Origin of the sequence: Neomegalonema sp., from assembly GCF_028688855.1 — a bacterium.
Lineage (GTDB): Bacteria > Pseudomonadota > Alphaproteobacteria > Rhodobacterales > Rhodobacteraceae > Neomegalonema.
The window spans coordinates 115,344-160,324 of sequence record NZ_JAQTXI010000009.1; the positions used below are offsets into that span (position 1 = coordinate 115,344).

Genomic DNA, 44,981 nt, shown 5'->3' on the forward strand with positions numbered 1-44,981 from the left:
CCATCCGCGACGTGGGCGGCGCCGGGCGGGATCTCTCGGTGGAGGCGATTCTCGCGGCGGATCCGGATCTCGTGGTGCTGCCTCTGGCGGATTCGGGCGCGCCGGGCCTGCTGCGGGCCCGCGAGCGGCTGGAGAAGGCCGGGGTTCCTCTGGCCTATGTGGATTTCTTCACCCATCCCGAATCCAACACCATTCCGAGCCTGCGCATCCTCGGGACGCTCACCGGCTCCGAGGCGAAGACCGAGGAGTTCATCGACTTCTACGAGGGCAAGCTCAAGGCGGTGCGGGCGGCTCTGGACGACCCGGAGCTTCAGCGCCCGAGCGTGTTCTTCCACGTCCATGCGGGCGGAGAACGCTGCTGCTCGACGGCGGGCGGGGGCGTCTTCAACGACTTCATCGAGATGGCGGGCGGCGAGAACCTCGGGGCGGATCTGGTGAAGGGCGTGGTGGGCGACGCCAGCCTTGAATCCGTGCTGCTGGCCGATCCGGATTTCTACGTCGCGACGGGCGGCGCCCATATGGCGGCGCGGGGCGGTCTGGTGCTCGGGCCGGGGGTCTCCGAGGAGACGGCGCGGGCGGGGCTGGACAAGCTGCTCGCCTCGCGGGGCATCGCGCAGCTCACCGCCGTGGAGCAGGGGCGGGCGCTCGGCGTCTGGCATCTCTTCAACGATTCGCCTCTGCATGTCGTGCTGATCGAGCTTCTGGCGAAGACCTTCCATCCCGACCGGACGGCGGATCTCGACCCTGCGGCCACCCTCGCCGAGATCGAGGCGCGGTTCTCGCCGGTTCCCACGCCGGGGATCTACTGGCTCAAGCCATGAGCGCCCCCGTCCTGACCTCCGCCGCGGACGAGGCCCTCGCGGCCTGGAGCCGCCGCAATCGCCGTCGGGCGCTCTGGACGGGGCTGCTCGGGCTTCTGGCTCTGGCGGCGCTGACGCTGGATTTCTTCCTCGGCACGGCCATGACTCCGGGCGAATCCTGGAACGCGCTCTGGGGCATCGGCGGGGCCACCTCGCGTCAGAGCTTCATCATGCATGACCTGCGCGCGCCGCCCGCCCTGATGGCGGGTCTGGTGGGGGCGGCTCTGGCCCTGGCGGGCGCCGAGATGCAGACCCTCCTCGACAATCCCCTCGCCGAGCCCTTCACGCTGGGAGTCTCCGGCGCGGCGGCTCTGGGGGCGGGGCTGGCTCTGGCTCTGGGCCTGCGCCTGCCTTTCGTGCCGCAGGAATGGGCCGTTTCGGCCAACGCCTTCGTGATGGCCTGCGCGGCTCTGGGGGCGCTTCAGGCGCTGACGCGCTGGCGGGCGGGAGGGCCTCAGACGCTGATCCTCTTCGGGGTGGGGCTGGCCTTCGCCTTTTCGGCCATGGTCTCGCTGACGCAATATCTCGCCTCGCCGGAGGATCTCCAGCAGCTCGTCTTCTGGACGCTCGGCAGCGTGCAGGGCGCGAGCTGGGCGCAGGTGGCTCTGATGGCGGTGGTTCTGGCGCTCTGCGTTCCGTTTTCGCTGCGGGCGGCCTGGCGTCTGACGGCGCTGCGGCTGGGCGCCGAGCGGGCCGAGGGCTTCGGCGTGGACGTCGGACGCCTGAGGCGGGGGGCTCTGGCGCGGGTGAGCCTGCTGGCGGCGGCGGCGGTCTCCATGGCGGGGATCGTGGGATTCGTGGGCCTGGCGGCGCCTCATGTGGCGCGGCGGATCGTGGGCGAGGATCACCGCTTCCTCCTGCCTGCGAGCCTCTTCTGCGGGGCGGCGCTGATGTCCTTCGCTTCGGCGGCGATCAAGATCATGGCGTCGTGGAACGGGGTGGGGCTCCTGCCCATCGGGCTGATGACGACGCTGATCGGGCTGCCGGTCTTCTTCGCCCTGATCCTCAGGAGGCGCGCGGCGTGAGGGCTTCCGGAGATCTGGCCGCGCGAGGCCTGAAGGTGCGCTATGGGGCGCGCGAGATCCTCAGGGGTCTGGACCTGCCGCCGCTTCATCCCGGCGAGTTCACGGCTCTGGTGGGGCCGAACGGCGCGGGAAAATCGACGCTGCTGCGGGCTCTGGCGCAGCTGGTCCCCTGTCAGGGGGAGGTGCGTCTGGGCGAGGCCGACCTGAAGAGGATGAGGCCCGCCGAGCGGGCGCGTCTGATCGGCTTCATGCCGCAGAGCCTTTCCGCCGCCGAGGGCCTGAGCGTTCTGGATTCGGTGGTGGCGGCCATGCGGGCGGGAGGCGAGTCGATTCCCGTGGCCGAGGCGGCCCGCAGCGCCTTCGCCATTCTGGAGCGGCTGAGGATCGGCCATCTGGCGCTTTCGGCGCTGGACAAGCTCTCCGGCGGACAACGCCAGATGGCGGGTCTGGCTCAGGCTCTGGCGCGCGATCCGGAGGCCCTGCTCCTCGACGAGCCGACCAGCGCGCTGGATCTCGCCAAGCAGATCCAGCTTCTGGAGGAGGCGCGGCGCCTCGCGGGAGAGGGGCGGATTCTCGTCGCGGCGCTGCATGACCTGACCATGGCGGCCCAGTGGGCGGACCGCATCCTCATCCTGCGCGAAGGGGAGCTCTGGGGCCATGGAAGGCCGGAGGAGGTCCTGACCTCCGCCATGCTGGCGGAGGTCTACGGCGTTGCGGGCCGCGTCGAGCGTTGCGCCCGGGGGCGGCTGCTCGTGCTGGCCGACGGAAGACTGAGCTAACGCCCCTCGCGCCGCCAGGCCGCAAGCAGCAGGCCCGCCGCGATCAGCAGCGCCAGCCAGGCCGGCGGCAGAGGCGTCAGGCTGGCCGCGCGCAACACCGAAGCGTCGCGCTCCACCAGACCGATCCAGCCCCGACCCTCCGTAGGGCGGCCCTCCTGCGCCCGGCGGATGTCCGGCAGCCCCTCGGCGACGCGCAGGGAGGCGCCTCCCGTGGCGTCGAGAAGCGGGCGGAAGATCTCGTCCGTCGAGACGGCGTTCTCGAATTCGCGCGGACTCGCGCCGCCCACCGCCGCCAGAGTCCGCCATTCGCCGTCCGTCACCACATGCACGCCCAGTTCGGGCGTTTCGACCTCGGCGCGCCAGAGGCCGGGCCCCGCCGCCTCGAAGGGCGCGAGCAGCTCGACCCCCGAAGGCGTGACCACCCGCGCCCGCTCCGGGCCCTCCTCGGCGAGGCTGCGGCGCGTGACGCCGATCCGCGCGCCCACCACCTCGGCGATCAGCGCGTCCTCTTCAAGCTCCGGCTCCTTCATGAGCCAGTGCGCCAGACGCCGGAACAGCTCCGCCTGAGGCCCGCCCCCCTCGAAGCCGCGCGCCCAGAGCCAGATCGTGTCCGAAGACAGCAGCGCGACGCGCCCCCGTCCCACGCGGTCGAGGATCAGCAGAGGCTCGCCTTCGGGCGATTCCATCAGCGCGGTCGCCTCTTCGCGCGGCTCCACCTCCACGATCCGCAGCCAGGAGCCCCAGCCCGGCGCGCCCGCGCTCTCCTCCGAGGGCGGCCAGGCCCGCGCGAGGTCGGAGGTCACCGGATGACGCCCGCCCAGAACGGTCAGCCGGGGGCGGAAGGCGCCCTCCAGAAGCCGCCCCGTCGGGCGCGCGGGCAGAGTCGCGCCGAGGGGGCTGCGTTCGAGGCTGTCCACCCCCGCGAACTCCGGACCCGCCGTGATCAGCGCCGCGCCGCCCGCGCGGATGTAGCGCGCCACGTTCATGATGTAGGTCGGGTCGAGGATGTCGCGCTCGGCGTAGCGGTCGAAGATCACGAGGTCGAAATCGTCGAGCTTCTCCATGAAGAGCTCGCGCGTCGGGAAGGGGATCAGCGACAGCTCGTCCGAGCCCGCGCCGGGATCCTTCTCGATGGGCCGCAGGATGGTGAAATGCACCAGATCCACCGCCGGATCCGCCTTGAGCAGGTTGCGCCAGGCGCGTTGCCCCGCATGGGGCGCCCCCGAGACCAGCAGCACCCTCAGCCGCTCGCGGGCGGCGCGCAGGGTGAAGGCGGCGCGGTCGTTGCGCCCGGTGAGCTGCCCCGCCAGAGGCTCCACCGAGACCTCCACCGCGGCCAGGCCCGGCGCGTTCACCGTGGCCATGATCGTCTCCGAGACTCCGAGCGTCACGCTCTGCTGGACGGCGATCTCGCCGTTGACCCGCACGTTGACCACCACGCTCTGACCGGGCCGCGTCGGCGCCGCGCCCTGATCCTCCACCCGGATGCGGATGGGGATGTTCTCGCGCACCACGGCGAAGCTCGGGGCGCTCTCCAGCAGCAGGCGGCGGTCGTATTCGCCCGCCCGGCCCGTCGAGAGCAGATGCACCGGCGCCGGAAATCCCGCCAGAGCCGCGTCATGGGCGCGGCCGTCCGAGACCACCACGGCCCCCGCGATGCGCTCGGGATCGGTCTCGGCGAGGATCTCGTTGAGCGCGCCGAAGATCGGCGAGCCGAGGTCGTGGCCCGCGGCGTTCATCGCCGAGCTCACGCGGATCACCTTCAGCTCCATGGGGCGTTCGAGGTTCATGCGCTCGACGGCGGCGCGCATGGCGGCCTCGGCGGCGGCGAGCCGTTCGGGGCGTTCGTCCACGCCGTCGCTGGCGGTCTCGTCGAGGATCAGCGCCGCCACCGAGGCCCGGGGCTCGCGCAGCTCCTTCACCAGCGAGGGCCCCGCCAGAGCCGTCAGCACCGCCAGCCCCGCCGCGAAGCGCAGCCAGACTCCCGGCGCCCGCCGCCAGAGCCCCAGCGCCAGAAGCGCCAGAACCAGAGCCGCCAGAAGCCCCAGCGCCCAGAGCGGGACCAGAGGCGCGAATCGCGCGCCGGTCCAGGTGAGTTCCGCGTCCAAGCTCGCGCCCCCTTATCTTCCGAGCCGCTCGAGCAGCATGGGAATATGCACCTGATCCGACTTGTAGGAGCCGGTGTAGGCGTACATGGCGATGTTCACGCCGAAACGGATAGCCGTCTCGCGCCGCCGCTCGCCGCCTTCGGGCATGGGGAGCACGGGATCTCCCGGCCCCCATCCGTCGCGGCTCGGGCGGAGCGCCCAGGCGCCGGCCCAGTCGCGCCCCCCGACGATCACCGGAGACACCCCGTCGTTGGAGAAGCCGAGCGCCTCGGCGTCCTCCAGTTCGGCGGCGTTGGGCGCGGCCTCCACCCAGACCTCGCCGCCGTCCCAGCGTCCGGGGAAGTCCTTGAGCAGGAAGAAGCTCCGCGCCAGCACATGGCGTTCGTCCAGCGGGGCCAGCGGCGGCAGATCCAGCCCCAGAGCCACGCGGCGCAGAGCCTCGGCGCCCGGCGTGGGGCGTCCGTCGAAGGCCAGATGGGCGTCGCGCGTGTCGAAGAGGATCATCCCCCCCTGGCGCAGATAGGCGTTGAGCCGGGCCACCGCCGCCGAGCTCGGCGCCTCCTGCCCGGCGGTGATCGGCCAGTAGAGGAAGGGATAGACGTTGAGTTCGTCCCGCTCCACGTCCACGCCTTCGGGCGGGCCGGGCTCGATGGAGGTGCGGGCGGTCAGATGCTGCGCCAGACCGTAGAGCCCGGCGCGGCTGATCTCGTCGAGCTGGGAGTCTCCGGTCAGCACATAGCCGAAGGAGGCTTCGAGCGCCGCCTTCTCGGCCCTGGCCAGAGCCGCCGCGTCGAGGCTTTCGGGGGCGGCGCTCTGGGCGAGGCCCGGACCTGGGCTCAGCGCCAGCCCGAGCGCCAGAAGCGCCGCGCCGCCCGCGCCCCGGGCCGGGAGGCGCAGGCGCCCCGTCACGAAGAGCGTGGCCAGCGCGTCCGCCGCCAGAAGCAGCAGCGCGAGGGTCAGCAGAAGCGGCTTGAGCGGACGCTCCGGCGCGCCGCCCAGAGGCTCCCGGACCACGTTGGCGGGCAGGGCGGGCAGAGGCGCCAGGCTCGTTCCGGGCGCCATGAGGTTCAGGGCGATCTGCGCGCCGTCGCGGGCGTAGACGCCCGGAGGGGCGTCGTGATCGGGGCGGTTCTCGGCGAGCCGCGCCCCCGTCGCGGGACGGGCCGCCGCGTCGCCCGCCATGTCGGCGGCGCGCGGGAGGCCCCAGGCGTCGAGCAGGGTCACGGGCGTCCAGAGCGCCTCCGCCTCCGAGGCGAGGCTCTGGGCGGCGCGTCCGTCGAAGGCCGCCGCCCGCTCCAGGACGCGCCCGAGCATCTCCATGAACAGCCCCGACAGCGGCAGGCTCGACCATGAGGGCTCGGCGCTGACATGCAGGAAGACCACGCTGCCCTCGCCGCGCCGCTCCGCCGTCACGAGCGGCGAGCCGTCGGCGAGCCCGGCCCAGACCTTGGGCGGCAGATCCACGTCCGGCTCCGCGAGGATCTGGCGCGAGATCAGCACGTCGGCGGGCGGAGTCAGGCCGAAGAAGGGGCTGACCTCGTCGAAGGGCGCGATGGGCTGAGGCTCGCCCCAGCTCATGGCGCCGCCGAGCGTGCGGCGTCCGGGCCGCAGCCGCACCGGCAGCAGGGGGTCAGGCGTCTTGAAGCCGCTCTGATCGTCGGCGGCGGCCAGAGTGGCCGGGCCCGCGAAGCGGATCAGGGTTCCGCCCTGACGCACCCAGGCGTCCAGCGCGGCGGCCTCGGAGGGCGCGAAGGCGCCGACGTCCACCAGAATCACGGCGTCGAAGGCCGCGAGTCCGGCCCCGTCGGCCTGGGTCAGGGTCATGAGGTCGACGTTCTGCGTCTCGGCCAGAGGCGCCAGGGCCTCGCGGAGGAAGTAGCCGCCGGAGAGGAGGGGCTGATCCTCGCGGGCCCGCTCGCCGCTGACGAGGGCCACGCGCTTGCGCTTGAAGCGGTTGTCCAGCAGAGCCGCGCCGCCTGCGCTGCGGCCTTCCTCCAGGCTGAGGAAGGCCACGCGGTTGAGCAGATCCAGCGGAGCTTCGATCTCGGCCGAGGCCGTGGTCGCGCCCGCCGCGAAATCCGCCTGAGCCGAAGCCACGGGACGCGGCGCGGCGTTGTCGGGCGCCTCCCAGGCGAGGATGCGCCGGGTCTCCGGGCCGGAGGCCTCGGCGCGCAGGGCGGTGAGCTTCAGCTTGCCGGGCTCTTCTCCGGGAGGCTCGGCGCGCAGGCCGCGCGCGGTCTCCAGCGGCCCGAGCGCCCGCGCGGAGACTCCGGCCAGCTGCGCGGCGAACTCCGCGGCGCCGGGGCCGTCGAGCCCGTCGTGGATCCAGACCACATGGGAATCCGGCGGCAGATCGGCCGAAGCCAGAGCCTCGCGATGAGAGGCCCAGGGCCTGGGCTGCAGGTTCTCCAGCAGCCCCAGAGCGTCGGCGGCGGCGCGGGGCTCGACGAGCAGGCGCCCTTCCGACAGCGGCGGCTCCGCCAGACCGATCAGCGCGGCGGGACGTCCGGCGCGTTCGGCCTGGGCGAGGATCTCGCGGGCGGCCTCGCGTCGGGCCTCCCAGTCGGGGGCGGAGGCCCATCCGTCGTCCATGACCAGCACGACGGGCCCTCCGCCCTCCGAGAGCCGGGGGCGCGGATCGAGGACCGGCTGCGCGAAGGCGAGGATCAGCAGGGCCGCCGCCAGAATCCGCAGGGCCAGAAGCCACCAGGGCGTGCGTTTCGGAGTCTTCTCCGGAGGCTCCACCCCCAGCAGGATCGCCACGCCGGGGAAGCGCTCGCGCAGAGGCGCGGGCGGCGTCGCCCGCAGCAGCCACCAGAGGATCGGCAAGGCCGCCAGAGCCGCCAGAAGCCAGGGATTCAGGAAGGCGAGAGAGCCGAGGCTCAGGGCGGGGATCATCTGGGGGCGCTCCAGCTGTGCGAGGCGGCGCTCAGGGCGCCATGCAGCGCGAGCAGAAGAGGCGCGGGAGACTGGTCGGTGCGGTGCAGGAACAGCCGCCATCCGGCGCCGCGCGCCAGATCCTCGAGACGGGCGCGCCGCTCGGCGAGCCTGCCCCGATAGGCGGCGTCGAGGGATTCGGCGCGGTCGGCCTCATAGTTCAGCAGGCCGCCCATGCTCTCGAAGAGCAGCCGCCCGCGATAGGGGAAGGCCTCCTCGGCGGGGTCGAGGATCTGCACCAGGGCGCCGCCCGCCTCCTGAGCCGCCGCCGAGGCCAGACGCCGCGCCAGAGGCTCCAGAGGGCCGAAGAAATCCGAAAACAGGACCACCCGCGCCCTGCGGCCCAGCGGCGCGGCGGGCGGAGCGCCGTAATCGGGCGGCGTCTCCTGATCCGTCGCGGCCAGAGCCAGAGCCAGGCGCCGCAGGCCCGGTTCGCGGGAGGTCGGGGGAAGGGGCGGATCGAGCAGGGCGAAGCGCTCGCCGCTGCGCGCCGCCAGAGCCGCCAGAGCCAGAGCCAGCAAGGCGGCCCGCTCGGCCTTGGTCGCGGGCGCGGTCTTCGAGCGGAAGCGCATCGCCGCCGAGCGGTCGGGCCAGAGCCAGAGCGTCTGGGCGGCCTCCCACTCGGTTTCGCGGACGTAGAGCTCGTCGGCGCGGGCGGAGCGGCGCCAGTCCATGTCCGAGAGCGCGTCTCCGGGGAGCGCGCGGCGATATTGCCAGAAGGTTTCGCCCCGGCCCGAGCGCCGCCGCCCATGAGCGCCCGTCACGAGGCTGGCGAGGCGCTCGGCGGCCAGCAGCAGCGGCGGCAGGGCCGAGGCGGCGCCTTCCGCGTCGCGGCGCAGACGCGCGGCCTGCGCGCCTGGAGGGACCGCGGAGGCCGCTTCCGGGCGGCGCGGCTCGCTCATGCTCCGGCCTTGCGGAGGGCTTCGGCGATCACGCCGTCGAGGCTGACGCCCTCGGCGCGGGCGGCGAAGCTCAGGGCCATGCGGTGGCGCAGGGCCGGAATCGCGAGATCCGCCACGTCCTGGAGGTCGGGCGCGAAGCGGCCTTCGAGCAGGGCCTTGGCGCGGACGGTCAGCATCAGCGCCTGAGCCGCGCGCGGGCCGGGGCCCCAGGCGACATGACGTCGCGCGCTCTCCAGGGCCTGAGGGTCGCCCGGACGGCAGCAGCGCACGAGGGTCAGGATGGCCTCCGTGACCTTCTCGCCCACGGGAATGCGCCGCACCAGCCCCTGGAACCTCTGGAGCTGCTCGGCGGTGATCGCCGCATGCGGCGTCACGGTTTCGGCGCCGGTGGTGGCGAGCAGGATGGCCCGCTCGGCGTCGCGGTCGGGATAATCCACGTCGATCTCGAAGAGGAAGCGGTCGAGCTGGGCCTCCGGCAGAGGATAGGCGCCTTCCTGCTCGATGGGATTGCGCGTGGCCAGCACATGGAAGGGCGCGGGCAGGTCGTGGCGCTCTCCGGCGATGGTGACGTGCTTCTCCTGCATGGCCTGGAGCAGCGCCGACTGCGTGCGGGGGCTGGCGCGGTTGATCTCGTCGGCCATGAGCAGCTGCGCGAAGATCGGGCCCTTCACGAAGCGGAAGGCGCGCGATCCGTCGGCGCCCTGCTCCAGCACCTCGGCGCCGAGGATGTCGGAGGGCATGAGGTCGGGCGTGAACTGGATGCGCCGGGCGTCCACGCCGAGCACGACCCCGAAGGTCTCGACGAGCAGCGTCTTGGCGAGCCCCGGCGCCCCGACCAGCAGCGCATGTCCGCCCGAGAGGATCGCCGCGAGGGTCAGATCCACCACGCGCTCCTGTCCGATGACGCGGCGGCCGATCTCGGCGCGCGCCAGAGACAGCGCCGCTTGCGCCTCCTCGACGATTCGCAGGAGGGCGTCTTCGTCCGCGAAGCGGGCGGCGGCGAGGCTGTCGGCGGGTGCGGTCATGCCGGATCCTGTCGTTTCTGGGGGCCGTCCCGGCCCGAAGCGCGGCTGGGAGAGGCGGAAGGCCTTGCGTCCAAGGGGCTGCGCCCTCATCTCTGGGGGCGAGACGTTATATTAAGCTATATCGCCGAGATTAAACCCCCGCCCTCCGTATTGTCGCACAAGAGCTTGTGAGCCGACGCGGGAGGCGGATCGGCCTGAGAGGAGTCATGTCGGAGCCCCCCCATCCGCCTTCAAGCGCATCCCCGAGCCTCGCGGGCCTGGGCGAGGCTAAGAAGACCCGTCTGCCCAGACATCTCTGGAATCCGTCCTTTTGCGGCGAGATCGACATCGTGATCCGCCGCGACGGGACCTGGATCCACGAGGGCCGCCCCATCCTGCGCCGCGAGCTGACGAAGCTCTTCGCCTCGGTCCTGCGCCGCGAGGGCGACGAACATCATCTGGTCACGCCGGTCGAGAAGATGAGGATCCGCGTCGAGGACGCGCCCTTTCTCGCCGTGGACATGCGCGAGGAAGGCGAGGGACGCGCGCGCCGCCTGATCTTCGCCACGAATCTGGACGAAGAAGCGGCGCTCGATTCGCCCGGAGGCCTGCGCGCGGCGCATGGCGCCTCGGGCGGCTTGACGCCCTATCTGCGGATGCGGGATGGTCTGGAGGCGCGGCTCGACCGCAAGACGACCTATCGGCTGATCGAGTTGGGGGAAGCGGAGGGCGAAGGCGAAGAGGCGGCCTTCGGAATCTGGTCGGGGGGAATCTTCCACCCGCTGGCCCCGGCCTCGGAGGCGGAGCCATGAACATGACCACGAACTCCCTGCGGTCCCTGCGAAGTTCGCCAGGACTCTTTCCCCCCGTCGAGCGCGCCGAGCTGCGGCGCGCCGTGGCCCAGACCCTGCCGCTCGCGGCGGGCGGCGACGAGGTCGCGCCCGACGTCGCGCCGCGCATGGCGGCGGTGCTCTGCCCGGTGGTCGAGCGCGAGGACGGGCTCTGGGTCTGGATGGTGCGCCGCGGCGACCATCTGCGCCGTCACGCCGGACAGATCGCCTTCCCCGGCGGCAAGGTGGAGGACGAGGATCATTCGCCCCTCGCCGGCGCCCTGCGCGAGACCCGCGAGGAGATCGGCCTCGATCCCGCCGGAGTCGAGGTGGCGGGGGCGCTCGCGCCCTATCTGACCGTGACCGGCTTCCTGATCATCCCCTTCGTGGGCTTCGTGGCGCCCGATTTCCGGCCCGAACCCGACGGGGACGAAATCGCCGAAGCCTTCCAGGCTCCGCTCGACCTGCTGCTCGATCCCGAGAAAATCCGCCGGCTCCAGCGGGAATATGCGGGTCGTCAACGCTTTTATTACGCCATCGACTATAATGAACGGAACATATGGGGCGCGACGGCGGGGATGCTCAAATCCCTGTCGGAACGCGTCCTGGCCCTGCGCGAGAGCGAGGGGCGGTCCGGAGGAGACGGAGCGGGTCCGGGAGGCGCGACGTGGGGCGCATCCTGATCCTGATTCTGGCTCTGGGCTGTCTGCCCTTCGCGCTGGCGGCCCTCTACGAATGGAGCCGCGACCGGGGAGGCTGGCGGCGTCGGGGGCTCTGGGCGCGGGAAAGGCTGCTGAGGCTCGCCCTTCTGGGGCTGCTTCTGGCGGCGGCGGGATCTCTGGCCATGGCGATCGTCATGGACCCGGGCGGCGAAACCGGTCGTTACGAGCCGGCGCGATTGGAAAACGGAAGGGTGACGCCGGGGCGGATCGTCCCGGAGGAGCTTCAGCCGCAGAGCAGATAGGGGTGGGCAGATGAGTCTGGAGATCCGGGCGCCATGGCTTGAAGCCGAGACCACAAGGGCCGTCTGGGCGGCCCTGACCGCCGAGGGCGCCTTCGTGCGCTTCGTCGGCGGCTGCGTGCGCAACGCGGTGATCAACGGCCCGCCGACCGACGTGGATCTGGTGATCGACCAGCCTCCGGAGCAGACTCTCGATCTTCTGGCCAAGGCGGGCCTGCGCGCCGAACCCACGGGGCTCGATCACGGCGTGGTCATGGCGGTGCTCGACGGCCAGGGCTTCGAGATCGCCTCCATGCGCCGCGACGTGACGCCCGACGGCCGCCGCTCCAAGGTCGAATACGGGGCCAGCGTCCTCGAAGACGCCCAGCGCCGCGACTTCACCATCAACGCCCTCTACGCCGACCGGACCGGCCGCGTCGAGGATCCCATCGGCTGGGCGCTCTCCGATCTGGAGGCCCGGCGCGTGCGGTTCATCGGCTCGCCCGCCAAGCGGATCCAGGAGGATTATCTCCGCATCCTGCGGCTTTTCCGCTTCCACGCCTGGTATGGCGAGGGCGAGATGGAGCCCCCGGGACTGGTGGCCTGCGCAGGCCTGGCCGCGGGTCTGGAGCGCGTGTCGCGCGAGCGCGTCGGCGCCGAGATGATGAAGCTCATGGCCGCGCCGGATCCCTCCATCGCCATGAAGGCCATGGAGGAGACCGGAGTCATGGAATACGCCCTGCCGGAGGCGCGCCGCAACGGGCCTTTCGCGGCCCTCAGCGCGATGGAGCGCCGCTACGGCGTGCAGCCGGTGGATCCCATGCGGCGGCTGGCCCTGCTGACCCGCGGCGCCGCCCCCGAGGAGGTGATGGAGCGCCTGAGGCTCTCGCGCCACGCCGCCAACGAACTGACCGCGCGCAGCGTCTCCTATCCGATCACCGATTCCTCCACCGCCCGGCGCCTCGGCTACGAGCGCGGCGCCGAGGCCGCCCGGGACGTCATGCTCATCGCCGCCGCCGACGGCGGTCCGGCGATTCAGGCGCGCTGGTTCGGCGACATCAACGAAGGCGCCCGCCAGAAGCTTCCGGTCACCGCCAACGACCTGATCGACGTCGGATTCACGCCGGGGCCCCGGCTGGGCGCGGCGCTGACCCAGGCCGAGCGCGACTGGGTCGCGAGCGACTTCGTGCTGGATCGCGCGACGCTGGTCGCGCGCGCTTCGGAAGTCCGCGAGGCGAGCTGAAGTCTGGCTCTCCTTCCGCCCGAATCCTCCCTGAAGCCCTCCGGATCCCGCCGGGGGGGTTTTCGCATTGCGAAAGATCCTCCGGGGCGCGGAATTCCCTCCGCGCCGCCCGGGCGCCGCGACGAAAGGATGACGGAGGCCCTTGCGCGGGGCGGCGGCCTCTGCTTACTCTGGGGGCATGAAAGGCGCGAGCGCCCGTGAAAACAGACGACCCGTCAGGAGAAGACTTATGAAAATCCAACGCTTCGCGGGGCTTGCGGCTCTGCTCGCCTCGACGCTCATGGCCTCCTCCGCCATGGCCGAGACCCTCCGCTGGGCCCGCGCCAGCGACGCCCTGACCCTCGATCCCCATTCCCAGAACCAGGGCGTGACCCATAACTTCGCCCACCACATTTACGAAACGCTCGTGGATCGCGCCGTGGACGGCTCGCTCACGCCGCGCCTCGCCACCGAGTGGTATGTGAAGGAAGGCGAGCCGAGCGTCTGGGTCTTCAAGCTCCGCCATGACGTGAAGTTCCATGACGGCGCCGACTTCACCGCCGAGGACGTGGTCTTCTCGCTGGATCGCGCCCGCTCCGAACATTCGAACATGCGCCAGCTGCATTCGGCCATCGAGAGCGTCACCGCCGTCGACGACCACACCGTCGAAGTCAAGATGACCGGCCCCTCGCCGCTCTATCCGAACAACCTGACCAACACCTTCGTCATGGACAAGGGATGGTCCGAGGCGCACAACCTCCAGAGCGTGCAGGACTACGCCGCCGGAGAAGACAATTACGCCGTGCGCAACGCCAACGGCACCGGCCCCTACATCCTCGACTCCCGCGAAGTGGACGTGCGCTCGGTGCTCAAGCGCAACGAGGCCCATTGGGCCGAGACCAAACCCCAGGTCACCGAGATCATCTATCTGCCCATCGCCGAGAACGCCACGCGCATCGCGGCGCTGCTCTCGGGCGAGGTGGATCTCGTGCAGGACGTGCCGGTGCAGGACATCGAGCGCCTCAAGGGCACGGCGGGTCTGAAGGTCGAGACCGGCCCCGAGAACCGCATCATCTATTTCGGCTACCGCATGGACGACAAGCCGCTGAAATCCTCGAACGTCACCGACAAGAACCCCATCGCCGACCCCCGCGTGCGCGAGGCCATGCATCTGGCCGTCGACCGCGAGGCCATCAGGCGCGTGGTGATGCGCGGGAATTCGCTGCCGGCGGGCGTGGCCATGCCGCCCTTCGTCCATGGCTGGACGCCCGAACTCGACGCCTTCCCGGCCCCCGATCCCGAGCGCGCCAAGGCGCTGCTCGCCGAGGCGGGCTATCCGGACGGCTTCAGCGTCACGCTCGACACGCCGAACAACCGCTACGTCAACGACGAGGCGATCTCCCAGGCGGTGGTCAGCATGCTGGGGCGCATCGGAATCAAGGTGACGCTGGCTTCGCGTCCGGTGGCGCAGCACTCGCCGCTGATCACCGGCGACAACACCGACTTCTATCTCCTCGGCTGGGGCGTCCCGACCTTCGACTCCGCCTATATCTTCAACGACCTGATCCACAGCCGCACCGGGCATTTCGGCGCCTACAACCCCTCGGGCTACGCCGATCCGGCGCTGGATGCGAAGATCGAGTCCCTCGCCACGGAAGTCGACGTCGAGAAGCGCGACGCCGACGTCGCGGAGATCTGGGCTCAGGTCCAGCGCGACCGCGTGCTGCTGCCGATCCACAACCAGCTTCTCGCCTATGCGATGAAGGAGAACGTCACTCTGGCGGTTCATCCCGAGAACCAGCCGCTGATGACCACCGTCACCTACGGCCAGTAAGATCTTCGGCGGGAGGGCCGGAGGCGCGCGCGTCTTCGGCCCCCTTCGTTTCGATGGCGGACGCGAAACCGGCTGTGGTTGCGCGCCTCCCCTCAACAGCCCGGAGATCCCATGTTCGCCTTCATTCTCCGGCGGCTGCTGCAATCGCTCATCGTGATGCTGGCGGTCGCGTTCATCGCCTTCCTGATGTTCCGCTTCGTGGGCGATCCCGTCGAGGGCATGATGGGCGTGGACGCCCGGCTCTCCGACCGCGAGGCCCTGCGCGACAGGCTCGGGCTGAACGATCCCTTCTACATGCAGTTCTGGACCTTCGTGAAGAACGCGGTCCAGGGCGAATTCGGCATCTCCTACCGGCTTCAGCAGCCGGTGACGCAACTGATCCTCAGCCGTCTGCCCGCCACGCTCGAACTGGCGGTGGTCTCGGCGAGCCTGGCGCTGATCGTCGGGGTGACGCTGGGCGTCTTCACGGCCATTCACGGCCGCCTCCCGCCTTCGACCCGCGAGACGCTGCTGGCGCTCGGGGCCGTTCTGGGGGCTGGCGTCGCGTTCCATCTGCTCGGGGGGGGCTCGCTGCTCTGGACTCTGGGCGGCGGGGCGGCGGTCTTCGTCTCGACGGCCTTCTGGGCGAAGCGCTTCTTTTCTCAGGCGATCATGGCGGTTTCGCTGGTGGGGGTCTCGCTGCCGACCTTCCTGATCGGCATAGGTCTGATCTTCGTCTTCGCGGTGGAGATGAAGCTTCTGCCCTCTTTCGGACGCGGCCAGACGGTGCAGGTCTGGAGCGGCTGGAGCACCGGATTCCTGACGAAATCGGGTCTGCTCTCGCTGATCCTTCCGGCGGTGACGCTCTCGCTCTTCCAGATGACGCTGATCATGCGGCTTGTCCGCGCCGAGATGCAGGAGGTGCTGCGCAGCGACTACATCCGCTTCGCGCGGGCCCGGGGCCTGCCGGAATCGAAGATCAACTTCCGCCACGCCCTGAAGAACACGCTGGTTCCGGTGATCACCATCACGGGCCTGCAGCTGGGCTCGATCATCGCCTTCGCGATCATCACCGAGACGGTGTTCAACTGGCCGGGCGTGGGTTCGCTCTTCGTGAACTCGGTGCAGGCGGTGGATGTGCCGGTGATGGCGGCCTATCTGCTCTTCGTGGCGCTGGTCTTCGTGGTGATCAACCTCATCGTCGATCTTCTGTATTATCTCGTCGATCCGCGCCTGCGCGTGGACGGCCGCGCCGGGAGGACCTGAGCCATGGCCGAAGCTTCTCCTCCCGAAGCGCCTGTCGAGGCCGCGGCTCCTGCGCGGGGATTCCGGGCGCGGCTCTGGGACAGCGACGTCTTCTGGTCCTGGCGACATCATCCGGTGGCGATCGTCTCCTCGCTGGTGGCGCTGACGCTGATCCTCGCGGCGGTCCTGGCGCCCTGGATCGCGCCGCACGACCCTTTCAATCCCGCGACGCTCCAGCTCATGGACGGCTTCACGCCGCCGGGCGAGGCCGCCATGTCGGGGACGGTCTACCGCTTCGGCACGGATGATCAGGGCCGCGATCTGCTCTCGACCATCCTGTATGGTTCGAGGGTCTCGCTCTTCGTGGGCTTCGCGGCGACGCTCTTCTCCATGACCCTGGGGGTGAGTCTGGGGCTCTTCGCGGGCTATCGCGGCGGGCTCGCCGACACGATCATCATGCGCGTGGCGGATGTGCAGCTCTCCTTCCCGGCGATCCTCATCGCCCTGCTGATCTTCGGCGTGGCGCAGGGCGTGATTCCGCCCAACAAACAGGAAAGCATGGCGATCTGGGTTCTGATCTTCGCCATCGGCCTCGCGAACTGGGCGCAGTTCGCCCGCACCGTGCGCGGCGCCGCCATGGTCGAGCGGCAGAAGGATTACGTCTCCGCCGCGCGGATCATGGGCGTGCCGGGCCCCTCCATCGCCTTCAGGCATGTGCTGCCCAACGTGCTGGGTCCGGTGCTGGTGATCGCGACGATCAGCCTCGCGCTGGCGATCATCGAGGAGGCGACGCTCTCCTATCTCGGGGTGGGCGTGCCGCCGACCCAGCCTTCGCTCGGGACGCTGATCCGCATCGGCCAGCGCTTCCTGTTCTCCGGCGAGTGGTGGATCCTGTTCTTCCCCGCGCTGATGCTCATCCTGCTCGCGCTTTCGGTGAATCTCCTCGGCGACTGGCTGCGCGACGCCCTGAACCCGAAGTTGCGCCAATGACAGAGACGTCAGACGTCCGAACGCCCGTCCTTTCGGTGCGCGACCTCGTGGTGGATTTCCCCCTGAGGCGCGGGAATTTCCGCGCCCTGCATGGCGTGAGCTTCGACATCGCGCCCGGCGAAGTGCTGGGCGTGGTGGGGGAATCCGGCGCGGGCAAATCCATGACCGGCGCGGCGGTGATCGGCCTGCTGACGCCTCCGGGGCGGATCACCAGCGGCGAGGTCTATCTCCAGGGCCAGCGCATCGACCAGCTGCCCGAGGCGGAGATGGTCAAGCTGCGCGGCAAGCGGATCGGCATGGTGATGCAGGATCCGCTGACCAGCCTGAATCCGCTCTTCACGGTGGGTCAGCAGCTCATCGAGACCATCCGCCAGCATCTGCCTCTGAACGAAGCCGAAGCGCGGGCGCGGGCCGTCTCGCTGCTGGAGGAGGCGGGGATTCCCCGCGCCGCCGAACGCATCGATTCCTATCCGCATCAGTTTTCGGGCGGCATGCGTCAGCGGGTGGTGATCGCTCTGGCCATCGCGGCGGACCCCGAACTCGTCATCGCCGACGAACCGACCTCGGCTCTGGACGTCTCGGTTCAGGCTCAGGTCATCAAGGTGCTGAAGAAGCTCTGCGAGAGCCGGGGCGCCGCGATCATGCTGATCACCCATGACATGGGCGTCATCGCGCAGATCGCCGACCGCATCCTCGTCATGAACGCGGGGCGCATCGTCGAGAGCGGGCCGGTGGGTCAGGTGATCCGTCATCCGCGCGAGCCCTACACGATCAAGCTCATCGACAGCATCCCGACGCTCAACCGCGATCCCGGGGCGCCGGTTCCCGCCGAGGCCGCCGCCCCCGAGGCCGCGGCGCAGGACGCCTATGTGCGCGTCGAGAACCTCACCCGGGATTTCAGCCTCGGGGGAGGGGGCTCCTTCTTCGGGCGGCTCTTCGGCGGCGAGAGCCGGATCTTCCGCGCGGTGAACGACGTGAGCTTCTCCATCCGGCGCGGGGAGACCTATGGCCTGGTGGGAGAATCGGGCTCGGGGAAATCGACCTGCGCGAAGATGATCGCGGGGCTGATTCCGCCGAGTTCGGGGCGCATCTTCGTGGACGGCGCCGACGTCTGGTCCGCCGAGGGCCTGGCCTCGCGGCGACGCAACGTGCAGATGATCTTCCAGGATCCCTACGCCAGCCTGAATCCGCGCTGGAAGGTGGGAAGCATCGTCGCGGAGCCGATCAGGGCGCTGAAGCTGACCTCCAGCCGCGCGGAGATCGAGGATCGCGTGGCGGATCTCCTGCGCAAGGTGCGGCTCGATCCCGTCGCGATGCGCAAATATCCGCATGAGTTCTCGGGCGGCCAGCGCCAGAGGATCGCCATCGCGCGGGCGCTCTCGACGCAGCCGGCCTTCATCGTCTGCGACGAGCCGACTTCGGCTCTGGACGTCTCGGTTCAGGCCCAGGTGCTGGACCTCATGAGCGGGCTTCAGGAGGAATACGGCCTGACCTATCTGCTCATCAGCCATAACCTCGCGGTGATCCGGCAGATGGCCAACGACGTCGGCGTGATGCGTCAGGGCGTGCTGGAGGAGAGCGGCCCGGTGGACGAGATCTTCGACCATCCCAAGGCCGAATACACCCGGATGCTGCTCGACGCCGTGCCGGATCTCGACAAGGTGGCCTGAGGCGAGGGGAGTCCCTCACTTGGGCAGGAAATCGCCCTTCATGGCGAGGATCTCGGCGCGGATGCGCGCCGTGGCCGGGCCGAGCGGCGCGGCGCGGGCCCTCGCGAGGCGCCATTGGCGCACCAGAGGCAGCCCCGGCGCCCGCACCAGAGCGAGGCGTCCCTGACGCAGCTCCTCCATGGCCGTATGCAGCGAGAGGAAGGCCACGCCCAGGCCCGCCATGGCCGCCTGCTTGATCGATTCGTTCGAGCCCATTTCGATCAGCGTGAAGCCGCGTCCGTCGGCCAGGCTGTCGAGATAGCGCGTCATCAGCAGCCGCGTGCCCGACCCCTGCTCGCGCGAGATGATCGAATGGCGGAGCAGATCCTTCGCCCCGACCTCCTCCAGCCTGGTCAGGGGATTCTCCGGCGCGGCGATCAGCCCGTGCGGATGAGGCCCCAGCACATCCTCTTCGATCTCGGGCCCGTCCGGCGGACGCCCCATGATCGCGAGATCCAGCTCCTGACGCTCCAGCCCCTCCAGCACGCGTTCGCGGTTGGATTCGCGCAAGACCACCTCGATCTCCGGCAGGATCTCCCGCAGGCGCGCAACCAGACGCGGCGCGAAATATTTCCCCGTCGAGACCGCTCCCAGCACCACGCGCCCGGTCTTGCCCTGAGCCCGGGCCTCCAGATCCGCGGCGAGGCGCCGCAGGATCTCCTCGATCCTGCGCCCGGCCTCCATGGCCATCTCGCCTTCGGGCGTGGGCGAGGAGCCCGCCGAATCGGAGCGTCTCTGAAGGAGCGCCACGCCCAGAATCCCTTCCAGGGCGCGGATTTGCGCATGAATGGCGGGCGGCGTCAGCCCGAGGCCGCCCGCGGCGGCGGCCAGAGATCCCCCCCGCGCGACGGCGGCGAGGGCGCGCAATTGACGCAAGGTCAGGGCGTCGGTGCGGATCATTCGATTTTCCTGAATGCGGCTTCTGATTTTTAAAATTTCTTTTTGGCCTCCGATCCGCAAGCTTAGGGCCGAGGCGGGAGGATCGAAACGGATCTTCTGAAAAACGCCCCTCAAAAGAAAGGCTTAGATCTTTTCTCCGAGCCATCCGGCGCGGCGGGATGAGGTAAGTCCGAAAAGATCAAGGGACCGGAAAAAACCGGCCCGTCCATCGGCTCCCAGGGAGGAGGCCCCCATGCGCGACGCGACGAGAATCCTCAGGGATTCCGCGATCCCCGAGCCTTTCGAAGATCTCATGAACCGCATCGCCCTGGTGGCGACGGGACTTTCCCGGCGGATCGCCCGGGGCGGGCTCGACGAGGATCTGGCCGGAGCGCGCGGCCAGAACGCGGGCGGCGACGGACAGAAGGCCCTCGACGTGATCGCCGACGAGGCCTTCATGGAGGCTCTGCGCGGCTCCGCCGTCCGTTATTACGCCTCCGAGGAGCAGGAGGAGGCCGTGGATCTCAATGGCGCGGGCGGCCTCGCGCTGGCGATAGATCCTCTGGACGGCTCCTCCAACATCGACGTGAACCTCTCCATCGGCACGATCTTCGGCGTCTATTCCGCCGGGGCGACGGCTCGGGCGAGCTTCCTGCGGCCCGGCCGCGATCTTCTGGCGGCGGGCTATGTGGTCTACGGGCCGCAATGCCTGCTGGTCGCGACCTTCGGACAGGGCGTGCTGCATTTCCTGCTCGACCCCGAGGACGGGCGCTTTCATCGCCTCGCCCGGAATTTCGACCTCTCGGGGAAATTCGGCGAATTCGCCATCAACGCCTCGAATCATCGCCATTGGCCCCGGCCCATCCGGGCCTATGTCGAGGATTGCCTCGCGGGAGAAGAGGGGCCGCGCCGCCGCAATTACAACATGCGCTGGGTGGCTTCCCTGGTGGCCGAAACCCACCGCATCCTGACGCGCGGCGGGGTGTTCCTCTACCCCGGCGACGCCCGCAAGGGCTATGAGCGCGGGCGTCTGCGCTATCTCTACGAATGCGCGCCCATCGCCTTTCTCATCGAGCAGGCGGGCGGCGCGGCCACCGACGGCGTTTCGCCGATCCTCGCGCAGACCCCTGACGCCCTGCACGCCCGCACGCCCTTCGTCTTCGGCGGCGCGGCCAATGTGGCCCGCATCGCCGCCTATCACGAGCTTTCCCATGAAGAGACCTCGGCGCTGTTCGGCGGCCGCGGCCTGTTCCGGAGCTGATCCTCATGAGCCGTCTGCATCCCATCATTTCGGTCACCGGCTCTTCGGGCGCCGGAACCTCCACGGTGAAGCACACCTTCGACCAGATCTTCCGTCGCGAGGGCGTGAAGTCCGTCTCCATCGAGGGCGACGCCTTCCACCGCTTCAACCGCGTCGAGATGAAGGCCGAACTCGCGCGGCGCACCGCCGCCGGAGACTTCACCTTCTCGCATTTCTCCTATGAGGCCAATGTTCTGGACGAACTGGAGCGGGTCTTCCGCGAATATGGCGCGACCGGCGAGGGCCGCACCCGCCATTACGTCCATGACGACGCCGAGGCCGCGCGCCATGGCGTGGCTCAGGGCGAGTTCACCGACTGGGCGCCCTTCGACTCCGGTTCGGACGTCCTCTTCTACGAGGGCCTGCACGGCTCGGTGATCAACGACGAGGTGAATCTCGCGGCTCTGGCGGATCTCAAGGTCGGGGTGGTGCCGGTGATCAACCTCGAATGGATCCAGAAGATCCATCGCGACCGCGCTCAGCGCGGCTATTCCACCGAGGCCGTCACCGACGTGATCCTGCGGCGCATGCACGCCTATGTGCATTGCATCTGCCCGCAATTCGCCGAGACCGACGTGAATTTCCAGCGCGTTCCGGTGGTCGACACCTCCAATCCCTTCATCGCGCGCTGGATCCCCACCGCCGACGAAAGCCTGGTGGTGATCCGCTTCAAGAACCCGCGCGGGATCGACTTCGCTTATCTCACGCAGATGATCTCCGGCTCCTGGATGAGCCGCGCGAACTCCATCGTCGTTCCCGGACCCAAGATGGATCTGGCGATGCAATTGATCCTCACCCCTCTCATCGAGCGGCTCGTCTCCGCCAAGCGGCGCGGCTGAAAGGAGAAATCCATGAACCTGCATGATCCTCGCGCCGCTCGGGAAAAGCTCATGGCCGACGCCTTGCGCGCTCTGGCGATGGACGCGGTGCAACAGGCCAATTCCGGACATCCCGGCATGCCCATGGGCATGGCCGACGTGGCGGCGGTGCTCTTCGACCGCTTCATGAAGCTGGACCCCGCCGCCCCCGGCTGGCCCGACCGCGACCGCTTCGTGCTCTCGGCGGGCCATGGCTCGATGCTGCTTTACGGGCTGCATCATCTGCTCGGATATTCCGACATGGACATGGCGCAGATCCGCGCCTTCCGGCAGCTCGGCGCCCGCACGGCGGGACATCCGGAATATGGCCACGCCCAGGGAATCGAGGTCACCACCGGGCCGCTCGGCCAGGGGATCGCCACCGCCGTGGGCATGGCCCTCGCCGAGCGTCTGGAGGCGGCGCGCTTCCCGGATCTCGTGGACCACTTCACTTACGTGATCGCCGGAGACGGCTGCCTCATGGAGGGCGTGAGCCAGGAGGCCATCGACCTCGCGGGACATCTGAGGCTCTCGAAGCTCATCGTGCTTTGGGACGACAACCGCATCACCATCGACGGATCGACGGAGCTTTCGACCTCGGTGGATCAGGCGGCGCGCTTTCGGGCCAGCGGCTGGAACGCCCTCGAAGCCGACGGTCATGACGTCGAGGCCGTGGCCGCCGCTCTGGAGCAGGCCCGCGCCTCGGAGAAGCCGACGCTCGTCGCCTGCCGGACGATCATCGGCTATGGCGCGCCGAACAAGCAGGGCGGCCATGACGTGCATGGCGCGCCGCTCGGCGCGGAGGAGATCGCCGCCGCCCGCAAGCATCTCGGCTGGAGCCACGGGCCCTTCGAGATCCCGGAGGAGGCCTACGCCGCCTTTCGCGCGGCGGCGTCTCGCGGCGCCGAGGCGCATCGGGTCTGGCGGGCCAGACTGGAGGCCTCGCCGCAGCGCGCCGCCTTCGAGGCCAACCGCGCGCAGGATCTCGCGCCCCTGACCGCCGCCATGGCCGCCCACAAGGCGAAGCTTCTGGCCGAGCGTCCGAAGATCGCCACCCGCAAGGCCAGCGAACTCGCCATCGGGGTCGTGAACGAGGCTCTGCCCTTCATGATCGGCGGCTCGGCGGATCTGACGGGCTCGAACCTCACCCGCAGCAAGGGCCAGCGCTCGGTCACGGCGGAGGATTTCGGCGGAAGCTACATCCATTACGGCATCCGCGAGCATGGCATGTCCGCCGCGATGAACGGGATCGCGCTGCATGGCGGCTTCCGGCCTTTCGGCGGCACCTTCCTCGCCTTCGCCGATTACGCTCGCCCCGCGATCCGTCTGGCGGCGCTGATGGGGGTCCCGACGATCTTCGTCATGACCCATGACTCCATCGGCCTTGGCGAAGACGGCCCGACCCATCAGCCCGTCGAGACCATCGCCAGCCTGCGCGCCATTCCCAATCTGACCGTGCTGCGCCCCGCCGACGCTCTGGAGACCGCCGAAGTCTGGGAGATCGCTCTGGCGAACCGCAAAGGCCCGACGCTTCTGGCTCTGTCGCGGCAGAATCTGCCGCTCCTGCGCCGCGAGGACGGGCCCAACCGCTCGGCGGAAGGCGCCTATCTGCTGCGGGGCGGCCCCGATGCAGGCGAAAGCCAGCGCGACCTGACGCTGATCGCCACCGGCTCCGAGGTCGAGATCGCCATGACGGCGGCCGAACTCCTCGGCGAGGAGGGCTTGCGCGTGGCGGTCGTCTCGGTCCCGAGCTTCGAGCTCTTCGCGGCGCGTCCCGCCGCCGAGCGCGCGGCGCTCCTGGGGGATGCGCCCCGGGTGGGCGTCGAGGCGGCGATCCGCATGGGCTGGGATCTGCTGCTCCGGCCCGAGGACGGCTTCGTCGGCATGACGGGCTTCGGCGCTTCGGCGCCCGCCCCGGCGCTCTACCAGCATTTCGGGATCACCGCCGAAGCCCTCGCCGCCGAGGCGAAGCGGCTGACGCGCAAAGCCTGAATCAAGAAAGAGAAAAGGGAGGACCGCGCGATGGCGCTGATCACGCTGAGACAGCTTCTCGACCACGCCGCCGAACAGGATTACGGCGTCCCCGCCTTCAACATCAACAACATGGAGCAGGGCATCGCGATCATGGAGGCGGCCCGCGCCGTCGACGCTCCGGTGATCATGCAGGCCAGCCGCGGCGCCCGCGGCTACGCCGGAGACGTGATGCTCGGCAAGATGATCGAGGCCCTCGCCGAGACCTATCCCGAGATCCCGCTCTGCATGCATCAGGATCACGGCAATGACGAAGCCACCTGCCTGACCGCCATCCGTCATGGCTTCACCTCGGTGATGATGGACGGCTCGCTCGAAGCCGACATGAAGACCCCCGCGAGCTACGAGTATAACGTGGCGATCACCGAGCGCGTCTCTCGGATGGCCCATTGGGTCGGGGCTTCGGTCGAGGGCGAGCTTGGGGTTTTAGGCAGCCTCGAGACCGGAGAAGGCGAAGCCGAGGACGGCCATGGCGCCGAGGGCAAGCTCGATCATGCCCAGCTTCTGACCGACCCCGATCAGGCGGTGGATTTCGTCGCCAGGACCGGAGTCGACGCTCTGGCCATCGCCTGCGGGACCTCGCATGGCGCCTACAAGTTCAGCCGCAAGCCCGACGGCGAGATCCTCGCCATGGGCGTGATCGAGGAGATCCACCGGCGGCTCCCCAATACGCATCTCGTGATGCATGGCTCCTCCAGCGTGCCCCAGGAGCTTCAGGACGTCATCAACGCCCATGGCGGCGAGATGCCCCAGACCTTCGGCGTTCCCGTCGAGGAGATCGTGCGCGGCATCCGGCACGGCGTGCGCAAGGTCAACATCGACACCGATTGCCGCATGGCCATGACCGCCGAATTCCGTCGGATCGCGGTGAAGAATCCCCGCGAATTCGATCCGCGCAAGTTCCTCAAGCCCGCCATGGACGCCATGGCGAAGCTCTGCAAGGCGCGCTTCGAGGCCTTCGGAACCGCCGGACAGGCCCACAGGATCCGACCCGTCCCGCTCGACGAGATGGCCAGACGCTACGCCGCCGGAACGCTGGCCCGGCCTCAGGCGAAAGCCGCCTGAGCCTCCCGCTTCCGCCCTCACAAGCCAACCTCACAAGAACGACTTCAGGAGGAAATCCCCATGGCCGACACCCCCGTGTCCGACAGCAAGGAATTGCGCGGCAAGGAGCGCTACAAGGCCGGCGTGCTGAAATACGCCCAGATGGGCTACTGGAACGGCGATTACGAACCCAAGGACACCGATCTGCTGGCGCTCTTCCGGATCACCCCTCAGGAGGGCGTGGACCCCGTCGAGGCCGCCGCCGCCGTGGCGGGCGAAAGCTCGACCGCCACCTGGACCGTGGTCTGGACCGACCGCCTCACCGCCTCGGACCAGTATCGCGCCAAGGCCTATCGCGTGGAGCCGGTGCCGAACAATCCGGGCCAGTATTTCGCCTGGATCGCCTATGACCTGATCCTCTTCGAAGAGGGCTCCATCGCCAACCTGACGGCCTCGATCATCGGCAACGTCTTCAGCTTCAAGCCGCTGAAGGCCGCCCGTCTGGAGGACATGCGCCTTCCCGCCGCCTATGTGAAGACCTTCAAGGGCCCGCCGACGGGAATCGTCGTCGAGCGCGAGCGGCTCGACAAGTTCGGCCGCGCCCTGCTCGGGGCCACCACCAAGCCGAAGCTCGGGCTTTCGGGCAAGAACTACGGCCGCGTGGTCTACGAAGGGCTCCGGGGCGGCCTCGACTTCATGAAGGACGACGAGAACATCAACTCCCAGCCCTTCATGCACTGGCGCGACCGCTTCCTCTACTGCATGGAGGCCGTCAACAAGGCCAGCGCCGAAACCGGCGAGGTCAAGGGCCATTACCTCAACATCACCGCCGGAACCATGGAGGAGATGTATCGTCGCGCCGAATTCGCCAAAGAACTCGGCTCGGTGATCGTGATGGTGGACCTCATCATCGGCTGGACGGCCACGCAGTCGATCTCCGAATGGGCGCGCCAGAACGACATGATCCTGCACATGCATCGCGCCGGACATGGCACCTACACGCGTCAGAAGAACCACGGGATCAGCTTCCGCGTCATCGCGAAATGGCTGCGTCTGGCGGGCGTGGACCATCTGCACACCGGCACGGCGGTCGGCAAGCTGGAAGGCGACCCGATGACGGTGCAAGGCTATTACAACGTCTGCCGCGAGATGAAGAACGAGGTCGATCTCCAGCGCGGACTCTTCTTCGAGCAGGATTGGGCCGACATCCGCAAGGTGATGCCCGTGGCTTCGGGCGGCATCCATGCGGGCCAGATGCATCAGCTTCTGCATCTCTTCGGCGACGACGTGGTGCTGCAGTTCGGCGGCGGCACCATCGGCCATCCGATGGGCATTCAGGCCGGCGCCACGGCCAACCGCGTGGCTCTGGAGGCCATGACCCTCGCCCGCAACGAAGGCCGCGACATCGCCAACGAAGGCCCGGAGATCCTGCGCGCCGCCGCCAAATGGTGCAAGCCGCTGGAGGCCGCCTTGGACACCTGGGGCGACATCACCTTCAACTACGCCTCCACCGACAGCTCCGACTTCGCCCCCACCCCCAGCGTCTCCTGAAGGAGAACCAACTATGCGCGTCACTCAGGGTTGCTTCTCCTTCCTGCCCGATCTGACCGACGAGCAGATCACCGCCCAGATCGAATATTGCCTGGGCCAGGGCTGGGCCATCGGCGTCGAGCACACGGACGACCCCCATCCCCGCAACACCTACTGGGAGATGTTCGGCCATCCGATGTTCGATCTGCGCGACGCCAAGGGCGCCATGATGGAGCTGGAGGCCTGCCGCAAGGCCTTCCCCGACCGCTACATCCGCATCAACGCCTTCGACTCGACCCGCGGCTTCGAGACGGTGACCATGAGCTTCATCGTCAACCGCCCGAAGATCGAGCCGACCATCCGCATGACCCGCACCGAGGTCGACGGACGCTCCATCCGCTACACCCACACCGTCCAGCTGGCCTGAGGGTGGGAAAGCCGGGCGGCTTCCCCCGTCGCCCGGCTTTCCTCCGTGTGAAGACGCGACCAGACGACAGATCGAGGGCCGCCCCATGACCGACCATCCGACCGCCGAAGCTTCCTCCCGGACCGTCGATCTGCGGGCCGAATACGAGACCTCCGGCGTGCGCGAGGTGCTGGAGGAGCTGGACCGCGAACTGATCGGCCTCGCGCCGGTGAAGCAGCGCATCCGCGAGACCGCCGCGCTCCTGCTGGTGGATCGCGCCCGACGCAGCCTCGGGCTCTCGCAGGAGACGCCCACGCTGCACATGTCCTTCACGGGGAATCCCGGCACCGGCAAGACCACCGTCGCGCTGAAGATGGCGGGTCTGCTGCATCGGCTCGGCTATGTGCGCAAGGGGCATCTGATCAGCGTCACGCGCGACGATCTGGTCGGGCAATACATCGGCCACACCGCGCCCAAGACCAAGGAGATCCTCAAGAAGGCCATGGGCGGCGTGCTCTTCATCGACGAGGCCTATTATCTCTACAAGCCCGACAACGAACGCGATTACGGTCAGGAGGCCATCGAGATCCTGCTCCAGGTGATGGAGAACAACCGCGACGACCTCGTGGTGATCCTCGCCGGATACGCCGACCGCATGGACCGCTTCTTTCAGGCCAATCCGGGCTTCCGCTCGCGGGTGGCCCATCACATCGACTTCCCCGATTACGAAGACGGCGAATTGCTCCGCATCGCGGACTCCATGCTGGACGGCCAGGGCTACGGCTTCTCGCCTGAAGCCCGCGAGGTGATGACCCGCTACATCTCGATCCGTCGCGCCCAGCCGCATTTCGCCAACGCCCGTTCGATCCGCAACGCCCTCGACCGCGCGCGCCTGCGTCAGGCCAACCGGCTCTTCAGCCGCGACGCCCCCGTCAGCGCGGAGGACCTCTCGACCATCCTGCCGGAAGACATCTCCGTCAGCCGGGTGTTCACGGGCGGCCTGAAGATCGGCGCGCCGGAGGGCGGGTCATGAACTGGCCGCAAGCCCTGATCTTCGACGTGGATGGAACCCTCGCCGAGACCGAGCAGGCCCATCTTCAGGCCTTCAATCTGGCCTTCGCGGCGGCGGGTCTGGACTGGCGCTGGAGTCCCGAAGATTACCGCGCCCTGCTGACCACCACCGGCGGCAAGGAGCGCATGGCGCGCCATGTCCGGGAGCAGGGCGGAGATCCGGCGGCCTGGCCCATCGCGGATCTGCATCGGGCCAAGACGCGCCTCTTCACGGAGATCGTCGCGGGAGGCGGCCTGCGGGCGCGCGCCGGAATCCGCGAGATCATCTCCGAAGCCCGCCGCGAGGGCGTCCGCTTGGCGGTGGCGACCACCACCTCGCCCGAGAACGTCGCGGCGCTTTGTCCGACGCTCTTCGGCGCGCCCATGGAGGCGGTCTTCGAGGTCGTGGCGGCGGGGGACATGGTCGCGGCCAAGAAGCCCGCGCCGGACGTCTATCTTCTCGCGCTGGAGCGGCTCGGGCTGCCTGCGGAGGCCTGCCTCGCGCTGGAGGATTCCCGCAACGGCGTCCTCGCGGCGAAGAGGGCGGGGCTGAAGGTCGTCCTCTCGCAGAGCTTCTTCACGCAGGGCGAGCCGACGGAATCCCCGGATCTTCAGGTCGCGGAGTTTTCCGGGCTCCTTCCCCTCGGGCGGCTGCGCGCGGGTGTTTCGTGAAGCGCAACATCGAGACGTCGTAGCCCAGAGCCTGAGCGCGATTCAGCAGGATCTCGCGCGTGGCGGCGTCGGGGCGCGGCTGGCGGCAGAGCAGCCAGAGGAAACGCCCCGAAGGCTCGCCGACGATGGACCAGCCGTAATCCTCCGCCCGGTCGAGCACCCAGTAATTCCCGAAGAAGGGGCCGAAGAAGGAGACGCGCAGCTTGTTGTTCAGGCCCCTGGCGCTCCTGACGACATAGGCGCGTCCGACGGCGCTTTTCGGCGGCCCGTCGAGTCCGCCCTGACGCCCCGAATTCACCACCTTGACCTTGCCGCTCGGCTTGAGGCTGTAATGCGCGGTGACGGCCTCCATGTCGCGCTGAAAGCCGTTCTCGTAGCGGGCGATCTCGTGCCAGAGGCCCAGATAGCGCCCGAGATCCACGGGCTTCAGGGGTTCGGGAACCTCGTCGTTGCCGACGGGGCCCGCATCCGGTCGCCGCACCGAGCGCCAGGACGCGAAGGTCAGGCCGCCCGCCAGAAGAAGCCGAGCCCAGAGCCGCATGATGGAATCTCCTATCCGGAAGGCGCGGTCCTCAGGCGCCTTCCGGGCATGTCGGGGCGGCGGGCGCCCGCTTCAAGAGCCCTCAGCCCACCTGCCGCAGGATCGCGCCCGAAAGTCCCGCCAGACGCAGCTTCAGAGACCAGGGCCGCCCGTCGGCGGGGATGGGCTCCGAGACGATGAAGCGCGCCGGGCCGCGTCCATGGCCTTCGTAGACGGGATTGTCGCTGTCGATCACGGTCTCCCAGCGCCCCGGACCATCCACGCCCAGACGCCATTCGGGGCGCTCGACGGGGGTGAAGTTGAAGACCCCGACGGCGGAGCCGCCGTCTCTGGCCCAGCGCTGGAAGGCGTAGACGGATTCCTCGGCGCGGTCGGCCTGGATCCAGCGGAATCCGCCTTCCTCGCAATCGCGCTCGTAGAGCGCGGGCGTGGCGCGGTAGACGAGATTCAGATCCCGCACCAGACGCCGCACCCCCTCGTGAGCCGGAGCCGCCAGCAGATGCCAGTCGAGGGACTGATCCGCGTTCCATTCCCTGCGCTGGGCGAATTCGCCGCCCATGAAGAGCAGTTTCTTGCCCGGATGCGCCCACATGAAGGCGAAGCAGGCCCGCAGATTGTCGAATTGCGTCAGGCCTTCGCCGGGCATCCGGCTCAGCAGCGAGCCCTTGCCATGGACGACCTCGTCATGGCTCAGGGGCAGGATGAAGTTTTCCGAAAAGGCGTACATCATCCCGAAGGTCATCTGGTGATGATGATGCTTCCGGTGGACCGGATCGCGCGACATGTAGCTGAGCGTGTCATGCATCCAGCCCATGTTCCATTTGTAGCCGAAGCCGAGCCCTCCCATCGAGACGGGGCGCGAGACCATCGGCCAGGAGGTGGATTCCTCGGCCATGGTGGTCGCGCCGGGGAGGCGGCCGTAGACGGTTTCGTTCAGCCGCTTGAGGAAGGCGACGGCCTCCAGATTCTCGCGGCCGCCCTGGACGTTGGGCGTCCAGCCCCCCGCCGGGCGCGAGTAGTCGCGATAGAGCATCGAGGCCACGGCGTCCACGCGCAGCCCGTCGAGATGCATCTCGTCCAGCCAGTAGAGCGCGTTGGCGATCAGGAAGTTCGCCACCTCGCGCCGCCCGAAGTTGTAGATGTAGGTGTTCCAGTCGAGGTGATAGCCCTCGCGGGGATCGGCGTGTTCGTAAAGGGCGGTGCCGTCGAAACGCGCGAGGCCATGGGCGTCGGTAGGGAAATGGGCGGGCACCCAATCGAGGATCACCCCGAGATCCGCCTCATGGCAGGCCTCGACGAAGGCGCGGAATTCGTCAGGCGTCCCATACCGCGAGGTCGGGGCGTAAAGCCCGATGGGCTGATAGCCCCATGAGCCGTCGAAGGGATGTTCGGTGATCGGCAGAAGCTCGATATGGGTGAAGCCCATCTCCTTCGCATAGCCGACCAGCTGGCGGGCGTGCTCCGGATAGGTCAGGGAGCGGCCGCCCTCCTCCAGATTCCGCCGCCAGGATCCGAGATGGACCTCATAGATCGAGATCGGGGCGTCCAGAGCCTGGGCGGCTTCACGGCGAGCCAGCCAGGGGGCGTCCTTCCAGGCGTGGCGCGAGGGCGCCGCGAGGATCGAAGCCGTTTCGGGACGCATCTGGGCTTGCAGCCCCACCGGATCGGCCTTGAGGCGCAGGGCTTCGTCCGGCCCGACGACCTCGTATTTATAGGCTGCGCCGGGCTCGACGCCGGGAACGAAGATCTCCCAGATTCCCGTCGAGCCGCGCGGCCGCATGAGATGGCGCCGACCGTCCCAGAGGTTGAAGCCCCCCACCACCGAGACCCGTTTCGCCGAAGGCGCCCAGACGGCGAAACGCGCGCCCTTCACGCCTTCATGTTCGGTCGGGCGGCCGCCCAGAACCTCCCAGAGCCGCCAATGGGCGCCCTCGGAGAAGAAATGTTCGTCCCATGCGCCCAGAAGAGGCGCGAAGCGATAGGCGTCCTCGAAGCTCCAGACCTCGACGCCGGCTTCGGTCCTGCGGCGGGCGCGCAGGCGATAGGCGGGACGTCCGGCCTGAGGCCAGAAGCCTTCGAACAGCCCCGGCGCCTCGGGATGGGGCGTCAGGGCGAGCAGGACTTCGCCGCTCTCGGGCGCAAGGGCTTCGAGGCTTTCGGCTCCCGGCTCGAAGACGCGGATCCGCCAGCCGCCCTCGACCGGATGCGCCCCCAGAGCCGCGAAGGGATCGGCGTGGCGGCCCTCGACCAGGGCGCGGGCCTCGGGCGTCGAGAGAGGGGGCGGAAACGCGGAAGGCGGTTCGGCGGGCTTCGTCTTGCGCCCCTTGATTTCGGCGGAGGCGGGCTTCGCCTTCTTGGCCGCCTTGACGGGCGTTTCTTCAGGCGCCTTCGCCGCTTTGACCTGAGTTTTTTTCGCTGCGGCCTCGGCGGGCTTCTTCGCCTGCTTCTTCGCCTTGGCTTCGGGCGCGGCGGCGCGGGCGGGACGGCGTCCGGAGGTCTTCGCCTCGGGCTTGTCTTCTGCGGTCATCTCGTCTCCCTCCCCTGATTGTTCTGGCGGGCCGCGCCCCCGGCTTGCGGGGACGCGGCGGATGTCCTGGGCGTCTCAGAAGGCGGTGTCGGCCGTCCAGACTTCCCGGGCGTAGCTGCGGATGGTGCGGTCCGAAGAGAACCAGCCCACGCGCGCGGTGTTGGTCGCGGCGAGGCGCGCCCATTCCTGCGGCTTGCGGTAGGCCTCGTCCACGCGGCGCTGAGCGGCGGCGTAATCGTCGAAATCCGAGCAGACGAGGAAATAGTCGTAGCGCCGCAGGTTCTCGGCGATGGAGGCGAAGCGGTGGTGATCGTCCGGAGAGAAGACTCCCGAAGCGATCTGGTCGACGGCCTCCCGGAGCGCCGGGCTGGCCGCGAGGGCCGCCGCCGCATGATCGGGACGCCTGCGCGCCTCGACGGCCCCTTCCGCGGTGAGGCCGAAGAGGAAGAAGTTCTCCGCCCCGACCAGATCGCGGATCTCGACGTTCGCGCCGTCCAGCGTGCCGATGGTGGGGGCGCCGTTCATGGCGAACTTCATGTTGCCGGTGCCGGAAGCCTCCTTGCCCGCCGTGGAGATCTGTTCCGAAAGATCGGCGGCGGGGATGATCACCTCGGCGGCGGAGACGTTGTAATTCTCCGGATAGGCGATGACGAGCCGCCCCTTCATGAGCGGATCGGCGTTGATGACTTTCGCCACGTCGTTGATCAGCTTGATGATCTGCTTGGCCAGAGCATAGCCCGGCGCCGCCTTGCCGCCGAAGATCCGGACGCGCGGAACCCAATCGCGGTCGGGCTCGCGCCGGATGGCGTTCCAGTGGGCGATGGTCTCCAGCAGGTTCAGATGCTGGCGCTTGTATTCATGGATGCGCTTGATCTGCACGTCGAAGAGCGCGTCCGGATCGGCCTCGACGCCAGTGCGGGCCTTCAGCCAGTTCGACAGCCGGACCTTGTTCTCGCGCTTGGCGGCGGCGAATTTCTCCAGGAAGCCGGAGTCCTTGAGATGGGGCTCCAGATCCTCCAGCCTGCCGAGGTCCTCCGTCCAGCCTTCGCCGATGGTCTCCAGCAGCAGCTTGCGCAGCGGCGGATTGCAGGCGTAGAGCCAGCGACGGGGCGTCACGCCGTTGGTCTGGTTGACGATGCGGTCGGGGTGGAGCTGATGGAAGTCGTGGAACACGGTCTTCTTCATCAGGTCCGTATGCAGCGCCGAGACGCCGTTGACCTTGTTCGCCATCACGAAGGCCAGATTGCCCATGCGCGTCTCGCCCTGGTCGATCAGCCAGGTCGAGGGCGGACGGTCGCGCCCGGCGGCGCGGTTCTGACGGATGTGCCAGTCGTCGATGCGCTCGATCAGGCGCATGTGACGCGGCAGCACGCGCCACATCAGGCTCGTGGACCAGCGCTCCAGAGCCTCCGGGAGGAGGGTGTGGTTGGTGTAGTTCAGCACGCCCCGGGCGGTCTCGATGGCTTCGTCCACCTCGAAGCCGTTCTCGTCCACGAGGATGCGCACCAGCTCCGGCGCGGCGATGGTCGGGTGGGTGTCGTTGAGCTGGATGGCCACCTTCTGCGGCAGCTTGCGCAGGTCGTCGCCATGTTCGTCGCGGAAGCGGGCGAGGATGTCGCGCACCGAGGCGGCGGTGAAGAAATACTCCTGCTTCAGACGCAGCTCGCGGCCATGCTCGGTGGTGTCGTCGGGGTAGAGCACCCGGGAGAGCGTCTGCGCGAGGCTGGCCTGTTCGGCGGCGCCGAGGAAGTCGCCGCGGTTGAAGCGCTCCAGATCGAAGATGCGCGTCGGCTTGGCCGCCCAGAGCCGGAGCGTGTCGGTCCAGCGGGCCTTCCACCCGACGATGGGCGTGTCGTAGGCGGCGGCCATCACCGTTTCGCCGGGCGTCCAGACGGCCCGGCCCGAGGCGTCTTCGCGCATCTCGCCGCCGAAGCCGATGACCTGATTGTCCTCCGGACGCTCGAACTCCCAGGGATTGCGCCGCTTGAGCCAGTCCTCGGGGGATTCGATCTGCCAGCCGTCGCGGAAGCTCTGGCGGAAGAGGCCGTGGTCGTAGCGCACGCCGTAGCCGATGGCCGGAAGGCCGATGGTCGCCATGCTTTCGAGGAAGCAGGCCGCCAGACGCCCGAGGCCGCCGTTGCCCAGAGCCGCGTCGGGCTCTTCGGCGACGACGGCGTCGTAATCCTGCCCGAAGCTGGCGAGGGCCTGACGCGAGGCGTCTTCAAGGCCCAGGTTGGTGATCGCGTCCGAGATCAGACGCCCGATCAGGAACTCCATCGAGAGATAGTAGACCCGCTTGAGCCCTTCCTCGCGGACGCGCCGACGGCTGGCCAGCCAGGAATCCACGATCCGGTCGCGCAGCGAGAAGGCCAGCGCCAGGCGCCAGTCGTTGAGCGTGGCGCGTCCGGGTTCGCAGCCGATCACGTAGCGCATGCGGCGGTCGATCTCGCGGCGCAGAAAGGCGACGTTGTCCACCAGATTTCCCTGGCTCAGATCCTGCGGAGTCATCGGCTCTTCTCCTCTCTCGGTCCCCTCCCGGCGGGGAGGGCGTCCTTTTCAAATCGTCATGTGCGGACGTCGGGGCCCTCGCGCCCGGAGATCTCGCGCAAATGGGTCAGCGCCTCGACGGCGGCGGCCAGATCCCCAAGGGCCTCCTGAGGGTCCTGGTTCTGGCGGGCCGGATCGGGCTCGAAACGCTCCAGATAGATCCGCAGGGTGGCGCCTTCGGTGCCGGTGCCCGAAAGCCGCAGCACGGCGCGGGAGTCTCCGGCGAAATGGAGCCGGATCCCCTGACGCTCGGTCAGGGAGCCGTCCACGGGATCGCGATAGGCGAATTCGTCGGCCTTCTCGACGGCGAGCCCGGTGAAGCTCTTCCCCGGCAGGGAGGGCAGGGCGGCGCGCAGGTCGTTCATGATCCCCTCGGCGAGGGCGGAATCGAGGGCCTCGTAATCATGGCGGGTGTAGTAATCGCGGCCGAATTCGCGCCAATGGGCTTGCAGGATCTCCGCCACCGATTGCCGCCGCGCTGCGAGGATGTTCAGCCAGAGCAGCACCGCCCAGAGCCCGTCCTTCTCGCGGACATGATCCGAGCCGGTTCCGGCGCTTTCCTCGCCGCAGAGCGTGACCTTTCCGGCGTCGAGCAGATTGCCGAAGAACTTCCAGCCGGTGGGAGTCTCGAAGAAGTTCATCCCCCGCGCGGCGGCGACGCGGTCGGCGGCGCGGCTGGTCGGCATGGAGCGCGCGACTCCCGCCAGACCCTCGGCGTAGCCCGGCGCGAGGGGCGCGTTGGCCGCCAGAACCGCGAGGCTGTCGGAGGGCGAGACGTAGCAGCTCCGGCCCACGATCATGTTGCGGTCGCCGTCGCCGTCGGAGGCGGCGCCGAAATCGGGAGCCTCGGGGCCGTACATCTCCTCCATCAGGGCCCTGGCCCAGACGGGGTTCGGATCCGGATGCCCGCCGCCGAAATCCGGCGAGGGTTCGCCGTTGATCACCGTCCCGGCGGGCGCCCCGAGGTCGCCTTCGAGGATCGCCTTCGCGTAAGGCCCGGTGACGGCGTGCATGGCGTCGAAGCGCATGCGGAAGCCCGAAGCGAACAAGGCCCGGATCGCCTCGAAATCGAAGAGCGGCGCGACGGTTTCGCGCCAGGTCTCCACCGGATCGACCACCTCCACGACCATCTCCCCGAGGCGGCTTTCTCCGAGCCGCGCAAGATCCACGTCGGGGGCGTCGAGGATGAGATATTCGGCAAGGCTCTTCGTGCGGGCGAAGATGGCGTCGGTGACGCTCTCCGGAGCGGGGCCGCCGTTGGCCATGTTGAACTTGAGGCCGAAATCCTCGTCGAGGCCGCCGGGGTTATGGCTCGCCGACATGATGAAGCCGCCCTGCGCCCCACGCGCTCGGATCAGGGCCGAAGCGGCGGGCGTCGAGAGGATCGCGCCGCGCCCGACGATCACGCGCGCCGCGCCATGGGCCGCCGACATCTTGAGCAGAACTTGAGCGGCCTTGTCGTTGAAGAAGCGCCCGTCGCCGCCGAGGATCAGCGTCGCGCCCCGGACGCCCACCGCCTGAAGCGTGGCTTCGGCGTAATTCTCCAGATAGCCCGGCGTCATGAAGACGCGGGTCTTCTTGCGCAGGCCCGAGGTGCCGGGCTTCTGCCCTTCGACGGGCTGCGTCGGAACGCGGCGAACGGCGGTCATGTCAGGTCTCCTCCGCAGGACGTCCGGTTTCAAGACCGGATCTTCCGGCCGCAGCCATGAGGGCGGCGGCCTGATTCACGCCGGGGGCTCCGGCGATCTCTTCGAGGCTCGCGGCGATGCGGCGGCGCCAGTTCGGATGGCGGTCCACGTCGCCGGGCAGATTGGGTTGTTCGATCTGCAACAGCAGGTCTTCAAGCTGGACCGCCGCCAGAGCGCAGGGCGTGCGCGCGAGGAAGCCATGGGCGCCCTCCGCCGCTTCGAGGTCATGGCCTTCCGGCTCCTCGCCGAGGATCGGGACCCGCTCCGGCGCCGCGACGGCCTCCGCGAAGCGCCAGCGCTCATGGGCGCGCTCCTCGCGCATGAGGGCGGCGGCCTCTGGAGTTATGTCGCCGAGCTTTGCGCGCCAGTCGATTTCGCGCCCCCGCCGCCAGCCCGCGAGGGTCGGCAGGTCATGGGTCGAGAAGGCCGCGAGAGCCGCCTCCGGATAGCTCTCGGGCGGCAGGAACTCGCCGCCCCGGATGGTTTCGCCGCGCTCGAAGAGCGCCAGCCGGTAGCCCATCAGCCCCGCCCCCGCGAGGCTCTCGCGCAGGCCCTCGGGCAGAAGGCCGAGATCCTCGCCCACCACGGCGCAGCGCGCCCGATGGGCCTCGATGGCCGCCACCGCCAGAAGCTCCGCGAGGGGCTGGCGCAGATAGGCGCCGGGCAGGCCCTCCGGCAGCCAGAAGCTGCGGTCGTAGCCGATCATGTGGTCGATGCGCAGCACGCCCGCCCCCCGCATGGAGGCCCGCAGCGTCTCGGTCAGGGCGGCGTAGCCCGTGGCGCGGGCGCGCAGAGGGTCGAAAGGCGCGAGGCCCCAGCGCTGGCCCGTCGGGCCGAGGGCGTCGGGCGGGGCGCCCAGCGAGACGCCGCGCAGGAAGGAGTCAGGATCGGCCCAGGTCTCCGCGCCGTCGGGACGCACGCCCACCGCGAGATCCAGATAAAGCCCCAGAGCCATGCCCGCCGCCTTCGCCCGCGCCTGAGCCTCGGCGAGTTGGGTCTCCGCGATCCAGAGCCAGAAGGCCTGGCGCGAAACGACATGGGCGTGGCTGCGGGCGAAGGCGAGGGCCTCGGGCGATTCCGGGCGGCGCAGAGCCTCGGGCCAGGTCGGCCAGGAAGGGCCGTGAGTCTCGGCGATGGCCTCGTAAAGCGCCATGCGCTCCAGAGCCTCGCCGCGCGCCTGACGCCAATCGGCGAAGGCCTGGCGGCGCTCTGCGGAGGCTTCGGCGGCGAAGGCCTTGTAGAGCGCGAGCATGCGCGGCGCGCGCCAGGCATGGACGGCGCGATAGTCGATCAACTCGCCCGAGGCGGGGGGCGGCGCGTTCCTCAGGGCCTCGGGCAGGGAAGCCCATTCCGGCAGAAGATCAAGCGCGACATGAGCGGCGTTCACCGCACGGCGGCTGCTCGGGGAATAGGGCGCAAAAAGCCCGCCGTCGCTGGAGCCCAGCATATGGACCGGGTTGATCCCGAGAAAGCTCGCGCCCTTCTCGGCGAGGATTTCGGCGAGGCGGCCCAGATCGGCGAAATCCCCGAGCCCGCCGTCGCGCGCCGAACGCAGGCCGTAGAGCGCGCCCGTCGCGCCCCAGAGCCTTGCGCGGCCCGTCAGCGCCTTGACCGAGGGCGCGCCTTCGGGCGGCGGAACCAGCAGCCAGACGCGATCCTCGCGGCCCGCGCCTTCAAGCAGAATCTCATGACGCCCGACCGGAAGTCCCGAAGGCCGCACCGCGCCTTCGCCGCGCCGCTGCTCTCCGCTTTCGCAGAGGATCCGCCAGCGCCGCACGCGCGGATCCAGGGTCAGGGGGGCGTAGGCCGAAGCGAGCAGCGTCGGCGGCGCCAGACGCGAGGCCTCCGCCGTCTCCAGCCCGGCGAGGCGGTCGCGGGCTTCGTCCTCGGTCTCCGCCGCCAGCCCCAGAGCCGCGAGGATCGCGCGGCGCGTCTCATCCGGCGCGACATGCTCCAGCCCGGTGGAATCGGTGAAGCGATCCGTCAGGCCGATCCAGTCGCAAAGGGCGTCGAGGGCGGTGCGGCTCATGAGGCGGGGCTTTCGGGAAGACGCAGGAGGGTCAGGGAGTCCGGGGCCAGAAGCCATGGATCGGGCGGAACAGGGTCGGCCGTCGAGATCTCGCGCCGCCAGGCGCCCGCCAGAGGCGCGAAGGCGACGGGTCCGGCGGCGCCGTTGATCAGAATGGCGGCGTCCGGCCCTTCCTCCGCGCGGAGGATCAGGCCGAAGGCGCGGAACTCCGGCGCGTTCCAGTCCTCGGGCGAGGGTTCGGCGCCGTCGGGGCGCAGCCAGGAGACGTTGGGCGCGCCATCCCTGGCGCGGGGCTCGCCATGGAGAAAGCGCTTCTGGCGCAAGGCGGGAGTCTCGCGGCGGAGCGCGGTCAGGCGGGCGATGAAATCCGCCATGGAGGGATCCTGATCCTCGGCGCTCCAGTCGATCCAGCCGAGGGCGTTGTCCTGCGGATAGGCGTTGTTGTTGCCCTGCTGGCTGCGGAGGATCTCGTCTCCGGCGAGGAGCATCGGCACCCCCTGCGACAGCAGCAGCGTCGCCAGGAGCGCCCGCGCCCGCGCCCTGCGTCGGGCTTCGAGTTCGGGGTCTCGGGTCGGGCCGTCGGGGCCGATCAGGAGGTTGATCTCCCCGCCATTGCCGTCGCGGTTCTCTTCGCCGTTGGCCTGGTTGCGTTTGGCGCCGTAGCGCGTGAGATCCGCCAGGGTGATGCCGTCATGGGCCGTGACGAAGTTCACCGCCGCCTGAGGCCTCCGCCCGCGGCTCGCGTAGATGTCCGCCGAGCCGAGCAGCCGGGGCGCCAGACGCGCCGCGCCGACGTCTCCGCGCCAGAAGCGGCGGGTCTCGTCGCGGAACTGGTCGTTCCATTCGGCGAAAGGAACCGGATAGCTCCCCACCTGATAGCCGCCCCATCCGACGTCCCAGGGCTCGACGATCAGCCGGACGCGGTTCAGGACCGGATCCTGCCTCAGCGCCGTCAGGAAGGGCGCATCCGGAGACCAGCCCTCGGGCATGCGGGCGAGGGTGGTGGCCAGATCGAAGCGGAAGCCGTCCACGCCCCAGACCTCGACCCAGAGGCGCAGGGAATCCATCACCAGCCGCGTCACGAAGGGATGCGCGAGGTTCAGCGTGTTCCCGGTGCCCGCGTCGTTGAGGTAGAAGCGCGGATTCTCCGGCTTCAGCCGGTAATAGGCGGCGTTGTCGAGGCCCCGGAAGCTCAGCGTCGGGCCGAGTTCGTCGCTTTCCGCGCTGTGATTGTAGACGACGTCGAGGATCACCTCGATTCCCGCCGCCTGAAGCGCCCGGATCGCCGCCTTGGCCGCCGGGACTCCGCCCGGCCCGAGGTAACGCTCCATGGGGGCGAAGAAGCCGAGGCTGTTGTAGCCCCAGTAATTCCGGAGGCCCTTCTCGACCAGAAAGCGGTCGTCGAGGAAGCTTTGCACAGGCAGAAGCTCCACCGCCGTCACGCCGAGCCTCAGCAGCCGCTCGATCAGCCGCGGATCTCCGAGGGCCTCGAAATTCCCCCGGACCTGCGGCGCGACCCCCGGATCAAGCTGCGTCAGCCCCTTGAGATGGGCCTCGTAGATCACGCTCTCCGCGAAGGGCCGCAGCGGCGGGCGCTCGCCTGGCGCGGGGCGCTCCTCCTCCGGCGCGAGGATCACGCCCCTGGGGACGAAGGGCGCGCTGTCGCGGTCGTCGCGCCGGAGATCCGCCTCCGGCCCGCCCCGGACATGGCCGTGAACGGCGTCGTTCCAGCGGATCTCGCCGTCCAGCCGCCGCGCGTAGGGGTCGAGCAGCAGCTTCGCCGGATTGAACCGCAAGCCCCGTTCGGGCGCCCAGGGCCCATGGGCCCGATAGCCGTAGCGCATCCCCGGCGCCGCGCCGGGAAGACGCCCATGCCAGACCGCGCCGTCGCGTTCGGGCAGGTCGCCGCGCCAGATCTCCGCGCCCCGGGCGTCGAAGAGCTGAAGCTCGATCCGTTCGGCGGCGGCGGCGAAGAGGGAGAAGCTCACGCCTTCCGGATCGGCCCAGGCGCCGAGGCGCGTCGGTTCGCCCGGCTCCATTCTCCTCCGCTTCCCCCGATCTCCTGTCATCCGCCGCGCAAGCCTCCTTCGACGAGCCGCGTGTAACGGGCGGCGTAGAGGGGAGCGGAATCCGTCCAGCCCACCGGATGCCCCATGGCCCGCCGGACCGTCTGCGTCCAGAGATCCGGTCGGGCGTAGAGGTCGCAGGCGCGGCCTATGGCGAGCTCCAGCGCCTCCATGGAGTTGGGGTCATGGGTGAAGCCCGTGGCGACGCCCGCCCGCAAGGCGGCGTCGTTGGCGTCGATGACCGTATCCGAGAGGCCGCCCGTGCGGGCCACCACCGGCAGGGCGCCGTAGCGCAGGCCGTAAAGCTGGGTCAGGCCGCAGGGCTCGAAGCGCGAGGGCGCGAGCACCGCATCGCCCCCGCCGAAGAGCCGGTGCGACAGGCCCTCGTCATAGCCGATCCGCGTCGCGACCCTGCCCGGATGACGCTCCGCGAGATCGCGGAAGGCGCGCTCCAGCTCGCTTTCCCCCGAGCCGAGCAGCGCCAGCCTGCCCCCCCGGCCGAGCAGCCTCGGCATGGCCCCGAGCAGCAGATCGAGGCCCTTCTGCCAGGTCAGGCGGCTGACCACCACGAAGAGCGGCCCGCCCGTCTCCGGTTCGAGGCCGAGTTCGGCGCAGAGCGCCTGCGTGGCGGCGGCCTTGCCCTTGAGCTTGCGGGCGGAATAGCGCTCCGGCAGACGCGGGTCCGTCTCGGGGTTCCACTCCTCCAGATCCACGCCGTTGAGGATGCCGAAGAGATCGGCCTCGCGGCTGCGGATCAGGCCTTCCAGCCCCATGCCGAATTCCGGCGTGGTGAGTTCGCGGGCGTAGGCGGGGCTGACGGTCATCACCGCGTCGGCGTGGACGATCCCCGCCTTGAGGAAGCTCAGACGGCCGTAATATTCGAGGTCGTCCGGCGTGAAGCGCGCCTCGGGCAGGCCGATGCGGGCCATGATCTCGCGGTCGAAGACGCCCTGGAAGGCGACGTTATGGATGGAGATCGCCGTCGCCGGACGCGGACGCCCGTCGAAATCGAGATAGGCCAGCGCCAGCGCCCCTTGCCAGTCATGGGCGTGGACGACCTCCGGCCGCCAGCCGTCCGAGAGCGCGCCGAAGCCGATCTCGGCGGCCGCCTTGCCCAGAGCCGCGAAGCGCAGGGCGTTGTCGGCCCAGTCGCGCCCGTCGGGCCCGGCGTAGATCCCGCCCGCCCGCGCGAAGAGGCTGGGGGCGTCGAGCAGCAGCAGGTCCAGCCCTCTGGCCCGGCCGCCGATCACCTGCGCCTCCACGCCATGGAGCTGGCCGCTCCAGAGCTTGCGCGCGCCTTCGAGCTGCTCGGGCAGTCCCGGATAGGCGGGCATGAGGACGCGCGTCTCCACGCCCAGAAGCCGGAGCGCCTTGGGCAGGGCGCCGGCCACGTCGGCGAGGCCGCCGGTCTTGGCCAGCGGCGCGCATTCCGAGACGACGAAGAGAACCTGTCGCGCCATCACCGCCCCGCGCTCCAGCGATCCACCATCCGTTGCGTGACGAGGCAGATCCCCGTATCCGTGCGCCGCCACCAGCGGGCGTCCTCTTCGGGGTCCTCTCCGATCACGAGGCCTTCGGGAATCTGCACGCCCCGGTCGATCACCACGTCATGCAGCCGGGCGCGCCGCTGGACGACGACTTCGGGCAGAGCCACCACGCCTTCGAGCTGCGCCCAGCTGTGGATGTGGCAGCGCGTGAAGAGCAGCGAATTGCGCACCCGTCCGCCCGAGATGATGCAGCCGCCCGAGACCAGCGAACTGACGGCTTCTCCGCGCCGCCCGTTGGCCTCGTCATGGACGAACTTCGCCGGAGGCGTGACTTCGGTGTGCGTCCAGATCGGCCAGTCGCGATGATAGAGGTCCAGCTCCGGTTCGATGGAGGTCAGGTCGATGTTGGCGCGCCAGAAGGCGTCCACCGTGCCGACGTCGCGCCAGTAGGGCTCCTTCTCGGAGCCGCTCATGATGCAGGATTCCGCGAAGCGATGCGCCACCGCCTTGCCGCCCGCCACCAGGGCCGGGATCAGGTCCTTGCCGAAATCATGGCTGGAGGCGGCGTCTTCGGCGTCCTTCAGCAGCAGCTCGCGCAGGAAGGGCCAGGAGAAGACGTAGATGCCCATGCTGGCCAGCGCCACTTCGGGATTCTCCGGCGTGCCGGGCGGATCGGCGGGCTTCTCGACGAAATCGAGGATGCGGCCCTTGTCGTCGACCTTCATCACGCCGAAGCCGACGGCCTCCATGCGCGGCACTTCGAGACAGCCGATGGTGACGTCGGCGCCGGTGTCCACATGCTGCTCGAGCATGATCTCGTAGTCCATCTTGTAGATATGGTCGCCCGCGAGGATCACCAGATAGAGCGGCGCGTAGGAATCGATGATGTCGATGTTCTGGGTCACGGCGTCGGCGGTGCCCGCATACCATTTCTCCTCGGAGACGCGCTGCGAGGCGGGCAGGATGTCCACGAATTCGTTGCGGCCCGAGACGAAGCCGCTCCAGCCGCGCTGGATGTGCCGGATCAGGCTGTGGGCCTTGTATTGGGTGGCCACGCCGATCCGCCGGATGCCCGAGTTCACCGCGTTGGAGAGCGCGAAATCGACGATGCGGCTCTTGCCGCCGAAATAGACGGCGGGTTTGGCGCGATTGTCGGTCAGCTCCTTGAGGCGGCTGCCGCGTCCGCCCGCGAGCACGTAGGCCATGGAGTGTTGCGCCAATCGGCGGCGCGGCGCGTCGAGTTGCATCTGGTCCTCCCCATGCCGCCGGACGCCGCCTCGGGGCGTTCCGACGAAGTGCGCCGCCGGAAAAGGGGCGCGAGGCGCGCTCCGCTTTCTTCCAAAGCGTTATGAACTTCTTCACAATCGGGCGCCCTGCGGGTTGCGTCAATGGGGCTCGAAACGGTTTGGGAGGATCGGGGCGCATTTCTGGTCCCGGCCTTGCGGCCTTTCTCCGGGAGGAACCCTTGCTTTACGCTTTGGGCCTATCCCTGAGGACGGGGAAGGATGCGAGGCAGCCTCTCCGCGCGCCCGCCGTCCTGCGGGTCTGGCCGCCGCACGACGCTTCATGAAGACGAAACGCCGATCCTCCTTCCGCACGAAGATCCTCGGCGTGGCCATGCTGGCCAGCCTTCTGGCGGTGCTGTCCGCGACCACGGCCATGAGCCTGCGCGACTACATCTCGCACAACCTGACCTTCCGCGACCACCACAACCGCCTCGCCCAGAGCCTCGCGCTGACGGCGGCGGTGGGCATCACCGCCCGCCCCGACGCCCGGATGCACGACGCCTTCGCCATGATGGCCCGCGCGCCGGGCGTGGACAGCGTCAAGCTGGCGGCGCCCGACGGGACGATCCTCTCCAGCTTCGTGCGCGACCCCGACACGCCCGACCACAGGCCCAGCGTGCTCTTCTACGCGCCGGTGATCTCGCCTGCGGGGAAGGTTCTGGGCTCGGTGCGGCTGATGGCGCGGCGCGTCGAGGCGCGCAGCCTGTTCCAGAACCATCTGATCATGGCGGCGATCATCCTGACCCTGGCGAGCGGATTGTCCTATGCGGCGGCCTCCTGGCTCTGGCCGACGGTGGGCGAGCCTCTGCGCGAATTGCGCCGGGCCATGCGGCGTCTGGCCGAGACGAAGGATTACTCCAGCCGGCTCGACCGCTCGCCCGACGCCGAGGTGGACGAACTCATCCAGGCCTTCAACGCCATGATCGCCGAGATCGAGCGGCGCGACCTCGCCTATGACGCCGCCATCGGCGAACTGGCTTCGGCGCGCGATTCCGCCAATCGGGCCAATCGCGCCAAGACGCAGTTCCTCGCGGTGATGAGCCATGAGCTGCGCACGCCTCTGAACGCGGTGATCGGCTACGCCGAGCTCATCAAGGAGGAGCTGCGCCATGGCGCCTCGCCGCACGAGCTGCTCCCCGACGCCGACCGCATCCGCAGCTCGGCCCAGGGGCTGCTCGAGATGATCAACGGCATCCTCGACATGACCACCGCCGAGGGCGGACGCATGCGGGTCAACTGGTCGCCGGTGGACGCCGGAGAGCTCGCCCGCGACGTGACCACCTCGCTTGCGCCTCTGGCGGCCCGCAAGGGCAACCGCATGACCGTCGAGATGCTGGAGAAGCCCCGGGGCTTCGTCACCGACGAGGCGCGCCTGCGCCAGTGCCTCGTGAATCTGCTCGGCAACGCGGCGAAGTTCACCGAAAACGGCGAAGTCGGCCTGAGGATCTCCATGCGCTACGTCCCCGGCGCGGGGCCGCGCGTGGTCTTCGAGGTCGGCGACACCGGGCCGGGCATGTCGCCGCATCAGGTCGAGGGGCTGTTCCAGCCCTTCGCCCAGCTCGACAGCTCCAGCGCCCGCAAGCACGAGGGCGCCGGACTCGGACTCGCCATCAGCCGCAAGCTCGCGCGGCTGCTCGGCGGAGACATCCATGTGCGCAGCGTCGTGGGGGTGGGGAGCGTCTTCTCCATCGACCTGCCGCTGGCGCCCGCCAATCACGCCGCCGCGTCTCGCGAGGAGCCTTGCGCTTCCGACCAGGCCGCCGGATCTGCGGAGGTCGAGGATGCGGCCTGATTCCCGCCATCTCCAGCCCCGGAGGGCCTCATGACGGCTTTCGCCTCCCATGGCGCCGCTCCGCCCGCCCGGCTTCTGGTGGTGGACGACTCCTTCGAGAGCCGCGACATGCTCGCGCGTCGGCTTCGTCGGCGCGGCTACGCCGTGGCCGAGGCGGCTTCCGGTCCCGAGGCTCTGGCGCTGATCGACCGCTCGCCGCCGGACGTGGCGCTCTTCGACTACATGATGCCCGAGATGAGCGGGCTGGACGCCCTGAAGATCCTGCGGCGCTCCTGGGGGCGTTCGGATCTGCCGGTGATCATGGTGACGGCCCGGGCCGATCAGGAGACCATCGTCGAGACGCTGAACGCGGGCGCCAACGACTACGTGGCCAAGCCGGTCGAGGTGATGGTGGCCGTGGCGCGCATCGAGGCGCAGCTGGAGCGTCGGCGGGCGGCTCTGGCGCTGCGCAGCATGAACGCGCATCTGGAGGCTCTGGTGGCCGAGCGCACCGCCGCGCTGAGCATGGTCAACGCCGAGCTGCGCCGCGAGATCGCCGCCCGCGTTCTGGCGGAGCAGGCCTTGCGCGAGGCGAAGGCTCTGGCCGAGGAGGGCAGCGCGGCCAAGACGCGTTTCCTCGCGAACATGAGCCACGAGCTGCGCACGCCTCTGAACGCGGTGATCGGCTTCGCGGAGCTGCTGTCGGATCAATCCGCGCCGGAGACTCCGCAGGGCGAATATTCCGAGGCGATCCTGGAGAGCGGCCGTCAGCTTCTGGGTATTGACGGACATAAGGTTTGAGAAATCCGAGATGGGCCGGGACGAGAAGGGATTTTGAGGGATTTGTGCTTTAATTGTCGTCGGTTAGGGGCGAAGCGGTCCGGCCGCCGACGCGCCGCCGAGGTT

General features: G+C 69.3%; 34 protein-coding genes (1 of these 34 only partly in view). 21 read left to right on the plus strand and 13 right to left on the minus strand.

The genetic code is table 11. The features are described 5' to 3' along the window. The 3 genes in view from PHN62_RS08870 to PHN62_RS08880 are tightly spaced (each overlapping or abutting the next) and all read left to right on the plus strand, a layout consistent with a single transcriptional unit that may run on beyond the window. Positions 1 to 821, plus strand: the 3' portion of a protein-coding gene (locus PHN62_RS08870; protein WP_300149240.1) for an ABC transporter substrate-binding protein. 274 nt of this gene lie to the left of the window's left edge; the window shows 821 of its 1,095 coding nt (coding positions 275-1,095); its start codon lies beyond the left edge, outside the window; its stop codon occupies positions 819 to 821. Beyond that, entirely contained in the window at positions 818 to 1,885 is a 1,068-nt protein-coding gene (locus PHN62_RS08875; RefSeq protein ID WP_300149242.1) for an iron ABC transporter permease, read from the plus strand. Before PHN62_RS08870 ends, PHN62_RS08875 begins: the two co-directional genes overlap by 4 nt. Then, positions 1,882 to 2,664 (plus strand): ABC transporter ATP-binding protein, encoded by a 783-nt coding sequence (locus PHN62_RS08880; RefSeq protein ID WP_300149243.1) that lies wholly within the window; start codon positions 1,882 to 1,884, stop codon positions 2,662 to 2,664. Before PHN62_RS08875 ends, PHN62_RS08880 begins: the two co-directional genes overlap by 4 nt. On the opposite strand, the gene PHN62_RS08885 is transcribed toward PHN62_RS08880, so the two are convergent. Genes PHN62_RS08885 through PHN62_RS08900 form a run of 4 tightly spaced genes read right to left on the minus strand, consistent with a single transcriptional unit; the run spans position 2,661 to position 9,636 of the window. Continuing rightward, a complete protein-coding gene (locus PHN62_RS08885; protein ID WP_300149245.1) occupies positions 2,661 to 4,772 on the minus strand; it encodes a hypothetical protein in 2,112 nt (703 codons plus the stop codon). The genes PHN62_RS08880 and PHN62_RS08885 overlap by 4 nt on opposite strands. A gap of 12 nt (positions 4,773 to 4,784) precedes the next feature. Continuing rightward, entirely contained in the window at positions 4,785 to 7,670 is a 2,886-nt protein-coding gene (locus PHN62_RS08890; RefSeq protein WP_300149246.1) for a DUF4159 domain-containing protein, read from the minus strand. Then, positions 7,667 to 8,611: a DUF58 domain-containing protein gene (locus PHN62_RS08895; protein WP_300149248.1), complete on the minus strand. Its 945-nt coding sequence runs from the start codon at positions 8,609 to 8,611 to the stop codon at positions 7,667 to 7,669. The genes PHN62_RS08890 and PHN62_RS08895 overlap by 4 nt, the downstream gene beginning before the upstream one ends. After that, positions 8,608 to 9,636, minus strand: coding sequence for a MoxR family ATPase (locus PHN62_RS08900; protein ID WP_300149250.1), 1,029 nt, complete (start codon positions 9,634 to 9,636; stop codon positions 8,608 to 8,610). The genes PHN62_RS08895 and PHN62_RS08900 overlap by 4 nt, the downstream gene beginning before the upstream one ends. A 206-nt stretch (positions 9,637 to 9,842) precedes the next feature. Here PHN62_RS08900 and PHN62_RS08905 point away from each other — a divergent pair, with 206 nt between their 5' ends. From PHN62_RS08905 to PHN62_RS08940, 8 genes are all read left to right on the plus strand, one after another. Then, positions 9,843 to 10,427, plus strand: a complete 585-nt coding sequence (locus PHN62_RS08905; RefSeq protein ID WP_300149251.1) for a DUF1285 domain-containing protein — start codon at positions 9,843 to 9,845, stop codon at positions 10,425 to 10,427. Then, positions 10,424 to 11,128, plus strand: a complete 705-nt coding sequence (locus tag PHN62_RS08910) for a CoA pyrophosphatase (RefSeq protein WP_300149253.1) — start codon at positions 10,424 to 10,426, stop codon at positions 11,126 to 11,128. The genes PHN62_RS08905 and PHN62_RS08910 overlap by 4 nt, the downstream gene beginning before the upstream one ends. Then, a complete protein-coding gene (locus tag PHN62_RS08915) occupies positions 11,113 to 11,409 on the plus strand; it encodes a DUF6111 family protein (protein ID WP_300149255.1) in 297 nt (98 codons plus the stop codon). Before PHN62_RS08910 ends, PHN62_RS08915 begins: the two co-directional genes overlap by 16 nt. A gap of 10 nt (positions 11,410 to 11,419) precedes the next feature. Continuing rightward, complete coding sequence (locus PHN62_RS08920; protein WP_300149256.1) at positions 11,420 to 12,628, plus strand: CCA tRNA nucleotidyltransferase; 1,209 nt, start codon at positions 11,420 to 11,422, stop codon at positions 12,626 to 12,628. A gap of 229 nt (positions 12,629 to 12,857) precedes the next feature. Further along, positions 12,858 to 14,441, plus strand: coding sequence for an ABC transporter substrate-binding protein (locus PHN62_RS08925; RefSeq protein WP_300149257.1), 1,584 nt, complete (start codon positions 12,858 to 12,860; stop codon positions 14,439 to 14,441). 111 nt (positions 14,442 to 14,552) lie between these two features. Further along, positions 14,553 to 15,686: an ABC transporter permease gene (locus tag PHN62_RS08930; protein ID WP_300149258.1), complete on the plus strand. Its 1,134-nt coding sequence runs from the start codon at positions 14,553 to 14,555 to the stop codon at positions 15,684 to 15,686. Between the two features lie 3 nt (positions 15,687 to 15,689). After that, positions 15,690 to 16,655, plus strand: a complete 966-nt coding sequence (locus PHN62_RS08935; protein WP_300149260.1) for an ABC transporter permease — start codon at positions 15,690 to 15,692, stop codon at positions 16,653 to 16,655. Then, positions 16,652 to 18,325, plus strand: a complete 1,674-nt coding sequence (locus PHN62_RS08940; RefSeq protein ID WP_300149262.1) for an ABC transporter ATP-binding protein — start codon at positions 16,652 to 16,654, stop codon at positions 18,323 to 18,325. Before PHN62_RS08935 ends, PHN62_RS08940 begins: the two co-directional genes overlap by 4 nt. Positions 18,326 to 18,340: 15 nt before the next feature. Here PHN62_RS08940 and PHN62_RS08945 read toward each other — a convergent pair whose 3' ends face one another. After that, positions 18,341 to 19,264 (minus strand): LysR substrate-binding domain-containing protein, encoded by a 924-nt coding sequence (locus PHN62_RS08945; protein ID WP_300149264.1) that lies wholly within the window; start codon positions 19,262 to 19,264, stop codon positions 18,341 to 18,343. Positions 19,265 to 19,496: 232 nt separating this feature from the next. Between PHN62_RS08945 and PHN62_RS08950 the strand changes: the two genes are divergently transcribed. From PHN62_RS08950 to PHN62_RS08985, 8 genes are all read left to right on the plus strand, one after another. Beyond that, positions 19,497 to 20,504, plus strand: coding sequence for a class 1 fructose-bisphosphatase (locus PHN62_RS08950; RefSeq protein ID WP_300149266.1), 1,008 nt, complete (start codon positions 19,497 to 19,499; stop codon positions 20,502 to 20,504). 5 nt (positions 20,505 to 20,509) lie between these two features. After that, on the plus strand, positions 20,510 to 21,382 hold the full coding sequence (locus tag PHN62_RS08955) for a phosphoribulokinase (protein ID WP_300149268.1): 873 nt from the start codon (positions 20,510 to 20,512) through the stop codon (positions 21,380 to 21,382). A 12-nt stretch (positions 21,383 to 21,394) separates the two neighbouring features. After that, positions 21,395 to 23,392, plus strand: coding sequence for a transketolase (gene tkt / locus PHN62_RS08960; RefSeq protein ID WP_300149270.1), 1,998 nt, complete (start codon positions 21,395 to 21,397; stop codon positions 23,390 to 23,392). Between the two features lie 30 nt (positions 23,393 to 23,422). Continuing rightward, the gene (fba, locus tag PHN62_RS08965) at positions 23,423 to 24,496 is read left to right on the plus strand and encodes a class II fructose-bisphosphate aldolase (RefSeq protein ID WP_300149272.1); all 1,074 of its coding nucleotides are present in this window, start codon (positions 23,423 to 23,425) and stop codon (positions 24,494 to 24,496) included. Between the two features lie 60 nt (positions 24,497 to 24,556). Next, positions 24,557 to 26,026, plus strand: coding sequence for a form I ribulose bisphosphate carboxylase large subunit (locus tag PHN62_RS08970; RefSeq protein WP_300149274.1), 1,470 nt, complete (start codon positions 24,557 to 24,559; stop codon positions 26,024 to 26,026). Positions 26,027 to 26,039: 13 nt separating this feature from the next. After that, positions 26,040 to 26,432, plus strand: a complete 393-nt coding sequence (locus tag PHN62_RS08975) for a ribulose bisphosphate carboxylase small subunit (protein ID WP_300149276.1) — start codon at positions 26,040 to 26,042, stop codon at positions 26,430 to 26,432. Positions 26,433 to 26,517: 85 nt separating this feature from the next. After that, complete coding sequence (gene cbbX / locus PHN62_RS08980) at positions 26,518 to 27,444, plus strand: CbbX protein (RefSeq protein ID WP_300149278.1); 927 nt, start codon at positions 26,518 to 26,520, stop codon at positions 27,442 to 27,444. Next, positions 27,441 to 28,133 carry an HAD-IA family hydrolase gene (locus PHN62_RS08985; RefSeq protein ID WP_300149280.1) on the plus strand — a complete coding sequence of 231 codons (693 nt, stop codon included), beginning with the start codon at positions 27,441 to 27,443 and terminating at the stop codon, positions 28,131 to 28,133. Before cbbX ends, PHN62_RS08985 begins: the two co-directional genes overlap by 4 nt. Here the strand turns inward: PHN62_RS08985 and PHN62_RS08990 are convergent. The 8 genes from PHN62_RS08990 to glgC form a co-directional block, all read right to left on the minus strand. Next, complete coding sequence (locus PHN62_RS08990; protein ID WP_300149282.1) at positions 28,039 to 28,674, minus strand: lipocalin family protein; 636 nt, start codon at positions 28,672 to 28,674, stop codon at positions 28,039 to 28,041. The genes PHN62_RS08985 and PHN62_RS08990 overlap by 95 nt on opposite strands. Positions 28,675 to 28,756: 82 nt before the next feature. Further along, on the minus strand, positions 28,757 to 31,201 hold the full coding sequence (gene glgB, locus PHN62_RS08995; protein WP_300149284.1) for a 1,4-alpha-glucan branching protein GlgB: 2,445 nt from the start codon (positions 31,199 to 31,201) through the stop codon (positions 28,757 to 28,759). 75 nt (positions 31,202 to 31,276) lie between these two features. Next, the gene (locus PHN62_RS09000) at positions 31,277 to 33,709 is read right to left on the minus strand and encodes a glycogen/starch/alpha-glucan phosphorylase (protein ID WP_300149285.1); all 2,433 of its coding nucleotides are present in this window, start codon (positions 33,707 to 33,709) and stop codon (positions 31,277 to 31,279) included. Between the two features lie 56 nt (positions 33,710 to 33,765). Then, positions 33,766 to 35,397 (minus strand): alpha-D-glucose phosphate-specific phosphoglucomutase, encoded by a 1,632-nt coding sequence (locus tag PHN62_RS09005; protein ID WP_300149286.1) that lies wholly within the window; start codon positions 35,395 to 35,397, stop codon positions 33,766 to 33,768. 1 nt (position 35,398) lies between these two features. Then, the gene (malQ, locus tag PHN62_RS09010; RefSeq protein ID WP_300149288.1) at positions 35,399 to 37,465 is read right to left on the minus strand and encodes a 4-alpha-glucanotransferase; all 2,067 of its coding nucleotides are present in this window, start codon (positions 37,463 to 37,465) and stop codon (positions 35,399 to 35,401) included. After that, the gene (glgX, locus tag PHN62_RS09015) at positions 37,462 to 39,504 is read right to left on the minus strand and encodes a glycogen debranching protein GlgX (protein WP_300149290.1); all 2,043 of its coding nucleotides are present in this window, start codon (positions 39,502 to 39,504) and stop codon (positions 37,462 to 37,464) included. The genes malQ and glgX overlap by 4 nt, the downstream gene beginning before the upstream one ends. 26 nt (positions 39,505 to 39,530) lie before the next feature. Further along, a complete protein-coding gene (glgA, locus tag PHN62_RS09020) occupies positions 39,531 to 40,991 on the minus strand; it encodes a glycogen synthase GlgA (RefSeq protein WP_300149293.1) in 1,461 nt (486 codons plus the stop codon). Further along, positions 40,991 to 42,265 (minus strand): glucose-1-phosphate adenylyltransferase, encoded by a 1,275-nt coding sequence (gene glgC / locus PHN62_RS09025; protein ID WP_300149296.1) that lies wholly within the window; start codon positions 42,263 to 42,265, stop codon positions 40,991 to 40,993. Before glgC ends, glgA begins: the two co-directional genes overlap by 1 nt. A gap of 319 nt (positions 42,266 to 42,584) precedes the next feature. Here glgC and PHN62_RS09030 point away from each other — a divergent pair, with 319 nt between their 5' ends. Both PHN62_RS09030 and PHN62_RS09035 read left to right on the plus strand, forming a co-directional pair. Beyond that, positions 42,585 to 44,096, plus strand: a complete 1,512-nt coding sequence (locus PHN62_RS09030; RefSeq protein ID WP_300149298.1) for an ATP-binding protein — start codon at positions 42,585 to 42,587, stop codon at positions 44,094 to 44,096. Positions 44,097 to 44,126: 30 nt separating this feature from the next. Continuing rightward, on the plus strand, positions 44,127 to 44,876 hold the full coding sequence (locus tag PHN62_RS09035) for a response regulator (RefSeq protein ID WP_300149301.1): 750 nt from the start codon (positions 44,127 to 44,129) through the stop codon (positions 44,874 to 44,876). Positions 44,877 to 44,981 lie beyond the last annotated feature (105 nt).

What these genes read in the sequence shown, in the direction of transcription:
- PHN62_RS08875 (WP_300149242.1), top strand. Translation starts at nt 818, where the DNA reads ATGAGCGCCCCCGTCCTGACCTCCGCCGCGGACGAGGCCCTCGCGGCC.
- PHN62_RS08890 (WP_300149246.1), bottom strand. Translation starts at nt 7,670, where the DNA reads ATGATCCCCGCCCTGAGCCTCGGCTCTCTCGCCTTCCTGAATCCCTGG.
- PHN62_RS08895 (WP_300149248.1), bottom strand. Translation starts at nt 8,611, where the DNA reads ATGAGCGAGCCGCGCCGCCCGGAAGCGGCCTCCGCGGTCCCTCCAGGC.
- PHN62_RS08900 (WP_300149250.1), bottom strand. Translation starts at nt 9,636, where the DNA reads ATGACCGCACCCGCCGACAGCCTCGCCGCCGCCCGCTTCGCGGACGAA.
- PHN62_RS08905 (WP_300149251.1), top strand. Translation starts at nt 9,843, where the DNA reads ATGTCGGAGCCCCCCCATCCGCCTTCAAGCGCATCCCCGAGCCTCGCG.
- PHN62_RS08910 (WP_300149253.1), top strand. Translation starts at nt 10,424, where the DNA reads ATGAACATGACCACGAACTCCCTGCGGTCCCTGCGAAGTTCGCCAGGA.
- PHN62_RS08920 (WP_300149256.1), top strand. Translation starts at nt 11,420, where the DNA reads ATGAGTCTGGAGATCCGGGCGCCATGGCTTGAAGCCGAGACCACAAGG.
- PHN62_RS08925 (WP_300149257.1), top strand. Translation starts at nt 12,858, where the DNA reads ATGAAAATCCAACGCTTCGCGGGGCTTGCGGCTCTGCTCGCCTCGACG.
- PHN62_RS08930 (WP_300149258.1), top strand. Translation starts at nt 14,553, where the DNA reads ATGTTCGCCTTCATTCTCCGGCGGCTGCTGCAATCGCTCATCGTGATG.
- PHN62_RS08935 (WP_300149260.1), top strand. Translation starts at nt 15,690, where the DNA reads ATGGCCGAAGCTTCTCCTCCCGAAGCGCCTGTCGAGGCCGCGGCTCCT.
- PHN62_RS08940 (WP_300149262.1), top strand. Translation starts at nt 16,652, where the DNA reads ATGACAGAGACGTCAGACGTCCGAACGCCCGTCCTTTCGGTGCGCGAC.
- PHN62_RS08945 (WP_300149264.1), bottom strand. Translation starts at nt 19,264, where the DNA reads ATGATCCGCACCGACGCCCTGACCTTGCGTCAATTGCGCGCCCTCGCC.
- PHN62_RS08950 (WP_300149266.1), top strand. Translation starts at nt 19,497, where the DNA reads ATGCGCGACGCGACGAGAATCCTCAGGGATTCCGCGATCCCCGAGCCT.
- PHN62_RS08955 (WP_300149268.1), top strand. Translation starts at nt 20,510, where the DNA reads ATGAGCCGTCTGCATCCCATCATTTCGGTCACCGGCTCTTCGGGCGCC.
- tkt (WP_300149270.1), top strand. Translation starts at nt 21,395, where the DNA reads ATGAACCTGCATGATCCTCGCGCCGCTCGGGAAAAGCTCATGGCCGAC.
- fba (WP_300149272.1), top strand. Translation starts at nt 23,423, where the DNA reads ATGGCGCTGATCACGCTGAGACAGCTTCTCGACCACGCCGCCGAACAG.
- PHN62_RS08970 (WP_300149274.1), top strand. Translation starts at nt 24,557, where the DNA reads ATGGCCGACACCCCCGTGTCCGACAGCAAGGAATTGCGCGGCAAGGAG.
- PHN62_RS08975 (WP_300149276.1), top strand. Translation starts at nt 26,040, where the DNA reads ATGCGCGTCACTCAGGGTTGCTTCTCCTTCCTGCCCGATCTGACCGAC.
- cbbX (WP_300149278.1), top strand. Translation starts at nt 26,518, where the DNA reads ATGACCGACCATCCGACCGCCGAAGCTTCCTCCCGGACCGTCGATCTG.
- PHN62_RS08985 (WP_300149280.1), top strand. Translation starts at nt 27,441, where the DNA reads ATGAACTGGCCGCAAGCCCTGATCTTCGACGTGGATGGAACCCTCGCC.
- PHN62_RS08990 (WP_300149282.1), bottom strand. Translation starts at nt 28,674, where the DNA reads ATGCGGCTCTGGGCTCGGCTTCTTCTGGCGGGCGGCCTGACCTTCGCG.
- glgB (WP_300149284.1), bottom strand. Translation starts at nt 31,201, where the DNA reads ATGACCGCAGAAGACAAGCCCGAGGCGAAGACCTCCGGACGCCGTCCC.
- PHN62_RS09000 (WP_300149285.1), bottom strand. Translation starts at nt 33,709, where the DNA reads ATGACTCCGCAGGATCTGAGCCAGGGAAATCTGGTGGACAACGTCGCC.
- PHN62_RS09005 (WP_300149286.1), bottom strand. Translation starts at nt 35,397, where the DNA reads ATGACCGCCGTTCGCCGCGTTCCGACGCAGCCCGTCGAAGGGCAGAAG.
- malQ (WP_300149288.1), bottom strand. Translation starts at nt 37,465, where the DNA reads ATGAGCCGCACCGCCCTCGACGCCCTTTGCGACTGGATCGGCCTGACG.
- glgX (WP_300149290.1), bottom strand. Translation starts at nt 39,504, where the DNA reads ATGGAGCCGGGCGAACCGACGCGCCTCGGCGCCTGGGCCGATCCGGAA.
- glgA (WP_300149293.1), bottom strand. Translation starts at nt 40,991, where the DNA reads ATGGCGCGACAGGTTCTCTTCGTCGTCTCGGAATGCGCGCCGCTGGCC.
- glgC (WP_300149296.1), bottom strand. Translation starts at nt 42,265, where the DNA reads ATGCAACTCGACGCGCCGCGCCGCCGATTGGCGCAACACTCCATGGCC.
- PHN62_RS09030 (WP_300149298.1), top strand. Translation starts at nt 42,585, where the DNA reads ATGAAGACGAAACGCCGATCCTCCTTCCGCACGAAGATCCTCGGCGTG.
- PHN62_RS09035 (WP_300149301.1), top strand. Translation starts at nt 44,127, where the DNA reads ATGACGGCTTTCGCCTCCCATGGCGCCGCTCCGCCCGCCCGGCTTCTG.